Genomic DNA, 56,969 nt, shown 5'->3' with positions numbered 1-56,969 from the left:
GGGCTTCCTCTCCCAGGAGCAGGCGGCCGCGTATCCCGCGCACGTCCACCGGCTGTCCCCCGTGCTGACCCTGCAGGGTGCGGTGGCGCACTGCGACATGCCGGTCGAGTCGGGGCCGACGCTGTTCCTGCCGCACTCGCAGAAGTACGAGCCGGGCTATCTGGCCTTCCGCCTCCCGGAGTTCGTCGCGTACTTCGACGAGCACCACGTCCAGCTTCCGCTGGAGAAGGGCGACGCGGTGTTCTTCAACCCGGCGCTCTTCCACGCCGCCGGGCACAACCGCTCGGCCGACATCCGGCGCATGGCGAACCTGCTGCAGATCTCGTCCGCGTTCGGCCGCGCGATGGAGTCGGTGGACCGTGAGGCGATGGCGAACGCGCTGTTCCCGGTGCTGCTGCGCCGCAGGGCCGAGGGCGCGCCGGAGGAGTGGCTGCGCCGTGTGGTCGCCGCCACGGCCGAGGGGTACCCGTTCCCCACGAACCTCGACCTCGACCCGCCGGTCGGCGGTCTCGCTCCGCCGTCCCAGGCGGACACCGTCTGGCAGGCCGTGACCGAGGGCTGGACCCCGGAACGGCTGAGCCAGGAACTGCAAGCGGCCGCCAAGCGCCGCAAGAGCTGAAGGAGACCACGGACTCATGGGACTGCTCGATGACAAAGTCGTCCTCGTCAACGGCGGCAGCCAGGGCGTCGGCGCGGGCATCGTGAGGGCGGCCGTACGCGAGGGCGCGACCGTCGTGTTCACGGGACGCCGGGCGGAGCTCGGCGAGAAGCTCGCCGCGGACGCGGGCGCCCACTTCCTGGCCGCGGACCTCTCGGATCCGGAGCAGGCGCGTGACAGCGTTGTACGGACGGTGTCCGGGCACGGTCGCGTGGACTGTCTCGTCAACGCGGCCGGGCTGACCACGCGTGGCTCACTGCTGGATACCACGCCGGAGCTGTTCGACGCGCACATCGCGATCAATCTGCGGGCGCCGTTCTTCGCGATGCAGGCGGCGGTTCAGCATCTGGTCGACCGCAAGGTGCCGGGCACGATCGTCAACATCATCACGTCCTCCTCGCACGGCGGACAGCCCTTCCTCGCCCCGTACGTCGCGGCCAAGGCCGGCCTCGCCGGGCTGACCCGCAACGCCGCCCACGCGCACCGCTGGGACCGTGTCCGCATCAACGGCCTCAACATCGGCTGGACGGACACCGAGGGCGAGGACGCGACGCAGCGCGCGTTCCACGGTGCGGGCGACGACTGGCGGGAGAAGGCAGCCCGGGCACAGCCGATGGGCAAGCTCGGGCAGGTCGACGAGATCGCCGACTTCGTCGTGTTCCTGCTGTCCGACCGCAGCGGGGTGGTGACCGGATCGGTCATCGACTGGGACCAGATAGTGTTCGGCGGGCTTGACTGAACCGCCCCTTGGGCTGAAGGAGCAAGATCATGCGTTTGGGCATCATGGGGCTGGGCCGGATCGGCGCGTTCCACGCGGAAACCCTATCGGGACTCGACGTGGTCGACTCCCTGGTGGTGACCGACCCGGTGGCCTCGGCCGCCGCGTCCGCCGCCGAACGGTTCGGAGCGACGGCCGTGGACTCCCCCGAGGCCGTGTTCGCCGCCGGTGTCGACGGAGTCGTCATCGCGGCCGCGACCGACGCGCACCCCGAGCTGATCCTCGCCGCCGTCAAGGCGGGCGTCCCGGTGTTCTGCGAGAAGCCCGTGGCCCGTGGCGTCGAGGAGAGCCTGGAGGTGCTCCGGGCCGTCGAGGGCGGCGGCGTCGAGGTGCACATCGGCTACAACCGGCGCTTCGACGCGGGCTGTGTCGCCGCGCGCAAGGCCGTGGTGAGCGGCGAGCTCGGCCTGCTGCACACCGTACGGTCCACCACCCTGGACCCCGCGCCTCCGCCGGCCGCCTATGTGGCCGTCTCCGGGGGCATCTTCCGCGACTGCAGCGTCCACGACTTCGACATCGTGCGCTGGGTGACGGGCCGCGAGGTGGTCGAGGTGTACGCGACCGGCGGCAACCGGGGCGCGGACTACATCGCGGCGGCGGGTGACGTCGACACCGCCTCCGCGCTGCTCACCCTCGACGACGGCACGATCGCCGTCATCTCCAACTCCCGGCACAACGCCCGCGGTTACGACGTGCGGCTGGAGCTGCACGGCATGAAGGACAGCATCGCGGTGGGCCTGGAGGACAAGCTGCCGCTGCGCTCCGTCGAGCCGGGTGCCACCTTCCCCTCGGGCGCCCCGCACACCTTCTTCATGGACCGCTTCGCCGACGCCTACCGCGCCGAACTGACCGCGTTCACCGAGGTCGTGGCGGGCACCCGCCCCTCCCCCTGCACGGTGGCGGACGCGATCGAGGCGAGCTGGATCGCCGAGGCGTGCACGCTGTCGCTGCACGAGCACAGGCCCGTACGACTGGAAGAGGTACGCAAGGGATGACCCACGAGCCGCTGCGGATAGGCGTGCTGGGCGCGGCCCGGATCGCCGAGCTCTCGATCGTCGGCCCTGCCCGTGCGGGCGGCCATCGCATCGTCGCGGTGGCCGCCCGCGACCGTGCCCGCGCCACCGCGTTCGCGGAACAGCACGGCGTGGAGCGGGTTGTCGGCTCGTACGCCGAACTTGTCGCCGACCCCGAGGTCGAGGTCGTCTACAACCCGCTCGCCAATGGTCTGCACGGACCGTGGAACGTGGCGGCCCTCGCCGCCGGCAAACACGTGCTGACGGAGAAACCGTCCGCGAGCAACGCGGAGGAGGCGGCCGAGATCCACGAGGCCGTCGCCGAGGCCGGCACCGTGTTCATGGAGGGCTTCCACTACCTGTTCCACCCGGTCACCCGCCGCCTCCACGAACTGCTGCGGAGCGGGGAGCTGGGCGAACTCCGGCATGTGGAGACGGTCATGGCCATGCCCGCACCGCGGGACGGTGACCCCCGCTGGTCGTTCCCGCTCGCGGGCGGCGCTCTGATGGACGTGGGCTGCTACGCGCTGCACGCCCAGCGGATGCTCGCCCCTTGGGCGGGCGGCGCGCCCCGGCTGGTCAGCGCAGGTGGCGGTGAGCGGGCGGACGCGCCCGGCGTCGACGAATGGCTGGACGCCGACCTGGAGTTCCCGAACGGTGCGACCGGCAGCGCCCGCTGCCACATGGCGCACCACGAGGTGCAGTTCAGCTGCCGGATCGTGGGCAGCCGGGGCGAGGCCACGGCCATGAACTTCGTGCAGCCCCACCTGGACGACCGGATCGTGGTCCGCGCGAGCGCCGGGGAGCGCACCGAGGAACTCGGCCGCCGCTCCTCGTACACCTACCAGCTCGACGCCTTCGCCGCCCATCTGCGGCAGGGCGCGCCCCTCGCCCTCGACGCCGGTGACGCGCTGGCCACCATGCGTCTCATCGACGACTGCTACCGGGCAGCGGGCTTCCCGGTCCGGCCGCGGACGGTTCCTCCGACCACGGTGTGAGAGGCGAAAGGAGGGGGTGGCGCCGGTCCGGCGCCACCCCCTCCTGCCATGTGAGGTCTACTCGTAGAAGGTGGGCGGCCTAGGCGTAGAAAGCGGGCCGCTCGATCAGTTCGACCTCGACGCGCCGCCCCTCCCGCTGCGCCGCCACGCCCGCCTCGCACACCGCTGCCGCCGCGTAGCCGTCCCAGACGCTCGGTCCGGTGACCTCACCGCGCCGGGTGGCGTCCACCCACGCCTGGACCTGGCGGTCGTACGCGTCCGCGAAACGCTCCAGGTAGTCCGGCGTGATGGCGCCGCCCCACCGGCCGTCGGCGCTGAGCCGGGGCCCGGACTCGTCGCCGATGCGTACCGTGCCCCGCTCGCACACCGCTTCGGCATGCACCTGGTAGCCGTAGCCGCAGTGGCCGAAGATCTCGACGTCGACGAGCGCGCCCGACTCCGTTTCGAAGAGGACGAACTGGGGGTCGTCCATGCCCTCGGGGGCATACGACGACGGGGCCGGCTTGAGCACGGTGACCGCTGTGATCTCCTGGTCGAGGAGCCAGCGGGTCACGTCCATCTCGTGCACCACGGAGTCGTTGATGAGCATCTCGTTGGTGAACCACGGTGGCATCGACGGGTTGCGGTGCCGGTGGTGCAGCATCAGCGCTCGGCCCAACCGGCCGCTGTGCAGGAGGCGTTCGAGCTTCATGTACTCGGCGTCGTACCGCCGCATGAAGCCCACCTGGATGCGCCGGTGCCCGAGCCGCCGCTCCGCCTCCAGCACCCGGAGCGCCGAGGCAGCGTCCGGGGTGAGCGGCTTCTCGCACAGGACCGGCAGGTCACGGTCGAGGGCTTCGAGCAGCGCCGCCTCGTGCGCGGGTCCGGGCGAGGCGATGAGTACGGCGTCCACGTCCTGTGCCGCCATGGCGGCCACGGGTTCGGTGTACGCCCTGCACCCGTCCATCGAGTCGGCCAGGGCCCCGGCCCGCTCCTCGTCGATGTCCACGACCGCGGTCACCCGCGCCCCGCTGATGACCCGCTGAAGCCGACGCGCGTGGTCGGCGCCCATCTTTCCGGTGCCGACGACCGCGACGCCCAGCGTTCCCTGAGACGGCATGTTCGTAGTATCTCCGCTGCTGGTGAAGGTGGGTTGGTGGGGACGGTCAGGCGACGGACACCTTCTATTCGGCGCCCCGCAACACCGAGCGCAAGTGCTCGGCGCTGGCCCACACGTCCTCGACCGGGCCCTTCTGCCGGGGTTCCTCGGTGAGGATGGTGTCCTGTTCCAGGACGTACCAGCCGTCGTACCCGCGTGCGCTGAGGTGGGTCACGATGGCGTGGACGTCGACGTCGCCGGCGCCCAGCGGGCGGTACATGCCCTCGCGCACCGCCTCCGTGTAAGAGAGGCGGCCGGACTGGACCTTGGCGGCGAGGGAGGCGTCCACGTCCTTCATATGCGTGTGGGCGATCCGTTCGGGCGCCTGGCGGGTGAGTTCCGCCGGATCGGTGCCGCCGATGAGCAGGTGGCCGGTGTCGAGGCACAGAGAGATCGCCGAGTGCTCCAGGACGCGCCGTACCTCGTCGCCGTTCTCGATCATCGTGCCCACGTGCGGGTGCAGGACGGCCCGTACGCCGCGTTCGGCGGCCAGTGCGGCCAGCCGGTCGAGGTTGGACAGCAGCAGCTTCCAGCCGTCGGCGTCGAGTTCGGGGCGCGAGTCGTAGCCGTCCTGGCCGGTGACGGCGGACAGGACGAGCACGTCCGCCTTCGAGGCGGCGTAGCTCTCCAGGAGTTGTTCCACCTCGGGCACCGGGTCGTGGCCGGGGACGTGGAGCAGGAGCGGGGTGAAGCCCCCGACAGCCTGGAGGTCGTGGTGGGCGAGGGTCTCGGCCATGGCGTCAGGTTCGCCGGGCAGGAACCCCTCGGGGCCGATCTCGGTGGCGGCCAGGCCGACCTCGCGCATCTCCTTCAGGACGCGTTCCGGGGTCAACTGGTAGCCCCAGCCGGGTACTTCGCACACGCCCCAGGAGATGGGCGCACCGGCGATCCTGTGCTGCGACGGGGTGTTCATGCCGTGGCCTTTCGGTGGATCCAGTCGGGGAGGGAGCCCAGGGCGAGGTGGTCACTGCCGCAGCCGACCGGACACAGCCGACGACCGGGCCGTTCACCTGGACGCAAAGGTAGGCGCGGCGCGAGGCAATACTGAAGAGGCAGAACCCATCATTAACCCATCATTGGGCAGATCTTCTTCCCCTCATTCCTGCGCCTCGGACGCGTGCTTGGGAGGAGCTCCCAGGGCGTCGTAGTGTCGGGTCACGATCAACCGCACCACCCCCGCGCAGCCCCCGCACAGCCCAGGCCTCCCTCGCAGAAGGAAACGCAGACCACATGGGTACGTCAGCCGTCCAGTCCCGCACGATCGCCTTCATCGGCCTCGGCATCATGGGTTCCCCCATGGCCGCCAACCTCGTCCGGGCCGGGCACACCGTCGTCGGACACAACCGGAGCCGCCCGCCGGTGGACCGCCTGGTCGAGGCGGGAGGCCGGGCGGCGGACAGCGTGGCGGCCGCGGTCGCGGGCGCGGACGTCGTCATCACCATGCTCCCCGCGGACCCGCAGGTCACCGAGGTCGTCCTCGGCGAGAGCGGCGTCCTGGCCCACGCCCGGCCGGGCACCCTCGTCATCGACATGAGCAGCGTCAGCCCCCGGACCGCCGTCGCGATCGCCGAGGCCGGCCGGGACAAGGGCGTTCGCGTCCTGGACGCCCCGGTGTCCGGTGGTGAGGCCGGTGCCGTCGAGGCCGTGCTGTCCATCATGGTCGGCGGTGACGCGGCCGACTTCGCCGAGGCCGAACCGCTCTTCGGCGCGCTCGGCACGACCGTCGTCCACGTGGGCCCGCACGGCGCCGGCCAGACCGTGAAGGCCGCCAACCAGCTCATCGTCGCGGTCAACATCCAGGCCCTGGCCGAGGCGGTGGTCTTCCTGGAGAAGGCGGGCGCGGATCTCCCCACCGCCCTGGAGGTCCTCGGCGGCGGTCTGGCCGGTTCCACCGTTCTCGCCCGCAAGAAGGACAGCATGCTGAACCGGGACTTCAAGCCGGGCTTCCGTATCGACCTGCATCACAAGGACATGGGCATCGTCACCGACGCGGCCCGCGCCACCGGCGCCGTCCTCCCCCTCGGCGCACTCACCGCCCAGCTGATGGCCTCCGCCCGTGCCAACGGCGACGGCCCGCTCGACCACTCGGCCCTGCTGCGCGGAGTGGAACGGCTCTCGGGCCGGGCCTCGGAGTAAGCGCGACACCGCGAACACGAGCGAGAGCTGACGGGTGCGGGGACTACTCCCAGACGACGACGTTGCGCCGCACCGGCACCGCTGAGGGGTCGGTGGCGAACAGCTCGGGCGAATGCGCTCTTATGCGTTCGATGTCGCTGAAGACGGCCCGCAGGTGCGTGCGCATCGCCGTGCGCGCCAGCGACACGTCCCCGCCCACCACCGCGTCGAAGATCTCCCGGTGCTGGTCCGCGAACACCGCGGGAGACGCGTTCTCGTACAGGCCCAGACGGCGGGCGCGGTCCAGATGCCCCTTGGCGGCGGCGACGGTCGTCCAGGCGTTCGCGTGTCCGCTCAGCCGCATCAGGCCCTGATGGAACGCCTCGTCCAGCTCGAAGAACTCCTCGATTCCGAGGCCCTCTCGCTGCTGACGCTCAAGGTTGTCACGCAGGTCCTTGAGGACCGCGGCGTCCAGGTCCGGGGGCAGGTCGTCCAGCGCGGCCAGCTCGACCGCCTCCCGCAGGAACTGCGCGTCGGAAACCTGGGCCGGGTCCACCCGTGAGACGAAGGAACCGATCTGCGGGAAGACCTGCACGAGGCCTTCCTGGGCCAGGAGGATCAGGCTCTCCCGCACAGGCGTACGGCTGACGCCCATGGACGCCGCGAGTTCGTTCTCCGACAGCGCGGCGCCCGGCGGGAGTTGGAGCGTCAGAACCATCTGACGCAACGTCACATAGATCTCGTGCCGACTGGTCCGCTGCCGTTTGGGTTGGGCCATGGACCCATCGTATCGCCAGGATCATCACCACCCGGCACATGACCGCGGAGCTCCGCCCACCCAGAAAGAACCAGGCCAGAGGCATTGCCGAAACTCCACGACAGGTGCTTGTATACAAGCCCTGGCCGACAGCACGGGTGCTCGTGCCGGCCGACCGACCATGCCGCTGCCGTTAGGAGAGCTCATCAGTGAGCAGGATCGAGCACGTCGAGGTGTTCGTCGCCTCCCCCGGGCGCACGTTCGTCACGCTGCGCATCACCACGTCGGACGGAGTGACCGGCCTCGGTGACGCCACGCTCAACGGCCGTGAACTGGCCGTGGCGAGCTATCTGCGCGACCACGTGGCCCCCCTGCTGATCGGCAGGGATCCGGCGCGGATCGAGGACATCTGGCAGTACCTGTACCGGGGTGCGTACTGGCGGCGCGGGCCGGTCACCATGACCGCCATCGCCGCCGTCGACACCGCCCTGTGGGACATCAAGGGCAAGACCGCCGGACTGCCGGTCTACCAGCTCCTCGGCGGGCGTTCCCGGGACGGCGTGCTCGTCTACTCGCACGCCAGCGGCACCGACGTACCGTCCCTGCTCGACGACGTCGAGCGGTACCTCGAACTCGGCTACAAGGCGGTGCGCGCCCAGGCGGCGGTACCGGACGTCGGCGGCACCTACGGCGTGCGCAAGGGCAAGCTGTACGAGCCCGCGGCGAGCGACCTGCCCGACGAACAGCCCTGGGACACCGAGGCCTACCTCGGCTTCGCGCCGACCTACCTGGAGGCCGTACGGGAGCGCTTCGGCTTCGGCTTCCACCTGCTGCACGACATTCACCACCGGCTGACCCCGATCGAGGCGGCCCGCTTCGGCAAAAGCGTCGAGGGCTGCCGCCTGTTCTGGATGGAGGACCCGACTCCGGCCGAGAACCAGGAGGCGTTCCGGCTCATCAGGCAGCACACGACGACACCGATCGCCGTGGGCGAGGTCTTCAACTCGATCTGGGACGTCCAGCAGCTGATCACCGAGCAGCTCATCGACTACGTGCGCACCACCGTGGTCCACGCGGGCGGCATCACGCATCTGCGCCGGATCTTCGACCTCGCCGCGCTGTACCAGGTCCGGACCGGTTCTCACGGCGCCACCGACCTCTCCCCCGTCAGCATGGCCGCCGCCGTGCACCTCGACATCGCCGTGCCGAACTTCGGCATCCAGGAGCACATGGGCCACCCGGACGAGGCCGCCGAGGTCTTCCGGACGGGCGTCACCTTCGCGGACGGGATGCTGCACCCCTCCGACGAGCCCGGTCTCGGAGTGGAGTACGACGAGAAGGCGGCCGAGCGCTTCCCGTACCAGCGGCGCTATCTGCCGGTGGCACGCCGCCTCGACGGCTCGGTGCACGACTGGTGAGCGGCACGACGCCCCTGAACCGTCGGGCGCTGAGCGAACTCGCACCCGAACTGCGCCCCCAGGTCGACCCCGCCGGACTACGCACCCGTGTCGTCCACTTCGGCATCGGCGCCTTCCACCGGGCACACCAGGCCGTCTACACGGAGAACGCGGCGGCGCGGTCGGGCGAACCCTGGGGCATCGCCGCGGTCGCTCCCCGGTCGACGGCGACGGTGGACGCCCTCCGCGCACAGGACTGCTTGTACTCGGTCACGGAACGTCGCCCCGACGGCGGCGTCCCGCGGATCGTCGGATCGCTGACCGGCGCCTACGCCATGCAGCGGGACGGGGCCGCCGTCGACGCCCTGCTCACCGATCCGCAGACGACGGTGGTGACGCTCACCATCACCGAGAAGGGGTACCACCGGTCATCCCGGACCGGTGGCCTGGACACGGCGGTTCCCGACCTCGACACCACGGTGATCGGGCGGCTGGCCGCCGGACTGGCCGCGCGGATGCGCTCCGGTGCGGCCCCGGTCACTGTCGTCTCCTGCGACAACATGGCGGACAACGGCGCCGTGCTGGAACGAGTCGTCCATGACGTCGTCCGAGCCTCCGGGCAGCCCGACATCGAGCGGGTACTGGAGCTGATGAACCAGTACGTGGCGTTTCCCGCCACCGTCGTGGACCGGATCGTCCCCGCCACCACGGCCGCCGACGTGGCGGCGACGGCCACCGCACTGGGCGTCCACGACGCGCTTCCCGTGAGCGGCGAGCCGTACCGGCAGTGGGTCCTTCAGGACCGCTTCGCCGCCCCGCGCCCGCCGTGGGAGCTCGACGGCGCCCTGTTCGTCCCCGATGTCGCGCCGTACCAGCTCACCAAGCTGCGGCTGCTCAACGGCTCGCACTCGGCGCTCGCCTGCCTCGGGATCGCCGCGGGCTGCACCACCATCGCCGACACCATGGCCGCCGGCTGGGGAGAACGGCTCGTGAAGGCGCTGTGCGCCGAGGTCGCACCCACCCTGCCCGCCGGGGGCCCCGATCCGGACCGGTACGCCGACGACCTCGTCGCCCGCTTCAGCAACACGGCCATGCGACACTTCCTGCGGCAGATCGCCTCGGACGGATCGCTGAAGATCACCGAGCGCTGGCTGCCTGCGCTGCGGTCACTGCGCGAGCGCGGCGCGGCCACCCCGATGCTCGAACTCGCCCTCGCGGGCTGGGCCCACACCACCAGGCCCGGTCCCCAGGACCACGGCATCACCGACCCCGCGCAGGACGCGCTCGCCGCGTGCTGGCGTACCGGCGCGGCTCCGGCGGACACCGTCCGCGCCCTGCTCACGACCGTCGGCGCACCCGACCTCGCCGACGACACCGCTCTCACCACCGCCGTGGCCCGGCATCTCCCCGCCCTGCACGCCGGCCACGTCGACCTCTGAGGCCTCTGGGACCTCTGAACCGGGGCGACCTGCCTCTGCCGCACCGTCCCCACCCGCACGAACAACGGAGTTCACGATGAAGGACAGCACCACCACAGCGGAGCCATCCGGCGTCGCACAACGCACCACCAGTGACCTGACCAAGGCCGCCGTGTCCGGCTGGCTGGGTACGGCCATGGAGTTCATGGACTTCCAGCTGTACTCGCTGGCGGCCGCGATCGTCTTCAACAAGATCTTCTTCCCGGACGTCAGCCCCGCGATCGGCCTCATCGCCGCGATGGCCACCTACGGCGTCGGCTACGTCGCCCGGCTCGCCGGCGCGGTCTACTTCGGCCGGATGGGAGACCGGCTCGGCCGCAAGAAGGTCCTGACGATCACCATCGTGCTGATGGGCGCCTCGACCACCCTCATCGGCCTTCTGCCCACCTACGCGTCGATCGGCATCCTGGCTCCCGCCCTGCTCGTCGTGCTCCGGCTGGCCCAGGGCTTCGGGGCCGGCGCGGAGATCGCCGGTGCCACCGTGATGCTCGCCGAGTACGCCCCCACCAAGCGGCGCGGCCTGGTCTCCTCGCTGGTGTCGCTGGGCACCAACTCGGGCACGCTCGCCGCCTCGGGCGTGTGGGCCATCCTGCTCGCCGTCCTCAGTGAGGAGCAGCTGCTGTCCTGGGGATGGCGCCTGCCGTTCCTGATGAGCTTCGGCCTGCTGCTGTTCGCCGTGTGGCTGCGCCGCAACCTCAAGGAGAGCCCGGTGTTCGAGGAGCGCCCCGACGTCGTGGACGGCGTGGCGATGACCCGGAGCGAGGTCGAGTCAGCGGTCACCGAGGGTGCCGAGGACGACACCGGCCTGCTGGAGGCGGGCATGAAGCAGCGCAAGGGCAAAGCGTTCTTCCTCGCGCTGGCGCTGCGCTTCGGTCAGGCGGGCAACTCCGGACTGGTCCAGACGTTCCTCGTCGGCTACATCGCGACCAACCTCGCGGCCGGGCGCTCCGTCCCCACGGACGCCATCTTGTACGGGTCACTCCTGGGCTTCCTCACGGTGCCGGCGGTGGGCATGCTCGGGGACCGCTTCGGACGGCGTGTGATGTACGTGGTGCTGACCGTGCTCACCATCGTCCTCGCCTTCCCCGTGATGCTGATGATCACTTCGGGAAGCACTCCCGCCCTGATGCTGGGCATGGTCGTGGGCCTGAACGTCGGCGTCCTCGGGCTGTTCGCGCTGGAGAGCGTGACCATGGCCGAACTCTTCGGGTCGCGTACCCGGTTCACTCAGCTCGCCCTGGCCAAGGAGATCGGTGGCGTCCTCGCCACCGCCATCGGTCCGGTCCTCGCGGCGAGCCTGACCGCCGCCACCGGCAGCTGGTGGCCCATCGCGGCGATGCTCGTCGTCTACTCGCTGATCACACTCGCCGGTGCGCTCCTCTCGCCCGAGACGCGCGGCCGGGACCTGGTTCGACTGGAGGATGCCGTATGAAAGCCGTCGTCGTGCACGGGGCGGGGGACCTGAGGATCGACGAGCGCCCCCGGCCCGAGCCGGCGCCGGACGAGGTGCTGCTCGCCATGGAGTGGGGCGGCATCTGCGGATCCGACGTCTCCTACTGGAGGAAGGGCGCCTCCGGCACCGCGGCACTGGCGCACCCCCTGGTCCTCGGCCACGAGGTCGCCGGCCGGATCGCGGCCCTGGGAGCGGAGGTCACCGGCCTGTCGGAGGGACAGCCGGTGACGGTCCATCCGGCCCGCCCCGTGGGCGGCGATCTCCTGCCGGAGCGGCTCGCCGGACGCACCAACCTGCACCCCCGTGTCCGCTACTTCGGCTCGGCGGCCCTCACCCCGCACACCGACGGCGGGTTCAGCGAGTTCCGGGCTGTGCCCGCGGCACAGATCCGCCCGCTTCCCGACGGTGTGGACACCGAGTCGGGCGCGCTGGCCGAGCCGTTGGCGGTCGCCCTGCACGCCGTCGGCCGCGCACCCGAGCTGCGGGGACGGACCGTCCTGGTCAACGGCGCGGGACCGATCGGCTCCCTGGTCGTCGCCGCCGCCAGGTACCGCGGAGCGCACACCGTGGTCGCGTCCGATCTTTCCGCCTCGTCGCTCTCCGTGGCCCGGCGCATGGGCGCGGACTCGGTGGTCGATGTCTCCCTCGGCCAGGAGCTGCCGCAGGACGTCGACGTCGTCTTCGAGGCGTCCGGCGCACCGGCCGCCCTGGGAGCGGCACTGCGGGCCACCGCACGTGGCGGCACCCTCGTCCAGGTCGGCAACCTGCCCGGGACGGCCGCGCCCTCCGTACTGGGCGACCTGGTCACCCGCGAGATCACCTGGATCGGTTCCTACCGCTTCGTGGACGAGATCGACGACGCCCTCGTCGCCCTGCGTGACGGACTGGACGTCTCCCCGGTCATCAGCCACCGCTTCCCGCTGGACCAGGCCGAGCAGGCCCTCGCGGTCGCCGCCGACCCGGGCAGCGCCAGCAGCAAGGTGATGCTGCGCCTGGCGACGGAGACGCCCCTGCACGCCTGACGGGAGTCACGACGGTCCTGGCAGGAGTCAGGAGACCTTCCTGGCGGGAGTCAGGACCGTCAGGACGGCACCGAATCGAACCAGGCCGTACAACCCCGCCGCCCCGCCCCAGAGTTGAGCCCCAGCACCAGTCGCCAGGAGATTGCCTTGCCCCAGTCGCCCGCCGGCCTCCGCGCAGCCGCAGGCCCCAAGCATGCGTCGCTGGACGTCGTGTGCCTCGGTGAGACCATGGCCGTCCTCGCTCCCCCGGACGCCCTGCCGCTCGCCGACCAGCCCGCGCTCCGTCTCTCGATCGGGGGTGCCGAGTCCAACGTGGCCTGCGGGCTGGCGGCTCTCGGGCACCGGGCCGCGTGGCTCAGCCGGGTGGGCGACGACCCCTTCGGGCAGCGCATCCTGACGGAACTCGCCTCCCGGGGTGTGGAGGTGAGCGCTGTCGGCACCGACCCCCTCCATCCGACCGGCGTCTATTTCAAGGACCCCGGACCGGACGCGACGCGAACCCACTACTACCGGCGCGGATCAGCCGCCTCTCACATGGGCCCGGAAGTGGCCCGGGCGCCCGAGCTGCACGACACGCGCATCGTGCACCTGTCCGGCATCACCGCGGCCCTCTCCGACAGCTGCGCCCGCCTGCTGGAGGAGATCGTGGTGGGCCGCACCCCATGGACGGGGGACGTCTCCGGCACGCCGAGCCGACCGATCGTCTCGTTCGACGTCAACCACCGTCCCGCCCTGTGGCGCGACCGCGGTGCCGACGCGGCGCAGCCCTTGCTGGATCTCGCTCGCGCCGCGGACATCGTCTTCGTGGGGCGGGACGAGGCCGAGGCCCTGTGGGACACTGCCCGGCCCGACGAGATCGCGGCTCTGCTCGCGCCGGCGCCGCTCGTCGTCGTCAAGGACGCCGAGCACGGAGCCACTTCCTACTCCGCGGGGAGCCGCACCTTCGCGCCCACGCCGCCCGTCGAGGTGGTCGAGCCGGTCGGCGCGGGCGACGCCTTCGCGGCCGGGTACCTGTCCGGCGTACTGCACGACCACGACGAGATGACGCGGCTGCGTCTCGGCCACCTCACGGCGGCGGCCGTCCTGCGATCCAGGGACGACGTTCCCGTCCTGGAACGCGACTTCGCGGACACCGTCGGCGGACAGTCCTCACCCGGCTGAAGCGGACGGGGGCGGACGCCCCTCTGAGGCGCCGGACACGACGCCTCACGAGGGTCGGCCCACGGTTCCGGGGTGCACACGGCGGCGCCCCCGGAACCGTGGGCCTCGCGCGTTTTGTTGGTACGTCATGACAAACCTGTTGACATCCCCTGTGGGCGGCCCCATAGTTCCTGCCACTAGAGCGCGCTAATAAAGCGCTCCAGTGACGAAGAACAGGTGGTCCACACCCATGAGCACCACAGACAGCAGTCACCGCCACACAGGGCACCCGCAACCGCTCCGCCCGCCTCTCCAGGCCGGGTGACGCGGCCTTCGTCCGGTCGTACGGCTCGACCGCCGGTATCCGACGCCCTTTCCCTCTGCTCCCAGCCCGAACCGCACAGCGAGGTGCAACAGACATGCGCAGACACCACCGGGCGCGCGCCGCCACCCTGACAGCCACCGTCCTCGTCGGCACGGCGCTCGCCGCCGGCTGTTCCAGCGGCTCCGGCGGCAAGAAGTCCGAGGAAGGCGGCGCGGACACCTCGGCGGGCAAGGCCAACACCCCGCGTATGACCGTGGCCATGATCACGCACGCGGCCCCCGGCGACACCTTCTGGGACCTCATCCGCAAGGGCGCCCAGGCCGCAGCGGCCAAGGACAACGTCAAGCTCGTCTACTCCAGCGATCCCAACGCCGGCAACCAGGCCAACCTGGTGCAGAACGCGATCGACCAGAAGGTCGACGGTATCGCGCTCACCGCGGCGAAGCCGGACGCCATGAAGGACGTCGTGGCCAAGGCCAGGGCGGCCGGCATCCCGGTCGTCGGCTTCAACTCCGGCCTGGACAACTGGAAGGAGCTCGGCATGCTCGAGTACTTCGGCCAGGACGAGAACATAGCGGGCCAGGCCTTCGGCCAGCGGCTCAACGAGCTCGGCGCCAAGCACGCCGTCTGCGTCATCCAGGAACAGGGACAGGTCGCCCTCGAGGCGCGCTGCGCGGGCCTGAAGAAGGGGTTCAAGGGCAAGACCGAGACCCTGTACGTCAACGGCACCGACATGCCGTCCGTGAAGTCGACGATCACGGCCAAGCTCAAGCAGGACTCCTCCATCGACCAGGTGGTCACCCTCGGCGCCCCGTTCGCGCTGACCGCCGTGCAGTCGGTGTCCGACGCGGGCGGCAAGGCCAAGGTCGCGTCCTTCGACCTCAACAAGGACCTGGTGAAGGCCGTCGCGGACGGCCAGGTCGAGTTCTCGGTCGACCAGCAGCCCTATCTGCAGGGCTACCTGTCCGTTGACGCACTGTGGCTGTACCGGACGAACGGCAACTTCAGCGGCGGTGGCGCCGCACCGGTGCTCACCGGTCCGGCCTTCGTCACCAAGGACAACGTCGCCGACATCGCCAAGTTCGCCGCGAAGGGGACGCGATAGCCGTAGGGGTCGGCGTCGCCGGCGGCAGACGCGTGACCAGCGGCAACGGCGGCGGCGTGAGCAGCGGCACCCGCCGCACCCACGCCTCTGCCGCCGGCCGGGCCCTCAGGCCGAGGCCTCCGGAACCGGTCCACTGGTCCCCCGCACCACCAGCTTCGGGTCCAGTACCGCTTCCCTGGGCTCCAGCCGCTCGTCCTCCAGCCGCTCCACGGCGAACCTGACCGCGTGCTCCGCCATGAGGGCCGCGTCCTGGCGGACGGTGGTCAGGCCGATCGGCATCAGGTGGGAGAGGTGGCTGTCGTCGTACCCGATGACGGACATGTCGCGCGGGACGTCGATGCCCGCCCGCGTCAGCGCCATCAACAGCCCCCACGCACAACGGTCGTTGCCCGCGAGAACCGCCGTCGGCAGCGGCCGACCGCTGTCCCGCTCGCTCAGGAGCAGCTCTCCCGCCTCGATGCCCGACTGCTCGGTGTGGTCACCGGGGATCACCCGCAACTCGGCCTGGAGTCCATGGCGGCGCATCGCGGCCCGGTAGGCGCGCCGCCGGTCCGCCGAGCCGGGCCCCTGACCACCGTCGATGTGGACGATCCGGCGGTGCCCCAGTTCCACGAGGTGGTCCATGGCCTGCCGGACGCCCTTGCCCTCGGCGGAGTGCACGAAGTCGACGTGGGCCTGCGGTACCCGGCGGCTCACCGAGACGGCGACCGTACGGCGGCCGAGGGCGTCGAGGTAGCCGGGCTCGGCGTCGGGGCCGAGCAGGATCACCGCCTCGCAGCGGTGACTGAGCAGGGCCTCGACCGCCTTGGCCTCGTCGCGACTCCGGGTGGCGGCGGAGAGCAGGACGTCGTAGCCGAGCCGTTCGGCCTCGGGATAGATGCCCGCGATGAGGTTGGTGTGGAAGGTCTGGTGGACGGTGAACATCACGCCGAGCGTGCGGCTGCGGCCGCGGGCCAGCAGCCTGGCCGCGTTGTCGGGGCGGTAACCGATCTCGTCGGCGACGCGCAGGACCCGCTCGCGGGTCTCCTTGCTCGCTCCCGGCTGGTCACGGAAGATGATCGAGACGAGTGCCCTGGACACGCCCGCCCGGGCGGCGACGTCCGCCATCGTGGGCCGCTGCCTGCCCGATGCATCCACCTGTGAACCCACCCTTCGCCGGCGCCCACCCTACGGGCAGTCTCCGTCCCCCCAGCAGCAAGGCACTGACATGACATGTGAGCAAGGCTCATCCTACTCGCAATAGAGCGCGCTAGTAGCGCGTGCCAGTCAAGGGTCGGTCACCGACAACCACTGGCCGGTCGCCGGTGCTACTGCGCCAGCTCCGGGTACAGCACCGACAGCTCTCCGGACAGGCCCGCCTCGACCTGCCGTGTGATGTCGTCGGCCAGCACCTCGTGAGCTCCTTCCTCGATCCCGTCGAGCGCGAGTGCCGCGATGTCACCGGGTGTGGACTTGGGCACTTCGAAACCGGCGGTCATGTCGGTGTCCACCTGGGCCATGTGGAGTCCGGTGACCGCGATGCCACGCGGCCTCAACTCCAGGCGCAGGGAGTTGGTCTGCGACCACAGCGCGGCCTTGGAGGCACTGCAGGAACCGTAGCCGCCCAGCCACGAGAGCGCGGAGTGGACGTTGAGGATGTGACCAGTGCCGTTGCGCTCGATGACCGGCACGAAGGCGCGGGTGACCAGCAGCGGTCCGTAGAAAGTGGTCTCGAACTCCTGGCGTGTGTCGTCGACGGGCGAGTCGAGGAAGGACGCACCCACCATCGCGCCGGCGTTGTTGATCAGGATCGTGACGTCCTGGGCCTGCGCGGCAGCGGTTGCCACGGAGGCGGGATCGGTGACCTCCGGAGCCACCGGCACGGCGTCGGGATGCGTCACGATCCGCGGATCGCGGGCCGTGGCGTAGACCTTGGCGGCACCGCGGACGTACAGCTCCTCCACCATCGCCCTGCCGATGCCGCGGCTGCCGCCGGTGACGAAAACGACGGCGCCCTTGATCTCAGTCATGTTGCACGCTGACGGGAAACCGATCGTTTTCCCTCACCGTAAACGATCGGTTTTTCCCTTCAAGCTCTGCTCCGAAATGCTGAGTCTACTTTCCAAACTCACTGGCGATGAGATGCGTTCGACAAGCCGCGACGTACAGGATCCGCTCCCGCGACGACCGCGCATCGCCCGCTCCGGGCAGGAGCCGGGCCTCGAAGGAGGGGGCCTGCTTCACTTCGGCCCGTCAGGCAAGGCGATCAGCAAAGTGGGCCAACTACCGGACCAGACAAGGCCGATCGCCCGCACCCGACCCGTAGCGAGCGGGGCGATCGCACCCCGCTGAACAGTAAAAACGACAGGGGGTTAGCATATGAGCGCCGCCTAGCTCGAAAGAGAAGCCTGTGACTCTCAACGAGGACTCGTTCACCAACTGGAATACCCGCGAGGAGATCGCGGAGTCGATGATCCCGATGATCGGGAAGCTGCACCGCGAGCGGGACGTCACGGTCCTGCTGCACAGCCGCTCCCTGGTGAACAAGTCGGTGGTCAGCATCCTCAAGACCCACCGGTTCGCCCGGCAGATCGCCGGTGAGGAGTTGTCGGTCACGGAGACCCTGCCGTTTCTGCAGGCGCTCACCACGCTCGATCTCGGCCCGTCCCAGATCGACATCGGCATGCTCGCCGCGACCTACGGCACCGACAACCGCGGTCTCTCGGTGCGGGAGTTCACCGCCGAGGCCGTCGCCGGCGCCACGGGAGCCAACAAGATCGAGCGCGGTGAGGGGCGCGACGTCGTCCTGTACGGCTTCGGCCGGATCGGCCGTCTCGTCGCCCGCCTGCTGATCGAGAAGGCGGGCTCCGGCAACGGTCTGCGGCTGCGCGCCATCGTCGTCCGCGGTGGTGGTGGCCGGGCCGCCGAGGATCTCGTCAAGCGCGCCTCGCTGCTGCGCCGCGACTCCATCCACGGCCAGTTCCAGGGCACGATCACCGTCGACGAGGCGAACGACACGATCATCGCCAACGGCAACGTCATCAAGGTGATATACGCGAGCGACCCGTCGGAGATCGACTACACCGCGTACGGCATCAAGAACGCCATCCTCATCGACAACACCGGCAAGTGGCGCGACCGCGAGGGCCTGTCGAAGCACCTTCGTCCCGGCATCGACAAGGTAGTCCTGACCGCGCCGGGCAAGGGCGACGTCCCGAACATCGTCCACGGCGTCAACCACGACAAGGTCAAGCCGGACGAGCAGATCCTGTCCTGCGCGTCCTGCACCACCAACGCGATCGTCCCGCCGCTGAAGGCGATGGCGGACGAGTACGGCGTCCTGCGCGGCCACGTGGAGACCGTCCACTCGTTCACCAACGACCAGAACCTGCTGGACAACTACCACAAGGCGGAGCGCCGCGGCCGCTCGGCGCCGCTCAACATGGTCATCACCGAGACGGGTGCCGCCTCGGCCGTCGCCAAGGCGCTGCCCGAGCTCAAGGCGCCGATCACCGGCAGCTCGATCCGGGTGCCGGTTCCGGACGTGTCGATCGCGATCCTCAGCCTGCGACTCGGGCGCGAGACCACCCGCGAGGAGGTCCTCGACCACCTCCGCGACGTGTCGCTGACCTCGCCACTCAAGCGCCAGATCGACTTCACCACGGCCCCCGACGCGGTCTCCAGCGACTTCATCGGCTCGCGCCACGCCTCGATCGTCGACGCCGGTGCCACCAAGGTCGACGGCGACAACGCGATCCTCTACCTCTGGTACGACAACGAGTTCGGCTACTCCTGCCAGGTCATCCGCGTCGTCCAGCACGTCTCCGGAGTGGAATACCCGACGTACCCGTCCCCGGCGGTCTGATCAGGGCGGAGCCGCTCGCGGCGGACCGCTCACCGTGAGCTGTCCGATCCGGTGTCCCACAGGCGAGCGCCGGTGGGGCGACAACCGATCCCGATCGGCGTCGAGTTGTTCCCCGACCGCCGCCCGCCGGTCGGGTACCGATCCCGGCACCGGTATCGGTATCGGTATCGGTACCCGACTTCCGCACATCGTCGGCTTCCGCTCACGCGTCGCCGCGCCTCACCTGTGGCGCGGCCTCCCGCGCTTGCCGCCTCTGGAGCCACCGGAACCGCCGGAGCTTCCGGAGCCGCCGGAACCACCCCCCGTCCTCTTGGTCTTCTTGCCGCTCGGATTCCCTGCCGTGGGCTTCCGCCGTGCGCGGACCGCGTCGGGCTGCTTGCGCTCCTGCTGCGCCGGGGCCACCGTGCGCCCCCGGGTGCTGTTGACCGTCCGGCCGCGGACGATCCCGATGAAGTCCTCGACCAGGTCGGTCGTCGCATCCTCGGGCCACGACAGCGCGACGCTCGACTGGGGGGCGTCCACGAGCGGCCGGTAGGTGAGATCTTTGCGGTGGTGCAGGCGGGCCAGCGACTGAGGGACGACGAGGACACCCACGCCTGCCGCCACGAGTTCGATGGCGTCGGCCGTCGTGGCGGGGCGTTCGAGGGCGGGCCGCCCCGGCAGCTGGTCCCAGCCGAGGACATCATCGAGCGGGTGGAACACGACATCGTCGGCGAGGTCCTCCACCGCCACCTCGTCCACGGCTGTCGCGAGGTGATCCTTGGGGACGACCACCACCGTGGTCTCGGTGTAGAGGGGAATCGCGCTGAAGACCGTACGGTCGACCGGCAGCCGCAGCAGCGCCGCGTCCGCTCCCTCGTCGCGCAGCGCATCCGCCGCCTCCGCGGCCGGCACGGGGACGAGGGTCAAGGGGACGTCGGGCAGGCGCTCGTTCCAGATCCGCACCCACTTGGCGGGCGTCACCCCCGGGACATACGCGAGCCGGAACGAAGGGGAAACTTCCGAACCTGTCACTCGGCCAGGCTACCGGTCGAAGGGGAGAGGTCCCGCAGGGCGAGCTCTCGCAGTCAGCGGTCGCGTGCACGGCGAACAGTGCGGATGGACAGTGCGGATAGTCTGGACACCATGAAGTCGCAACAGACCACCCAGACGATGAAGCCCGCGACCGCGGCGAAGAAGCTGGGTGTGTACCTTGAGGCCACCCCGGCCGAGTTCCAGGCCGGTGTCGTCTCACGCGCCGAGTTGAACGAGCTCCAGACCAACCCGCCCGAGTGGCTGCGTGAGCTCCGGCGCAACGGCCCCCACCCCCGTCCGGTGGTCGCGGAGAAACTCGGCGTATCCATCTCGGGCCTCGCGCGCGGTGGGGTCACGGACCCTCTCACCACCGAGCAGATCGAGACTCTGCTGACGGACCGACCCGAGTGGCTGGAGAAAGAGCGCGCCACCCAGGCCGAGGTCCGCAGGGAAGCCACACGCATCAAGGAGAAGAACGCCGCCCTCGGCGCACAGACAGGCCCCTCGCACGCCTGAGTCCTGTGAGTCGGGGCTTGGCGCGGACAAGGTTCAGTGATCGGGGTCGCGGAGGCAGGAGGCGACGACCACAAAGGGCCACAGGGACTGAACGGACGTCACAACACGTTCGGCGACCCCGATGTCACCCTGATCATGCACTTCGATCAGGAACCATGCCGCGCCGACGCCCATCAGTGCGGTCACCACGAGGGACGGTATGGGCCGCAGCCCCCAAGGTGCGGCGCTGCCGCCACGGGCGGCCAGGACCGGCCACACCGCCAGGAGAGCGAACCCGACCGCGACAGCTGAGCCGTGACGCAGGGAGCCCCCGCTGCTCGGTGCCGGGACCAGCGCCACCACCAGCGCCGACACTCCACCACCGCCCAGCGCCAGGCGTCCGGCGGGGGCGGCCGCGCGCAGCCCCCAAGCGGTCAGCAGATGACAGGCACCCAGAGCGACCAGCGCACCGGTCATCACCCAGAACCCCGAAGCGCCACGGGCCGCCAGCACGCTGATCGTCTGAGTGGCCGGGTCGTAGACGGGCCCTTCAAGAAACCCCGCGATCATCCAGCCTCCGACCATCACGACGGGCGCGCACCCCGACGACAGCAGGGCCCATTTAGGCACAAGTCGCATCGAGCAACGTTAAAACACCCAAAGGTCTCTCCGGCCCGCACACGCAGGCGAGCGACATCCGAGCGGGCCGCCCGGGCCGCCCTTCGGAACGTGGCCCAGCAACCCTCGGCCCTGAAATACCGTCAGGAGACGTCAGCGAAGGCCTTGTTCGCGGTGATCACCAGTGTCGTCCCGCCGCCGGAGGCGACCCACAGCAGCCGATCCCGGCGAAGACGTTGATGTAGGCGACCGGAAGGAAGTTGCCGAAGAAACCGAGCGGTCCGCGGGCCTGGATCAGGCCGTAGACGTTCACGTTGCTCATGGGGGTCACACGCATAGCCCGCCCCTGAACTATGTTGTCCCGCCATATGTGTGACCGACGCACGAGTTCCTACGGTGTGCCGACACATATCTGTCGTCCCCACCGCACACGAGGAAGTGGCACACATGGCCTCAGCGTCATCCGCTCCCCCACCAGCGGCCAACCTCAAGCGCATTGTCACCGCCAGCCTCATCGGCACCACCATCGAGTGGTACGACAACTCATCCGATCAGAGCTACGACCTGCGGTTTTGCCACCATTGACCCTCCGAAGTCAGCACCAATCCAACACCGGAAAATCCCGTGCTGGGTGGGGAACGAGGACGTGCCCGATCGGGCTGACTGCGGGCCTGGCGACAGGCACCAGAGATCGTCACTCACCGCAGTGCCTCGGGCCGCATCAGCGCTACGCAAACTGGCCGGCTACCGACCGCGCAGCGCGTCCTGGGCGGCCAAGCCAAACGGGTGGTGCCCTCAGCCAGACGACTGGCTGAGGGCACCACCCGTTCAACAGATTTCCGTTCAGGCCGCCTCGACCACTGCCTCGAACTCGAGCGGCAAGTCGAGCTCGCTCTGCAGCGTGAAAACGGCATCCATGAGAGACCTCAGTCGCTCCGGAGCATCGGGCATCACATGCGCGTAGGTCTGATGGGTGACCCTCGGGTCACGATGCCCCAGCCACTCCGCCATGTCCGTCACCACGGCTCCGGCCTGGGCACCCAACCCTGGGTCGGCGATGGAGGCTGTGTACGAGCCGGTGCCGTGCGGCTCGTCCGGTCATGGCTCGGCCCTTCCACGGGCCGAGCTGCTTCGCGCGGTGCGGCGTGCCCGCCATGAGGACCACGTCCACCGTGGTGACGGCGGCGCGGTACCCCGGCGGGGTGCCGTGATGCGGGAACGGGCAACCAGTTCGAGGGTGACAGTGACCGCGACGGCTTGGACAGCCATGAGGGCGACGAGGACGAACAGTTGCACGGCGCCGGCGGTGATTGCGTCGGCTCCGCCCAGGAGCATGCCGACGAAGGCGCCGGGCAGGGTGACCAGACCGACCGTGCGGGTCTGGTCCAGGCCGGGAACCAGGGCGTCGGAGGCGACGGGGCGCGCTATCTCGATCCTGGCATCGCGTTCTGTCAGGCCGAGGGCAAGACCGGCTTCGACCTCGCCGTGCCGTTGTTCCAGCGTGACCATGCTCTGCCGTCCGGCGAGCACGGTGGCGGTGAGCGCGCCCCCGATCAGGATGCCGGTTACTGGAATGAGCGCGATGCCGCGCACCGGCAGCAAGCCGGTGCCCAGCAGGAGCGCGACGGCCGGTAGGACGCCGACCGCGATCGGCAGTGCTGTCCACCACCAGGTGCCGTCGGAGGTGATCCTGCGTCCCGCGGTGCGCACCGCGACGGCGTACATCAGCAGCACAAAGCCGAGCAGGGCGGCGCCATGGTGGACGACCCAGCCGATGATGGCGGAGACGGCGGCCAGTTGAAGGGCTGCGCGCAGGCCGGCCGTCAGCACTTCGCGGGCGCGTCCGAAGTGTTGTTCGGGGGAGAGCCGGGCCGCGGCCGTGACCGCGACAGCGGCGGCCAGGAGTACGGCCAGGACCCAGGCGAGCACGGCGTTGACCGGCAGCAGAGCGGCCGAGGCGGAGTTCATGGCACCTCGTAGCGTGGAGTCGGTGATTGCAGGGAAAGTTGGGATTCATGGGGTCCAAGCATCAGTCGTATGACGCCGAGTTCGTGAGGGTGCTGTACGCATCGTGATCGAGACGGGGAAGCCGGTCCCGGAGGTTGCCAAGGAGCTCGGTGTGCATCCGGACACGCTGCACAGTTGAGTGTCGCGGTGGCACGCATGGCCTCCGGGATGCCGGGGCCCGCCCAGGATGACGTCTGCTGGCAGATTCGGCTCGTCAAGGGCCGTGCAACTGGCCGGAGATCGGGTGCTCGGACAGGAACTGCAAGTAGGTGCGCTGCCGGAGCTCTCATGGCCGTCCGCGTCGGGTAGTCCGATATCCAGCGCCGCCGCCGCGATCTACGGTTGCCGGTTTGAGCGCGGTCGCACCACCCGCTGCCATCACCGAGGGCGGCACCCGATGCTCGAGGTGATCAGCCGCTGGGCTGAAGAGAGTTGAGGTGTGCGCTGATGGGCACGACGAGTGGCGTGCCGGAGACCGGGTCCTCAAGGACCTTGGCCGACAACCCGAAGATGTCCTTCAGCCTGTCCTCCGTGAGCACCTGAGCCGGCGCCCCCTTCGCGAGGATTTGGCCCTCGCGCATGGCGACGAGCGTATCTGCGTAGCGTGCGGCGAGGTTGAGGTCGTGCAGCACCATCACCACGGTGGTGCCCCGCTCGATGTGCAGACGGTGGATCAGATCGAGCACGTCGATCTGATGGGCCAGGTCGAGGTAGGTGATCGGCTCGTCCAGGAGCAGGATGCTCGTTCCCTGTGCCAGGGTCATGGCAATCCAGGCCCGCTGACGCTGACCGCCTGAGAGTTCGTCGACGACCCGCCCTGCGTGCTCGTCCATGCCGGTGAGGGCGAGGGCGTCCTGGACGGCTTCGTCGTCGGCCGGGGACCATTGGCGGTACCAGTGCTGGTAGGGGTAGCGGCCTCTCGCCACCAGTTCCGCAACCGACAGCCCTTCAGGGGCGAGTGGGGTTTGAGGCAGGATCCCGACTCGCTGTGCCACTTCGCGGGAAGGAAGCTTCTCGATCTGTTTGCCGTCCAGCAGAACACTGCCACTGCTGGGTGTCAACAACCGTGCCATGGACCGCAACAGAGTGGATTTGCCGCATCCGTTCGGGCCGATGATCGAGGTGACCGTGTCCTCGGGTATTTCCAGGTCGAGCTTGTCGACTACGAGGCGTTCTCCGTAACCGAGTTGGACGCTCTCTGCTCGCAGGGTCACGCGGTTTCCTTTCGGCGGTTGCGGATGAACAAGAAGATCAGATAGGGGGCGCCGAGGATGGCGGTCAGCACTCCCACCGGAAGGTCTGTGGCCCCGGGCGCCACCCGTACGGCGAAGTCCGCGCTGACGGTGAGCAGCGCGCCGAGCACCAGGGAGCTGAGCAGTGGGGGCTGTGCGGCACGGACCAGTCGCAGGGCGATCTGCGGTGTCGCCAGGGCGACGAAGGTGATCGGCCCGGCCGCGGCAGTCGCCACCGATGCCAACAGCACGGCGAGCAGCAGGAGGATCCCCCTGGAAGCGTCGACCCTGAGCCCGAGCCCGCGTGCTGTGTCGTCCCCGAACTGGAGCGTGCTCAACGTGCGGGAGCAGATAAGGGTGACCGGGACCAGTATGGCCAGCGCGGTCAGGACCGGGCCGACGGACTCCCAGCCGACATCGCTGAGGTTACCCACGATCCAGGTGGTGGCACGAGTGGCGGAGTCGACGTCGCCGACGGTCAGGAGCCAGTAGACGATGTTGTATCCCACGGCGGAGATACCGATGCCGATCAGCACCATGCGGTAGCCGTCGATGCCTTTGCGCCAGGAGAGGAGGTAGAGCAGCGTACCGGCGGTCAGACCTCCCACCAGTCCACCGAGCGGGACGCCCAGGGAGGCGAGGTTGCCGCCGATGACGATGGCGCTGACTGCGCCCACCCCCGCGCCCCAAGTGATACCGAGGACATCGGGGCTGGCAAGGGGATTGCGGGCGATGGACTGGAAGACGGCCCCGGCGAGGCCGAGGGCCCCACCGACGAGAATTCCGCTGAGTGTGCGCGGGAGCCGGAGGTCGAAGATGATTCCCTGGGTCCGTGCGTCTCCTCCGCCGGTCAGGGTGTCGAGTACGTCGGAGACGCTGATGTACGAGGACCCGAGACCGATGTTGAGCGAGGCCATGAGGACGAGCAGAGCGATCGCGATCACAGGCACGACCAGGGAGCGGAGACGGAAGCTCCAGCCGACCGGCCCCGACGCGATCGCCCGACGCCCGGGGATCGAGGACTTGCTCAAGGCGATGCGGCTCATATGCGGACGACTCCCTTGCGGTGCACCATGAACACGAAGACGGGGGCCCCGATGATCGCGATCATGATGCCTACCTCGAACGTGTCGCCGGAGATCACCCGGCTCAGTACATCGGCCGTGATGATCAGCACCGCGCCGGTCAGAGCCGCGCACGGCACGAGCCACCGGTAGTCGGGGCCCGTGAACATGCGGGCCAAGTGCGGGGCGAGGAGTCCGAGGAAGGCGATCGGCCCGCAGGCTCCCACCGCGGCTCCGGTGAGCAACGTAATGGCGAGGATGCCGACTACGCGGGTGCGTCGGACATTCTGTCCGAGCGCCTTGGCCACATCGGTCCCCAGGGCAAGTGCGTTCATTCCAGGAGTGCTGGCGAGTGCCAGGACCAGGCCGACGACAATGAACGGCAGAACCTGGCCGAGGACCGCGTAGTCGCGACTGGCGATGGACCCGACGTGCCAGAAGCGGTAGGTCTCCATGCCTTGCCGGTTTCCCAGGACAATGGCCGCGATCAGGCCGTTGAGGAGGGCGCTCACCGCCGCGCCGGCCAGGGTCAGGGTAATCGGTGTGGAGCCGGAGCCGCCGATACTGCCGAGCGCGAAGACCACGCAGCTGGCGAGGAGCGCCCCGGCAAACCCGAACCAGATGTAGCCGTACAGGCTCTGGACGTTGAGGACGACGACGGCGGCAACGACGGCGAAGGCCGCCCCTTGGTTGACGCCGAGCAGACCGGGGTCGGCGAGCGGGTTCCTGGTGTGAGCCTGGATGAGTGAACCCGCTACGCCCAAGGCCAGACCGACACAGAGGCCCAACAGCGTACGCGGCAACCGCAGGGATCGGACGATGATGTGGTCCTCGACCCGCGCCGGGTCGGTGAGGGCCTGCCACACCGTTCCAGGGGCGATCGGCTTCGTACCCAGCATGATGCCGGCGGCGCAGACCAGAAACAGAGCAAGGGCAAGGAGCCCGAGGGCTCGTCTGCGGCGCCGGCGACGCCGGGCGCTCTCACTGAGTGCCGCGGCGCGGGACTTACTGCCCTGCTCTGCGAGCGCGGTCACTTGGGGCTCCCCTCAACGTGCCGTACACCTCGACCGGTTGGAACAATCCGAAAAGCATCTTAGGGTGTCTTAGGTAAGCCTCACTTTACCGTTGGGATCACCGATGTCGCTCCCCGCCCTCACGCTCGGTCGACGTGTGTCCATCGTGTTCGCCTCTGCCTCTCTCCTGGCGCTCACGGCCTGCTCGGGAGGTGATGCCGGCGACGGTGAGAAGCAGGCGGACTCGAAGGCAGGAGGGTACCCGCGCACCATCACGCACGCGATGGGCAAGACGACCATCGGCAACAAGCCGAAGACGGTGGCCGCGCTCGACTCCTCCTACGTGGACGCGGCCGTCGCCCTCGGGATCAAGGTCGTGGCCGCCACGCGGTACCCTGCAGCTTCCGAGCAACTGCCGGACTATCTCCCGGCCGAGGACAAGAAGTTCGCCGCCGACGCGAAGATCGTCGGCGAGCAGGACGCGCCGGATGTCGAGAAGCTGTACGACGCCAAGCCCGACGTCATCGTCTCCGCGAAGATTCGGCACGAGAAGATCTACGACGAGCTCAGCAACGTCGCTCCTACGATCTTCAGCGAGTCGACCGGTCTCACATGGAAGGACAACATCCGCCTCCTGGGCAAGGCCTTCGACAAGGAGAAGGTGGCCGAGGACAAGATCAACGCCTATGAGGAGCGCGCCGCCAAGATCGGTGCTGCCATCAAGAAGAAGCACGGGGCCGATACGTCAGTCTCGCTCGCGCGCTTCACCGAGGGTGAGTCCACCGTGCGTCTCTACAGCAGCGCCTCGTTCCCCGGGACGGTCTTCTCCGACACTGGACTGCAGCGCGCGAAGGGCCAGCCGGACGTCAAGGACTCCATCAAGATCGACCTCAGCCAGGAAGAGATCAGCAAGCTCGACGCTGACCGGATCTTCGTCGCGACGTACGCCGACCCCCGGGAGAACAAGGAGAACCCCAAGAAGCGGTTCCAGGCGAACCCTCTGTGGGGTGCTCTGAAAGGTGAGACCACCGACGTGGACGACACTTCCTGGATCACCTCGGTCAGTCTTCAGGGTGCGAACGTCATCCTGGACGACCTCGCCGAGCAGTTCGGCGTCGACCCGGCTCGCTCCTGATAACCGGAACGGCCGGCGGGCATCCTGGGGTCCCGCCGGCCATCGCGCAACGAAGCGGGGTCTCCGTTCACGCGACGGCTGGCGTGGCATGCGCCAGATCTCGCTGTTGCCCGTCGTCGCGATAGCAGTGACTCCGGGCGTTCCCATCGTAGGCCGATGCGACTACGCGGCTCGAACTTTGCAGATTCTCGGCGGGCCTTCACGGGAAGTGCTCGTCAGTGGCGCGACCCTGACCAGCGGGCGAGCCGGCCGCTCCGCGTCGCCCCTGCTGCCGCAGACGACTGCCGCCAGACGTGGGGAACTCTCTCGGCCCACCCAGAGCCATGACGCTCACATTGGCGCAATGTCAGCCAATTTTGGGCGGATTGTTCCGGTTGGCTCAGCAACTAAGTTAGGTTAGCCTTACTATGCCAATCGGCCGCTGTGGCTACGTAGTTCCCATTCCCCTGTGAGTGCCGCCTGACTGCCGCGATCAACCGTGTAGCGCCGGCAATGCCCTGACCAAGAGACGTCACCTCACCCGCAAGGATGATCTCTTTTGCCCCCCACTGATTCCGTCACCATCGAGGATGTCCGCAGTTCCATTCTGGATTGCGTCGGCAACACTCCTCTCGTTTCTCTCAACCGCCTATTCCCGGATCCTGAGATCGAGGTCCTTGCCAAACTCGAACTCATGAACCCGGGTGGCAGTATGAAGGACCGCCCTGCGCAGTTCATCATGGAACGCGGACTCGCCGACGGCTCCATACCGGCCAACGCCCATATCATTGAGTCCAGTTCCGGCAACTTCGGGATCGCCCTGGCCATCGCGGCCCAGCTCTTCGGGCTCAGCTTCACCTGTGTCGTCGACCCGAAGACCACACAGGCCAACGTCCTGCTGCTGCGCAGCCTGGGCGCCAACGTGGAGATCGTCAACACGGTCGACGAGTCAGGAGGATATCTGCACACGCGACTTCGCCGTGTGCGGGAACTCGTCGCCTCCACTCCGAACTCCTTGTGGATCAATCAGTACGCGAATGAGCGGAACTGGCTTGCGCACTACCACGGCTCCGGAACCGAGATATCGCAGCAGTTGATCCGGCCTCCGGACTATTTTTTTGCCGCCGTAAGTACGAGCGGGAGCATTCTCGGATGCTCGCGGAAGCTGAGGGAGAGTTTTCCCTCGGTCCGCGTGATAGCCGTCGACGCGGTCGGCTCCGTCATCTTCGGCGCCCCTCCCGGTCGGCGTGAGATCCCGGGCATCGGTTCCAGTCGCGTACCGGAACTCCTGCAGAGGGACGAGATCGACGAAGTGGTGCACGTGGACGATGTGGACGCGGCGCTCGCCTGTCGCGAACTCCTCGCCACCGAAGGCATATTCGCCGGCGGTTCCACAGGGTCGGTGGTCGCCGCGATGCGCAAGCGGCTGAAGGACCACCCGCGTCCCTGCCGTGCAGTGGCGCTCTTCCCCGACCGCGGTGACCGCTACATGGATCTCATCTACGACGACACCTGGCTGAACAAGCAGCGTGACCTGCGGTCCAGCCTCTGACCGGGTGACAGGCCGGCACCTACCCGTACCAAGAAGCACCACATCCGCACGGAGCCCCGGAGTTTGTTGATGCAGTGGCGTCAGACCGCATCCGACCTCGTCATGCGTGACCTTGTCGATGCTTTGATCCAGGAGGAGTTGGCGGGATTCGACCGGCTGTGCTCTGCAGTTCCTCCCGCCCCGCTGGCGGGGCGGGAGGAACTGCAGAGCGGCGAGGACTGGTACCGCGCCGACGTGGGCTCGCTCCAACTGTGGTTCCGTGGGCGGTCGGCCGCCGCCCTTCAGCCCGTACGCCTCTCCCGGTCGCCCATCTGGTGCCAGCAGGAGCAGGGCGAACCAGAGCCATTCACCGAGCCCGACCGGCTGCTCGACGTAGCCCTGAACGCGCTCGAGGCACCCAGCGACTCACCACCCGCCGGGAGCTCGCGCACGATCGCGGATCTGCGGACGTCCGTCGAACACGCAGCGATCACTTTGCGGGTCCACCACGAGTCCGGGCGCCCCGCGCCGGCGCCGGGCGGACTGCTGGCCGGTGAGCGTCTCGCGGCCACCCGCGATCGCCCCTTTCACCCCACCGCCCGGGCCAGCTCAGGCTGGACAGCGGCCGAGCACGCCGAGTTCGGGCCTATGCGCCAAGACCCGGTCACCGTACGTTGGGTCGCTGTCCGCCGGGACCGCCTTCGTACGGGTACGGGCACCAGCTCCCGCCGACTCCACGAGAGGCTCCTCGATGCCGCCGGTCAGGAGCGACTGCTCGGCATGATGGAACGGGCAGGTGTCCGTCCGGCGGACTATCAGCCGTTGCCCGTGCACCCGTGGCAGGCGGAGCGCGTTCTGCCGGACCAGTTCTCGGAGGAGTTCGCGTCCGGTGAAGTGGTGGCCTTGGAAGGGGTGGTGGGGCAGTTCCTGCCCACGGCCTCCCTGCGTACTCTGCTCACTGTCCCCGAAACTGACGTACATCTGAAGCTCCCGCTGGGAGTGAGCACGCTGGGTGCCGCAAGGCTGCTGCCTCCGCGCTACCTCGACAACAGCGACCGTGCCCAGCGGACCATGACACAAGTGATCGAGGGCGACGCCGTACTCGGCCGCCTCGTACGGGTATGTGACGAAAGCAATTGGTCGGGGTGGCAACTTCCGGGTGGCGAGGACGAGTTCGACAACCGCCCGGGTCATCTCGCCGCTCAGCTCCGCCTGTTGCCCGAAAGTCTCCTGTCCGACCCCACACGGTTGGTCATGCCGATGGGCGCCCTGGCATCCCACGAGTGGGACGTCCTGGCCGGCTCCTTCACCGAGCTCGGCCTGGCCAACGGGGACCGGAAGGAGTGGGCGCTGACGCTCTTCACCGACATCGCGGGAGCCTTCTGCAGGATGGGGCTGTCCTTCCTGTGCTACGGGGTTCTACCGGAGTTGCACGGGCAGAACGTCCTGGCCGTGTTCACCGCGAAAGGCACGGAAGGCTTTGTGCTGCGCGACCACGACGCACTGCGCCTGCACTCGGCATCGATGGCCGCAGCCGAGGTCCCCGAACCCGGCTACCGCCTCAAGCCCGGCGCCCGGCAGAGCCTCAACCTGCCGACCCGCGAGGCGCTGCTCGGCTATCTCCAGACGCTGGGCTTCCAGGTGAACCTGTTCGGGATCGCGGACGCCCTCACCCGGTGGTCGGGTGTCCCCGAAGCTTCCTTCTGGCATGCCCTCGGCGTCGGTGTGCGCACCGCCCTGGACGAACTGGATCTGCCGGCGCCCCTGGCCGAGACTGTCGAGCGCGATGTGCTGCGATCGAGGACCTGGCCCTCCCGGCACATTCTGGGGCCGTTGCTGCGACAGGCACCGCGAGGCGAGGTCAGCATGCCCGCAGGTTCCGGGCTGGTGCCAAACCCCCTCCGTAAGGCAGAGGGGTTCAGGTGACCGGCTCGGTAGCGGGCGCGAAGGAGAACCGCCAAGCCTTCGCTGTGCTGTGGTTCGGCCAGTTCGTCGCCGTGGGCGGCCTCACGACGGTGGTTCCGGTCCTTCCGTTCTATCTCGCCGGTCTCGGCGTTCCGTCGGCGGCTGTGCCCTGGTGGACCAGCCTTGCCCTCGCGGTGCCCGCGGCGGCCCAGATCGTCAGCGGTCCTCTGTGGGGACGGATCGGAGACCGCTATGGGCGCAAGTCCATGGTTGTGCGAGCCCAGTTGGGACTCGCTGTGGCCCTAGGACTGATGGCGTGGGCTGAGACAGCCGCCCAGTTCGTCGTGTTCCGTTTCGTCCAAGGCCTGTTCGGCGGAGTGGTGTCCGCCAACGCGGCCTTCGCCAGCACCATGGCGCGCGAGGAGCATCAGGGCCGCACGTTCGGCGGACTGATGAGTGCCACGGCGGCCGGATCACTCGCCGGTCCGCTGGTGGGCAGCGCGGTGGCCGTGGGCTTCGGTTTCGATGTGCTCTTCATCTGCGTGGCCACGCTCATGGTCCTGTCGGCGCTGCTTTCGCTGTCTGCCCTTCGCGAGGCCACTACATTGAGCGGCAAGGGCGAGGCGGCCCCGACGGAAGACCTCTCCGTCCGGGGCGGTGCACGGCTCCTCTGGAAGGACCGTTACCTCAGGCGGATGCTTGTGGGCGGGCTGGCGGCCCAGGCCGGCGTGTACGCCCTCGTCGTGATCTTCGCCCCGCGCATCGCGGAAATCACCGACTCGGTGCGTACCGCGACGCTGTGGGTGGGCGTTCTCCAGGCAGTCACCTGGGCCGCTACCCTCGTCGGCGGCATTTGGTGGGGGCGTCGCAACGACCGCGGTAGCCCGCAGCGCAACTTCGCCTTCGCCGCGCTGGGTTGCGGACTGGCGGTCGCCTTGCAGGCCGTGCCCGGGGAGCCCGGGTGGCTGACTCCGCTTCGACTGCTGCAGGGCTTCTGCTTCGCCGCGCTCCTGCCGTCCATCCAGCACCTGGTCAGCAGGGGCAGCCCCTTCGCAGGCCGGGGCACCTGCCTCGCCCTGACGATGAGCGTGCTGGGCTTCGGCCAAGTCCTCGGCCCCCTGCTTGGGGCAGCGGTCGCCGGGCTCGGGCACTCCGTGTGGCAGTTCTGCGGCCTGGGCCTGCTCTTCGTCGGCACAGCCGCGCTGGCTGCGGCGCGCCCCAGGCCTTGGCGGGCCACCCTCTCACCCATGCCGTCACGCAGCGACGGCACCCACGTCGGCTCGGACCCCCAACCCGCCAGTCGATCCCACCCGTAGAAGAAGGACCACATGTCAGACCGCGCGGGGAGAAGCATCCGATGACCCGGACCCGTACCCACGAGCCCTCCGTCGCCTCATCGATCCGACCGGGCGCTCGGGACCAAGCCGAGGCGGGGTCCACGCAGCGTCTACTCAACTCGTTTCTCTCCGAGACGGGGATACGCGACCCGAGAGTCGCCGACGAGAAGGAGTTCCGCCTGCTCCTGCCGTCCTCCGGCCACGTGCTGACCGGCAGCATCCTGCACTGGTCACCTATGGGGCACCACGTCTTCGGAAGCGAACTCCGGCTCACCGACGCGGAGGAGACCTCGACGCGTCCGGTGGATCACCGCCTTCTCGTCGGCATCCTCCTGGGTGAGCTGTCGGCCCAGCTCGGCGCCGACAGCGATACCCAGACGGAACTCTCCGCCCAGGTCGACAACAGCGTCGAGCGCACCGCGCGTTACCTGGAGCGCGGACGCGGGCCCCGGCCCACTCCCCACCAGAGGCACGCACTGACGCGCCACGCGGAACAGTCCTTGCTCATGGGCCACCCTCTCCACCCCACACCGAAGAGCGCCGAGGGCTTCAATGACGCCGAACTGGTCGCCTATGCACCTGAGTTGGGTGCGGACTTCGCCCTCCACTACTTCGCCGTCGCCCCGCGCCTGCTCCGCTCCCGCCGAGTCGCCGACGGCGATTGGCTGCCCGCCGAGTTGACAGCTCAGGCACAGACGGCTTCGAGAGGCGGAACCGACGAAGCCACGCTGCTGCCCGTTCACCCGTGGCAGGCCGCCTACCTGCTGCGACAGCCCCGGTTCCGCGCATGGGTGGAGGCCGGCGACATCACCGACCTCGGCCCGCTCGGCCCGGCTGTCTACCCCACCTCTTCCGTACGAACGGTGTGCGACCCCGACTTCACGACCGCGTGGAAGCTCCCCCTGCACGTCCGCATCACCAACTTCGTTCGGAACAACCCGACCGATCAGACACAACGTGCCCTCGACGCCAGCGCCTTGGTGACCCGGTGCCGACCCGAGTGGAACTACCCCGGTTTCCACGTGCTGATCGAAACAGGGGCGCTGGGCCTCGCCGACGAGGAACTGGCCGCGGACACCACGGTTCTCTTCCGGGAGAACCCCTTCGCGTCCAACGGCAAAGCACCTCAGGTCGTGGCCGGCCTGCTGGAAACAGGGGCGGACGGGGCCGAGCCCCATCTCATCGGCCACGTCCGTGAGGCCTACGGGGTACCCATGGGACCACTGCCTTTCGATGGCGTGGCCCAATGGTTGGCCCAGTACCTGGAGATTTCCCTCGTTCCACTGCTCGACGTCTTCGACACCACCGGAATCAGCTTCGAGGCGCACGTACAGAACTCCCTGGTCCACCTCGACCAAGGCCGGCCGACCCAGTTCTACGTACGGGACATGGAAGGTGTGAGCCTGAGCCGCGAAAACCGCGGCCGGACCCCCGCAGGTCGAGCCCTGGAGCCGCGCAGCACCCTGCTGTACAGCCATGACGAGGCCTGGCACCGGCTTCGGTACTACGCCGTGACCAATCACCTCGGCCACCTGGTGCACGTCCTCGGGTACTACACCGGCCATGACGAGTCCCGTCTGTGGTCCGTGGTCCGCCGCGTCCTCGCGGCCCGGCTGGGCGCGTCCGCCAAGGCCCTCGCGGCGGCGGACACGCTCCCGGCCAAGGCCAATCTCTCCAGTCGCCTCGCCAAGAGCAGCGAGCACCCGTCCTACGTCCTCCTGCCCAACCCGATCTACGAGGTGGCCCGGTGATCCAGACCTTCAGCCCGAATCTCGCCCTGGTGCAGCGTGCGCTGCGCTCCCACCACCTGCCCACGGTACGCCGCAGGATATTCCGCCAGCTTCTCGAATCACTGCTGTACGAAGGCGTGCTCAAAGCACGCTCCGAGGCGGACGGCCGGTCGGCGGTCGACGGCGTCGACGCCCAGGGACGACCGGTGCGGTACGTCTTCACCCTTGGTGATCCGGCCTACGGCTTCGCCCGCACCAGGATTGTTCGTGATCCTCTCCTCCGAGTCTCGGAGAACGGCGAAAGCGAGGCTGCCTCGCTGACCGGCTTCCTCACCGAGATCCGCGAGCACCTCGGTGGGGTCACGGACGAGCGCATCGAGGGCTTCTCCCGTGAGCTGGAGGAGACGCTGGTGAAGGACGCCGTCGCCCAGTGCGCCCGGGAGGAACGGGACGGACGTCTGGCCGAGGCCGACTACGACGTACTGGAAGGCATGGTGATGGACGGACATCCGTATCACCCTGCCTATAAGTCCCGAGTCGGATTCGACCTGGAGGACCACCTCGCCTTCGGACCGGAGTTCGCCCAGCCCGTACGGCCTCTGTGGATCGCCGCGCACCGCAGCCTGACCACCGCCGTCTCGTCCAGCACGCTTGACGGCGCGTATCTGCGCGGTCAGCTCGGACCGGCGTGGGACGCCTTCCGGCAAGAGCTGGACCAAGCTGTCCTTCGTCCCGAGGAGTACGAGCTGCTGCCCGTGCATCCGTGGCAGTGGCGTGAGGCAGTCGCCGTCCCCTTCGCCGCGCACATCCGAGACCGGAAGATCGTCGCTCTCGGCACGGACCCCCACGCCCACCTCGCCCAGCAGTCCATCCGCACGATGGCCTGCCAAGAGGCCCCGCATCGCGACTACATGAAGCTGTCGCTTTCCATCCTCAACACCTCCACCAGCAGAGGCCTGGCCCCCCACACGGTCACCAACGCGCCCGCCGTCTCGGACTGGCTGCGTGGGATCGTCGCGTCGGACCCGTACCTCCGAGACGACCTGCGGGTCATCTTGCTCGGCGAGGTGCGCGGCGTCGCGGTCGCCCCCGAGCCGGTCTCCGAACTCGTGCGGGAGCGGACCTACGGCAGGCTCGGCTGCATCTGGCGCGAGACCCTGGACGGCAGGCTCGACCCGAGCGAGAGGGCAGTGCCGTACACCGGGCTCATCGCCCGCGAGCTCGACGGCACCCCGCTGATCGACCCGTGGGTACGCCGTTGGGGAATCCGGGAGTGGGTCAAGCAACTGCTCGAGGTCAGCGTCACGCCCTTGATCCACTTCCTGCAGGGGCACGGCATCGCCATCGAGTCGCACGCCCAGAACATGGCCCTTGTCCACGACCAGGGTCGCCCCACTCGGGTCGTCCTGCGGGACTTCCACGACGGTGTCCGGTTCTCCCGTGCGCACCTGGCCGATCCGGCCACCGCCCCCGAGCTGGCTTCCACTCCCAGCTACCACGCGAACCGCAACTCCTTCGTGGAGACCGACGACCTCGACCTGGTCGCGGACTTCTTCCTGGACGCCTTCTTCTTCATCAACCTCGGTGAGCTGGCCATGTTCCTGGACGACGTCTACGACTACGCCGAAGAGGAGTTCTGGAGCGAGGTCCGAGCCGCGATCGCCGCCTATCAGGCGAAGTTCCCCGAACTGGCCGACAGGTTCGCGCTGTTCGACGTGTCCAAGCCGCAGCTCGATGTCGAACAGCTCACAGCCCGTCGTCTGCTGCCGGACACCGAACTGCGACTCCACAGTGTCCCCAACCCCCTGCACGGTCCTCGTGCAATACGGGAGGCCTGAGCCGTGCTCCGCCCCAACGCCGTCAAGGCGAAACTCGCCGCCGGAACCTCCGTCTACGGGCTGTTCTGCTCCATCCCCGACCCCACTGTGGTCGAGATGATCGGCTGCGCGGGATACGACTTCGTGATCCTCGACAGCGAACACGCCCTCGTCGACCCACAGCAGCTGGAACACCTGATCAGGGCGGCCGAGGCCGTCGACCTCACCCCTTTCGTCCGCGTCCCCGAAGCCGCGCCGGGCCTCATCCTCAAAGCACTCGACGCCGGAGCCATGGGCATCGTCGTCCCGCACGTGCGTACCCGAGCCGACGCCGACGCCGCGATCCGCGCCGCCAAGTACGCCCCTGAGGGCATGCGCAGCCTGAACGGCGGCCGCGTACCGGGCTTCGGGCGGATCAACCTGGCCGGCTATCTCGGCAAGGCCAACGAGGAAACGATGGTCGTCGGCATGATCGAGGACGCCGAAGGCGTCGACAACCTCCCCGAAATCCTCACCAGCGGCCTCGACCTCATTCTGGAAGGTGCGGCCGACCTCTCCCAGTCGTACGGGGTGCCCTGGCAGACGCGGCATCCGACGGTGCGCGAAGCCGTCGAGAAGATCCACGCCGCCTGCGACGAGGCCGGCGTCCCCTTCTGCGCCATACCGCGGGCCGAGGAAGACCACACGGCATGGTCGCGCGCGGGCGTCCGTGCGTTCGTTCTGGGAGAGGAGCGGGGTCTGGCCTTCCGGGCACTGTCCGCCCACCTTGAGGAGCACCGCACCGCCGCGACCCAATGGGAGAACTCCCGATGATCCTTCCCGACTCTGTCGTACGGCTGGCCAAGGAGAGCGGCACACGCCCCGAACCTGTCTGCTTCTTCGCATACGACCTGGACGCCCTGCGCGCCCACGTCACCCGGTTGACGGCGCTCTTGCCCGACCGCTGCCACATGTTCTACGCGATGAAAGCCAACAGCCAGGCCCCCGTGCTGGAGGCACTGGCACCACTGGTGGCGGGCTTCGAAGTGGCTTCAGGTGGCGAGGTGGCCAAGGCACGGGCCGTCGACAGCGACATCCCTGTCATCTTCGGCGGCCCGGCCAAGACCGAACAGGAGATCGCGCAGGCCCTCGATGCGGGCGTGACACGACTGCACGTGGAGAGCGAACTCGAACTGCACCGCGTTTCCGCGATCGCCACGGAGAAGGGCCGCGACTGCGACATCCTGCTCAGGGTCAACCTACGCGGCCCGTTCCCCTCCGCGACCTTGGCGATGGCCGGCAGGCCCACCCAGTTCGGTATCGACGAATCCGCTCTGCCCTCCGCGGTCAAGCTCGCCAAGGACGCCCCCGGCATCCGTCTGATCGGATTCCACCTCCACTCGCTCTCCAACAGCCTCTCCTCACCAGCACATTTGGAGATGCTCGACCTCTACCGACGCAAGGTCGAGGGGTGGGAACGCGAGTTCGACATCACGTGCGAGGTCCTCAACGTAGGCGGCGGCATCGGTATCAACTATGGCGACCTGGATGCCCAGTTCGAATGGGAACAGTTCACCGAGGGCCTCGGCGCCCTGGTGGCGGACACCTTCCCCGAGCACTGGCGAGAGATCGACTTCGAGTGCGGTCGCTTCCTGACCGCTGCGTGCGGCTACTACGCCACCGAGATCCTCGACGTGAAGACCAACCATCAGACCACATACCTGATCGTGCGCGGAGGCACGCACCAGTTCCGGCTTCCCTCTTCCTGGCAGCACAGCCATCCCTTCACCCTGGTCGAGACCGACTCGTGGCACCTGCCCACCCCACGCCCCGAGACCTACCGTGAGCCCGTCACCGTCGTCGGGGAGCTGTGCACACCCAAGGACGTCCTGGCCCGCGACGTACCCGTAGAACGAGCCCGCCCCGGAGACGTCCTGGTCTTCACCCACGCCGGTGCCTACGGCTGGGAGATCTCCCACCACGACTTCCTCAGCCACCCTCACCCCGAACACCACTACCTGCCCTGACCGATCACCGCCCCCTGGGCGGTCAGCCCTTCCCATCCAGCAGGACTTCAGGAGATTCCCGTGGATTTCGAGCAGTACCCCGACAGCACGTTCCGCTACCTGACCCGAGCTGATGTCATCGAAGCCGCCCGAAACGTCGACATCGTCGAGGCGGTCTCGGACGCGCTCGTCCTGCACAGCGAGGGCCAGTCGATCCTCCCCGAGGAGGCTTACCTCGGCTGGACCACGCCCGAGGGCGCATCCGCCCGCTGCCTGGCCATGCCCGGGGCACTGACCACCGACACGCGCTCGATCATCGGCCTGAAGACGATCAACGCAAGTCTCGCCAACCCCGACCGCGGCATACCCCGCTCGCAGGGCTTCACCCTGCTCCTGGACCAGGAGACCGCACGGCCCGTCGCTCTCATGGAAGCCGCCTACATCAGCGCCATGCGCACCGCGGCGGTCACCGCCCTCGCCGCACGGCACCTCGCATGCGAAGCCCCGCGCGCCGTGGCGTTCCTCGGCTGCGGAACCCTGGCACAAGCCCACGCCTCTCTGCTCCTGAACACCCTCCCCACACTCAACGAGGTCGTCGCCTACGACATCTCGCCGGGCCGCGCCCAGAGTTTCCTGGACTTCGTCAAGAAGCTCCCGGGTGGAGAGCGGGTCACCGCGAAGGCCGTGGATGGTGCCCGGGGCTGCGTGGCCGGAGCGGACCTGGTCGTCCCCGTGACCACCGTCACGCAGGGATACATCGAGCCTGACTGGCTCAAGCCCGGGACCCTGGTCGCGCACGTCTCCCTGGATGACCTCACCGAGGCAGCCGTACTGGACGCCGACCTCGTCGTGGTGGACGACTGGGGACTCGTGCGCGACGACCCGCGACGTCTGCTCGGCCGGATGCACCGAGCCGGCACCCTTCTGGGCCCCGACGGCGAACCGAGGACGGGAGTCAGCCCACAAGCACGCACCAAGCAGGTCGACGCCACCCTGGGTGACATCGTGATCGGGCGCCACCCTGGGCGCCGCAGCGAAGCCGACATCGTCATCAGCAACCCGTTCGGCATGTCGATCCTCGACGTCGCTGTAGCCGATCGGGTCAACTCCGAGGCCGAATCCCGCGGGATCGGCGACCTGCTGAATCTCTAGCCTCGAACTCTCGTGACGGCTCATCAGGTCAACTGGAGGGCCGTTTCGCTTTGTTGCTCGTGGCCCTGTGACCTTCCAGTCCCTACAGTGCTTCGACTGCGCTCAGAACATCGGGGTCGGTCTGCTGCGCGGTCTCGACTCGTGCAGCCCGTACGCCGGCGCGAGAGCCGCCAGCGCCGCGACGACCAGCGTCCCCGCCAAGGAGATGACACCGGCGCACCGGACACCTCCGCGTGGGGCCGCAGGCTCCGGCAGCAGCAGGGCCTGGACACGTTGCGGCACGGGCCCGCTCGATACCCACCACGGTCGGCAACTGCGGGGAGTGACGCTCCGCGATCCGGGCCGGACGGCCTTCCAGGTCCTGGATCTGCTCGGTGAGCTGCCCGATGCGCCGGGCCAGCACAGCGTCATACGGGTGGCCTGCAACACTGTCTCCCCGCCGTCCACGTCCTCGTCTCTGGAGTCGTCGGCAAGCCGTGCGCAGGTGCGGAAGAGTTCCGCATTGCCCAGACCGGCCAGTTTTTCCCGCAGGCTCGGGTCGGCAATCACGAGGACAGCCTTGAGCTGGTTGATCGCCTGGGTGCGGGCCTTGACGGCCGAGACCTTGGCGAGCTTGTACATCCGGGCCATCTGCACCGGACCGTTACCCGACTTGGCCTGCGCGCGCGTCCGCCCCCTCAGCACTGACCGGGCCGCGTTCTGAGCATCAAGCAGATCCGATTTCCCACGCCTGCGACGGTCAGTTCGATCGGGTCGATTCACGTCGAACACTTCCACGCGCTGGCTCTGTGTAGGTGAGGATGCCCATGCCGTGGCGGCGCACGGTGGGGAGCACGTCCTCCTCGATGCCACGGACCAGGATCGAGTACGGCGGCTGCTCGGTCACGAACCGCTCCAGGTGCCGCTCCCGCGAGGTCCACTGAGCCTCGACGATCTGGGAGCCGGAGTAGGACGAGGAGCCGATGTAGCGGACCTTGCCCTGGTGCACGAGGTCGGTGAGGGCGCCGAGGGTCTCGGCCACGTCCGTGTCCGGGCTGGGGCGGTGTACCTGGTAGAGGTCGATGTGATCGGTGTCCAGGCGCCGCAGGGAGTTCTCGACCTCTCGGATGATCCATCGCCGCGACCCGCCTCGCTGGTTGGGGTCGTCCTGGTCCATCGGCATGAAGAACTTGGTCGCCAGGAACACGTCCTCGCGGCGGTCCTTGAGCGCCTTGCCGACGATCTCCTCCGAGACGCCGGCGGAGTACACGTCCGCGGTGTCGACGAAGTTGATGCCTGCGTCGAGGGCACGGTGGATGATCCGCACCGAGTCTGCTTCGTCCTCGTTGCCCCAGGGGCCGAACATCATCGCACCCAGGCACAGCGGGCTGACCTGGACGCCGGTGCGGCCGAGCGGTCGGTACTGCATGAAACGGTTCTCCTCGATCAGTGGTGGTCACTTCCGGGCGGGGCCGACAGTGCCGGTGCTCGCCCAGCTGGCGAGCAGGCCGAGGGCCTCTTGTTCCCGCGAGTCCGGTTCGGAGGTGTAGAAGTTGAGACGCAGGCCGGGATCGGCCGGCAGGTCCATCGCCTCGTAGGGCAGTGCGAGATCGCCGACCAGCGGGTGGTGAAGGTTTTTGACGCCGGAGCGGTGGAACTTCACGTCGTGGCGGGCCCACCGGCGGGCGAAGTCGTCGCTCTTGGTCGTCAGCTCTCCGATCAGGTCGGTGAGCGCCTTGTCGTGGGGCGCCCGGCCCGTCTCGGTGCGCAGGAAGGCGACCGCGTCGTTGGCGCCCTTTTCCCAATCCGTCCAGAACTCCTGGCTGGCGGGGTCCAGGAACATGAAACGGGCGCTGTTGACCGGCCCGCGCCGGGCGAACAGCGGCGAGTCGAAAACCGGTGCGTACAGCGCCCGCCCCAGCGTGTTGGCGGCAAGGATGTCGAAGCGCGCGTTGCGCACGTAAGCCGGCACATCGGTCATCGAGTCGAGCAGCCGCAGGATCGTGGGCCGCACCCGCGACGCGGTCACCGCGGGCCGTCGGCCCGACGGCGTCGCTGCCCGGGCCAGGTCGTAGAGGTGGGTGCGTTCGGCCTCGTCGAGCTGCAATGCGTGCGCGAGGGCATCGAGCACCGAGTCCGAGGCGCCGGTGAGATTCCCGCGCTCAAGCCGGATGTAGTAGTCCACGCTCATGCCCGCGAGCAGGGCGACCTCCTCGCGGCGAAGGCCGGCGACACGGCGGTTCCCGCCGTAGACCGGCAGCCCGGCCTGCTCCGGGGTGATCCGAGCCCGCCGGGTGCTCAGGAACTCGCGGACCTCCGCGGCCAGAGCCTTCCTGTCACTGTCAGCCATGCTCAGGCCCCGGGGCTTCTTCGGTGGCGGCGAGGGCGGACATGCGGTGGCTCCTTCTGATCGTCGTCAATCCTGTGCCGGTCTCCTCACGGTAGATCCGTCGGCGAGTGCCTGCGAGGTACTGCCATTACCTGGAAGAGCAGTGACTCCCACCCGCGCACCGAGGCGCGGTTCTCTGGAAAAGGCCCAGGACCCGGCCGACCACAACCGGGCCCGAACAGAGACCGACCTGAAGGAGCACCGTGCGCGCAGCGCCTTTTCGGCCTCGTCGTCGGAGGGCTGGTCACCGACCTAATCTCATGGCGGACCGAGTTCTTCCTCAACGTCCCGATCGGCGCCGTGATGATGGTGCTCGCGGTGCGGTTCCTGCCCGAGACCACCCGGCAGCGGGGCCGCTTCGACGTGGCCGGCGCGCTGCTGGCGACGCTGGGCTCCACCTCTCTGGTGCTGGGCATCGTCGATGCGTCCAACCTCGGCTGGGCCGCCCCGGCCACCCTGATTCCGCTGGTGGCGGGTGCAGGGATGCTGGGGCTGTTCGTCCGGGTGGAGCGGTCGGCCGCGTAGCCGATCCTGCCGCTGCGGCTGCTCGCCGGCCGGGAGCGCACCGGCGCCTACGTCACCCGGATGCTCCACATGGGCGCGATGATCGGGTTCTTCTTCACAGCGCAGCTCGTGCAGAGCGTCTACCACTGGACGCCGCTGCAGGCCGGGCACGCCTTCCTGCCGATGACGCTGGTCAACTTCGTCCTCGCCGTCCAGGTGCCGCGGTTGCCGGAGCGGGCGAGCAGGCCGACAGTGCTGCTCACCGGAGTCGCCCTGACCACAGCGGGCATGGTGTGGTTCAGCCGCTTCGACCTGCACACTCCCTACCTGACGGGGTTGGCTTTGCCCATGGTGTTCATCGGCGCCGACCAAGGTCTGGTCCTGGCCCCGCTGACCTCCAGCGGCGTCGACGGCGTCGCCCCCGCGGACGCGGGCGCCGCCTCGCGCCTGGTCAACACCGTCCACCAGATCGGCAGCGCCCTGAGCCTGAGCATCCTGACCGCCGTGGCCACCACACTCTCCACCAGCCATGGGGCCGCCGACATCGCGGCCCGTTCGGGCGCGGCGCTGACCGGCTCCGCCGTCCTGCTCACCCTGGCCGTCCTGACCCTCATCGTGCCCTCACCGGCCACCCGCACCGAAAGGTTCCTGTGATGCAGACCCTCACCCTCAACAACGGCGTCCAGATGCCCGCCCTCGGACTCGGTGTCTTCCAGACCCCGCCGGACGAGACCCGGGCAGCCGTCACGGCCGCGCTCGAACTCGGCTACCGGCACATCGACACCGCCGCCGCGTACGGCAACGAACGCGAGGTCGGCCAGGCCCTCCGCGACTCCGGAGTGCCCCGCGACGACATCTTCATCGAGACGAAGATCTGGATCAGCGACTACGGCTACCACGAGACCCTGCACGGCTTCGACAAGAGCGCCGCGAAGCTAGGCCTGGACCAGATCGACCTGCTCATCCTGCACCAGGCCCTCCCGTCGGACTTCGACAAGACCCTCGCCGCCTACCGCGCCCTGGAGAAGCTCCTTGCCGACGGCAAGGTCCGGGCCATCGGCGTCAGCAACTTCATGGTCGCCCACCTGACCGCGCTGCTCGACGCCACCAACGTCGTCCCGGCCGTCAACCAGTTGGAGATCCACCCGTACTTCCAGCAGCGCGCCGTCCTCGACCTCGACGACGAGCACGGCATCCTCAACCAGGCGTGGTCCCCCATCGGCGGTATCACCTTCTACCCGGGCTACGGCGAGGGCCGCAGGAGTGTCCTTGAGGACCCGGTCGTCACCGCGATCGCCGAGGCGCACGGCAAGAGCCCCGCCCAGGTGCTGCTGCGCTGGGGCATCCAGCAGGGCCGCTCGGTGATCCCCAAGTCGACGAAGCGCCACCGGATCGCGGAGAACTTCGACGTCTTCGACTTCGAGCTCACCGCGGACGAGCTGGGTGCCCTCGACGCCCTGGAGACCGGCCGCCGCGGCGGCCCCGAGCCGGAGGCCGTCACCCTCGCGGACTACGGCCGCGCCATCCCCGAAGCCTGAACCTCCCCCTGTCCACTTGAAGGAACCATCATGCCCACCAGCGTCAACGCGTTCGGCGCCCACGAAGCAGGCAAGCCGCTCACCGCCCTGACCATCGAGCGCCGCGACGTCGGCCCGCACGACGTCAGGCTCGACATCCTGTACTGCGGCATCTGCCACTCCGACATCAACTTCGTCGGCGGCGGGTTCGGCCCGCTGCCGGGCCGGTCGCCGATCTGAAGGCGTGACGCACGCCCGCGCGTCGCAGACCCCCGTCCCGGCTCCAAGCCGGCGAAACCGATACGGCGCCGGGGACTCATCCCCTCGGCGCCCAGAGGACGCCCACACACCCCCGTCACTGAAGGTGAGAACCATGAGCACCTGGAACGACTCCGACCTGAGAAGGATCGGCGCTGCAGAAGAACCGGACCTCGAGTCCGAGCGCGGCGACGGCACCCTCCGCGCCCCCGTGACCATGTGAGTCGTTCGCGCGGGCGACCAGCTCTACGTCCGCTCGGTCAAGGGCGCCGACGGCCCCTGGTACCGGAGCACACGCTCGCACCACCAGGGACGTGTCGTGGCCGGAGGCGTCCGGGCCGACGTGGCCTTCCGCGACGCCGATCCCGGCGAGTACGCCGACGTGGACGCGGCTTACCGGGAGAAGTACGGCCAGTACACCAGCATCGTCAAGCACGTTCTGACCGACCGGGCCCGCGCCTCCCCTCTGCGTCTCGAACCCCGCTGACCGGCCTGCGGAACACGTCGGTGAACGGCCCGTCCACTCGGCGGACCGGAGCCGCCGGCTCCCCGAGCATCGCTGACGCGACGGACGCCGAGGGCGGCCACGAGTGACCGGGCCCGCCGGAGTCGCCGTCAACGATGTGTCAGGGGCGGCTCTTCGCCGCTGACACCTGTTCGTGCGCGGCTGGCCGGGCGTGGTGGGCCCTTCACCCGGACCGGGTAGCAGCCGACCGTCCTCGTGCTCGCCCTCAACAGCCGAGCGCCTCGTCGGCACGATGCCGGGCGGGGCGACGGCCCGAGCGCAGGCGAAAGCCGATTGGGCCGATCCACGTCGGTACCGTACAGTTCACCGTACCGACGCGGGGTGGAGCAGCTCGGTAGCTCGCTGGGCTCATAACCCAGAGGTCGCAGGTTCAAATCCTGTCCCCGCTACTCAGACGTGAAGGCCCGGTATCCACCGGGCCTTCACTGCGTGTGGGCCGGTTCGGACCTGGTTCTTGGCGAACAGGGCACCGAGGTCACAGAAGGCGTCAACGTACTGAGCTGCACCAAAGCCGTACGCCGCCTCGGCAATCTACCCCCGCTACCCGGGCAGGTCGTTGACTCGGTGCTCGTGATCACCCGGATTTGCTCGGACGGTACTCATGATCAGTCGAGCGCTCCGCTGTGGTCGCACCTGGCCCTCTGGGAGAGTTTGCTGCACCCTGAGCCCGTTGACGTCGGCAGCCCAGGAACGAGGCGACGCCGGCCAAGGAGCGGCCGAAAAGTCAGCGCATGCCTGCTGCGGGAACTGCTCGGATGTCCTCAGCTCATCAACTCGGGCGTGAAGTAGTCACGCAATCGAGCGATCTTCCCGGCGCGGATGCGAAAGATCTGTACCGGTTTCCCGGAACGATCACGCTCCGCCGGATCGGCTCCTCCAGTCGCCGCGGCCGGCATGGGCGATCGTCACGCGCCCCAGGAGGATCCGAATCGGCCGGGCCACACAGAGATGCACTGGGCCACCCAGCGCTGACCGGATCAGATCGACACCCGACCGGACGTCTCCCGGTTCCAAGATGCGTGGCCAAGCTCCAACCCACGTGTCACGGCTCAGGAGTACCGCCAACTCAGGCGCTCAGTCCCGCCGACTCGACCGCTCATCCGTCAGCTGGCGTGCTCAGTCACAAGTCGAAGACGGCGAACCCGGTGCACAGCAAGACCATGTCGAGCCATATTCGCAGGTCAGTAAGCTGCTGCCGTTGTACCACCAGGAGACACAGCACCGCCAAATCATGCCGAACTAGACCTCTCGGACGGCGCTCGATGCGACCGCCTCGAGAGGCAGAGTCACCGCTTCTGTAAGCGGGCATGGTGGCCGAGCGCATGTCCAGCCTCCGAACTGTGTTGCCCCACCACATGTGCGCCTGACATGCGGGTTTCTACGGTGTGCCGACATCCACCCGTCCCCACTGCACACGAGGAAGTGGCGCACATGGCCTCAGCATCATCCGCTCCCCCACCAGCGGCCAACCTCAAGCGCATTGTCACCGCCAGTCTCATCGGCACCACCATCGAGTGGTACGACTTCTTCCTCTACGGTTCCGCCGCCGCGCTCGTCTTCAACAAGCTCTTCTTCCCGGACTCCGACCCGCTGGTGGGCACCCTGTTGTCGTTCCTCACCTATGCGGTGGGCTTCGCGGCCCGGCCGCTGGGTGCCCTGGTGTTCGGGCACTACGGTGACCGGCTCGGCCGCAAGAAGCTGCTGGTACTGAGCCTGCTGCTGATGGGAGGGGCGACCTTCGCGATCGGCCTGCTGCCCACGCACGCCACGATCGGGACGGCGGCGCCCGTGCTGCTGACCGTGCTGCGGCTCGTGCAGGGCTTCGCGCTCGGTGGCGAGTGGGGCGGTGCCGTCCTGCTCGTGTCGGAGCACGGGGACGCGCGACGCCGGGGGTTCTGGGCCTCGTGGCCGCAGACCGGGGCGCCCGCCGGACAACTCCTCGCGACCGGTGTGCTCTCGCTGCTGACGGCCGTGTTGTCGGACGCGGCCTTCACGTCCTGGGGCTGGCGGGTCCCGTTCCTGCTCTCGGGCGTCCTGGTGATCGTCGGTCTGTGGATTCGGCTGTCCGTCGATGAATCGCCCGTCTTCAAGCAGGCCCTGGCACAGGCCGAGGCCCGGAAGGCGGACGCGGCCACCGAGAAGCTCCCGTTGGTCGCCGTGCTGCGGCACCACTGGCGGGACGTGCTGGTCGCCATGGGCGCGCGCATGGCCGAGAACATCAGCTACTACGTGATCACTGCCTTCATCCTCGTGTACGCCACCACGTCGGCCGGGGTCTCCAAGCAGACGGCGCTCAACTCGGTCCTCATCGCGTCCGCCGTGCACTTCGCCGTCATCCCGCTCTGGGGTGCGCTGTCCGACCGGGTCGGCCGACGGCCCGTGTACCTGCTGGGCGCGGCCGGGGTCGGCCTGTGGATGTTCCCGTTCTTCTCGCTCATCGACACGGGCGGTTTCGGCAACCTGATCGTCGCCGTGACCGTGGGCCTCGTCCTGCACGGCGCGATGTACGCCCCGCAGGCGGCCTTCTTCTCCGAGATGTTCGCGACGAGGATGCGCTACTCGGGCGCCTCCATCGGTGCCCAGTTCGCGTCCGTCGCGGCGGGCGCACCCGCCCCGCTCATCGCGACCGCGCTGCTGGCCGACTACGGCAGCTCGACCCCGATCGCCCTGTACGTGATCGCTGCGGCCGTGCTGACCCTCATCGCGGTGGGCGTCGCGAAGGAGACACGCCACCGCGACCTGGCCGACGTCACGACTACGGCCGACGCGGAGCCGCCCGCACCCCGGGGCGCGGACGCCCGTACCACCTGAACCGGGTGGCACGGGCTGCCCCGCTCAGCGTGGGGCGGGCGACGACAACCGCCGTAGCCGCAGGGCCAGTTGGACCTCCAGTACGCGGTCGGGGCGCTGCCAGTCCTCACCGAGCAGCCGCCCCACCCGCTCCAGCCGCTGGGCGACGGTGTTCACGTGCACGTGCAGGGCGTCCTTCGTACGGACCGGGCTCATGCCGCAGGCGAAGTACGCGTCGAGGGTGCGCAGCAGATCCGTACCGCGCCGTTCGTCGTAGGTGACGACCTCGCCGATCGTGCGCTCCACGAACCCGGGGATGTCCCGGTCCCCGGCGAGCAGCAGCCCGAGGAACCCGAAGTCCTGGGCGGCGGCGCCGTCTCCCGTCCGGCCGAGCAGTCGCAGGGCCTCCAGGCACCGCAGTCCTTCGGCGTAGGCGGCGGCCACGGCGTCCGGGCGGGCGGCGAGGTTCTCGACGGGGGCGGAGGCGCCGACGGTGACCGCCTCGTGGACGGCCGTGCCGAGGTGGACTGCCGTACGGCGGGCCAGCTCCGTGGCCGTGTCGCCCTCGTCGAGGGGCAGCAGCAGGACGGTGCCGCCGTCGCGGGCCGAGGCGAGTCCGTGCCGTGTGGCTCCGAGGTGGGACGCCGCGGACCACAGGCGTCGGCGGGCCGCGGCCTCCTCGTCCGCGTCGGCCGCCGGGCCGTCGAGGCGGGCGGCCAGCACCACATGGGTGGCGTCGAGGTCGGCCTCCAACCGGGCCGCCCGCTCGCGCAACAGCCGCGGGTCGCGGTCGCGTGCGTCGAGCAGGTCGTCCAACAGCTCGCCCCGGACGCGCTGTTCGGCCTCGGAAGCCGAGCGTCTGGCGAGCAGCAGGAGCGAGGTGACCATGGCGGCGCGCTCCAGCGTGCGCTGGTCGACGGGGTCGAGACCCGGATGTCCGCGCAGCACCAGCGCGCCGAGCAGCTCACCGCCGCCCGTCACGGCGGCGATCCAGTCGTCCCCGTGCCGTACCGCGTGGCCCTCGGCGCGGGACGTCTCCAGGGCCGCACCGGGTGCGGCACCCTCCTCGGCGAACTCCACGGTGCCGCCGAGGACCCGGGAGACGGCCGCGGCCACGTCGTGGACCCCTCCGCCGCGCAGCACGAGCTCGGCGAGGCGGTCGTGGACCTCCGAGGCGCGTTCGATGACTCCGCTGCGGTCCCGGATGATCTCGTTGGCCCGCTCCAGGTCGGCGAGGGCCGAGCGGGTCTCGGTGAGCAGGTTCGCGGTGTCGATGGCAGCCGCCGCGAGGGCGGCGAACGAACCCAGCAGGGCGATCTGTTCCCGCTCGAAGACCCGCTGACGCCGGTCGGCGGCGAACAGCACCCCGATGACATGGGGCCCGAGCATGAGGGGCACTCCGAGGATGGCCACCAGCCCCTCGTCCCGTACACCGGCGTCGATGGTCCGGGTGTGCTGGAAGCGCTCGTCCTTGAAGTAGTCCTCGGTGACATAGGGACGGGCGGTCTGGGCGACGAGCCCGCCGAGGCCCTCCCCCATGCCGAGCCGCAGCTGCTGGAAGCGCGCCGCGACCGACCCCTCGGTGACGCGCATGTAGGTGTCGCCCTGGTCCGGGTCGTTCAGACTGAGGTACGCGACATCCGTGCCCAGCAGTGAGCGGGCGCGCTGGACGATGGCCCGCAGCACGGAGCCGAGGTCCCTCAGTCCCGCCAGGTCATGCGCGGTCTCGAAGAGCGCGGACAGCTCGGCCTCGCGGCGGCGCCGCCCCTCCATCTCCGACCGCACGCGCAGCGCCAACCGCTGGGCGTGTTCGAGCGCGGCGACACGCTCGGGCGGCCGGCCCTCGGCGCGGGAGAGGAGCACCGGCTGCTCGTAGGCGTCGACGGACGCGCCCCTGGCCAGGAGCTCCAGGAACGGTGTCTCGACGCTGTCGGGGGACTGGTCGTGATCGCGGGACATGGACACAGGATTACTCATCGCACGGACACGCCCGCCAGGCCTGTGGACAACTCGGCCCGGCCCGCCGGGCGCATGACTGTGGACAACCCGGAACTCCCTGGTCAGTGCGCGGTCCAGCCGCCGTCCAGTACCAGGGACGTGCCCGTCACGAAGGACGCCTGCGGGGCGCACAGATACGCCACCGCCTCCGCCACCTCGTGCGGCTCGATGAGCCGCTTGACCGCGCTGTCCGTCAGCAGCACCTCGGTCAGCACCCGCTCCTCGGGGATACCGTGCGCCCGCGCCTGGTCGGCGAGCTGTTGTTCGACCAGGGGGGTACGCACATAGGCGGGTGCCACACAGTTCGAGGTCACACCGTGGGGTGCGCCTTCCAGCGCCACGGTCTTCGAAAGTCCTTCGAGGCCGTGCTTGGCGGTCACGTACGCCGACTTGAACGCGGAGGCGCGCAGCCCGTGAACCGACGACACGTTGACGATACGGCCCCACTTCTGCCCGTACATGTGGGGCAGCGCCCCGCGGATGAGCCGGAAGGGTGCCTCCACCATCACGGTCAGCACGGTGTGGAAGACGTCGGGCGGAAACTCCTCGATGGGGCGGACGAGTTGGAGCCCGGCGTTGTTGACGAGGACATCGGTCCCCGCGGCGGCGTGTTCGGCCGCGTCGAGGTCGGTGAGGTCGAGAACGTGCGGTTCGACGGAGCCCGTGAGGCCACGGGCCCGGTCGGCGAGTGCGGCCAGGCCCTCGGCGTCCCGGTCGACGGCCCGCACTTCGGCTCCGGCGGCGGCGAGCCGCAGCGCGCAGGCCTGGCCGATGCCTCCCGCGGCACCGGTGACGAGGGCGGTACGGCCGCCGAGGTCGAGTGAGGTGGTGTGGGGACCCGGAGGGGCGAGGTGCGCGGTCATGCCGGGACACTAGGCGCCGCTCACGCCCCGACCGATATGGTCAGCCCCCACACTTCTCCCTCAGGTCATAGGGTCGAACCACGTGGGGCCATCGGACATGGCCTGCTTGATCCGGTGCAGCGCGAACTCGTTCAGCTCCGGCAGCGCGGCCACCTCGAACCAGCCGACTTCGAGCGACTCGTCGTCGTTGACACACGCCTCCCCGCCGACGGCCCGGCATCGGAACGTGGTGTCCATGTACTGGCAGACGTCCTCGTTGTCGTACCGCACGGGGCCCAGGGCCTGGACGACGACGACCCGCTCGGCCACGCACTGCACCCCGGTCTCCTCGAAGACCTCCCGCACGGCGCAGGCCGCCGGCTGCTCCCCGGGGTCCGGGATGCCTCCGATCACCGCCCACTTGCCCGTGTCCGACCTGCGGTTCAGCAGCACTCTGCCCTCGTCGTCGAAGACGATGGCGGTGACTCCGGGGAGCCAGAGCAGCTGGTGGCCGACGGAGGTCCGCAGTTCGCGGATGAAGTCAGGAGTAGGCATGAGGTGACCCTAACGGCCCGGTGGGCAGCCTCCTGACGGATTCGGCCGCGCACGACCGGCGTACGGCTACACGCCACCGGCGCGCCGCTGGCGCACTCCCGTCACGACGGCCCATCCGAGCCCACCAGTCGCGATGAGCACCAGGAGCATCTCCGGCAGCACCCCGAGACGGGTCGCGGGAGTCTCGGAGGAGCGCAGGGGCACCTTCTGGACCAGCGAGTCCGCGACGAACATGCCCGTCTTCTGTGTGATCTCCCCGTCCGGCATGATCACGGCACTGACTCCGCTGGTCACCGGAACGGTGACCGTGCGGCTGTGCTCGACGGCGCGGATACGGGACATGGCGAGCTGCTGGTAGGTCATCTCGCTGCGGTCGAACGTGGCGTTGTTGCTCGGCACCGAGATCATCTGCGCGCCGTCCGTGACCTCGGAGCGCACGGCCCAGTCGAAGGCCGCCTCGTAGCAGGTGACGAGGCCGACCTTGGTGCCGTCCATGGTGAACACGCCCGGCTCGCTGCCCCGGCTGAAGTCCTGGCGGACCATGGACGTCCACTCGCTGTTGATGGCGCCAATCAGCGACCGCAGCGGGAGGTACTCGCCGAAGGGCTGTATCTGCCGCTTGTCGTAGGTATCGGTCGGGCCCTTGCTCGGGTCCCACAGGATCTGCTCGTTGTAGAGCTTGCCGTCCTTCACGACCACCCCGCCGACCGAGATGGGGGCGCCGATCACCTGGGCGGCACCGTCGATGACGGCGTACGCGTCGGGGTTCCTGAAGGGGTCGATGTCGGAGGAGTTCTCCGGCCACAGGACGAAGTCCGGCCGGGGGACCTTGCCCGCCCTGATCTCGGCGGCCAGCCGCTCGGTCTCACGCACGTGGTAGTCGAGCACGGCCCGCCGCTGGGAGTTGAAGTCGAGCCCCGCGCGCGGGACGTTGCCCTGGATGACGGCAACGGTCGCTGTGCCGTCCTCGGCCGTGTCGCTCACCAGGGAGCGGGCCCCGAGGGCCCCCACCACGGGCACGGCCACGCTCAGCAACGCCACCGACGCGGCCGCGCGCCGTACGGCATGGGTGCGGCGCGCCTCGACGGCCAGGCGCGCGAGTTCGTACAGCCCGAAGCCGCACAGGACGACCGCGAAGCCGAGCACCGGAGTACCGCCCAGCGCGGCGAGCGGCAGGAACACGCCGTCCGCCTGCCCAAAGGCGATCTTGCCCCAGGGGAAGCCGCCGAACGGTACGCGCGCGCGTGCCGCCTCACCCGCGATCCAGAGGGCCGCCGCCCACACCGGTGCCCCGGGCAGCCTCGACGCGACGGCGATTCCCACGCCGACGAGCCCGACGAACACCGCCTCGATCACGACGAGCGCCAGCCACGGACCGGGGCCGACCTCCACACCGGTCCACACGAGCAGGGGCAGCAGGAACCCGAGCCCGAAGAGATAGCCGAGCCCGAAGCCGGATTTCCAGGTGCGTCCGCGCAGAACCCAGCCGAAGACCGCGAACGCGGGCAGGGCCAGCCACCACAGGCTGCGCGGGGGAAAGCTGACGTACAGCAGCACTCCGGAGAGCGCCGCCGCGACGGCGGGAAGGAGCCTGCGCGCCAGTCCGGCCACCCGAGATGCAAGCGTGGACTGGGGGTCGAGCTGTTCCGGCTCGCCCACGGATGTTGCTGTGGCGGTCACTCGGGGAGTCTACGGCGCACGACCGGGCCGCGGACAGCGTGGTCCGCCCGGCCGGGCCAGGCACCACCCACGCGTCTGCCGTGATACTCCTGCCCAACACATCCACAAACCGGCACATCACCCGTTACGGTGTGCCCGAGCCTCTGACCTGCGGCCGGGTCCGGCCAGGGCGGTCGGGGCCCGTCACAGTCGGGGGGACGACGGGTGGGGTCCACGGGTACGGAGTCCGCGGCCGGTGCGCCGGACGCGGGTGAGAGACGTGACGTCGTGGATGTCACGGGCGTGATCGCGCTCGGTGCGTTCGCGACCTGGTCACTGATCACGGCCACCGTGCACGGCGGCCGCCCGGAGGGCGTGCTGCTGGCGGTGCTGGCCCTGGCCGCGGGGTACGCGGCGGGCCGGATCTCCGGGGCGCTCCTGCCGGTCGCGGCGCCCTGCGCCGCGTCCCTGGCCGCGCTCGCTCTCGCGATCACCGCCCCGCACACCCCGGCCGCCCCGCCGCTGGTCACCCCGCTCGGTCGTACGGGCGTGACCGCCGCGCTGCTGGCCCTGTCGGCGGGTGCTGCGTGCTGTGCGGCCTGGGCAGCCCGTGGCCTGGCGCTGCGGCTGGCACTGTGGGGGCTGGCGGCCGGGATCACGGTGACCGCGGCCGTGCTGGGCTCAACCGCGGGAAGTACGGCCTGTGCCGGAGTGCTGCTGTGGTCGCTCGCCGCGGCCCGGCTGTGCAGCCGCGGCCCGGGGCTCGTGGGGCTCGCGCTGGTCGCGGCCGTGGTGACCGGGACGAGCTGGGCGGTCGCCGGGGGCGTCCTGCCCGGCGGACCGGCCGCATTCCTGGAGGACCGGCTCGGTCCGCACCGGGTGCAGCGGTGGCGTGACGCTCTGGACATGGCCCATCGGGAACCGGTGTTCGGTGTGGGCCCGGGGCACTTCGAGCACCTCAGCCCGACGCTCGCGCGGGCACTGGCACCCGGCGGCAAGCCGCACTCCGCGCCGTTCCAGCTGGCCGCCGAGCAGGGCGTCATCGGCGTGGCGCTGCTGGCCACGGTGTTCTGCTGGGTCCTGTACGCGCTGTGGCGCGCCGCCCGCCCCACGCCTGTCGTCCTTACGGCGGCTGCGTCCCTGACCGCGCTGGCGGCCGTCGCCGCGGTCGGGAACGCGCTGAGCTTCACCGCGGTGACGGCGGGCGCGGGACTGCTCGCGGGGATCGCGACGGCACGGCCGCTCACGGAGGCGGGGACACGGCACGAGGCTGATCCGTCGGCGTCCGGTGATCAGCCGCCGCCCTGACGGCACGTGTCAGCGCGCGGCCCCGGACGGTGCCGGGCGCAGCCGGTCGCGGATGACCCGTACGGCCGACTCGGCGTCGTCCACCGTGATCGTGAACGTGTGGCCGTCCCAGAGGCGCAGCACGAGCCCCTCACCGCGCCGGACGACGACGGCCGTGCCTTTCTGGGGTCGCCAGCGGTAGCCCCAGCCGCCCCAGTGGCGGGGGGTGACCTGCGGCGCGAAGTCGGCGCCTGCCACCTCTGAGAGGGGGATGCGGCGGCGCGGCAGACCGATGTGGCCGCAGCGCACTTCGAGACAGTCCTTGTCGACCTTCACGGCGACGTGCACGAACGCAAGCGTGCCGAACAGCACCAGCAGCCCCGCCGCGATGCAGCCGACGACCGACATGGCGAGCGGAGCGGTGCCCGACGTCCATGCGGAGTCGACGGCCAGCTCGATGCCGAGCGCCATGAAGGCGCATCCGCCGAGTGACAGCAACCACTGGGCGCGGTTGGTCGCGCGCCCGGTCCAGACTTCGGGATGTGCGGAGCCGTGGGTGCCGCTCTGGCCGTGGGGGTGGTCCCTCATGTTTCGAGACTACTCATGTTCCGCTGCGCGGGCACCATGTTGCGGAGCGTCACTGATCCACGCGAGCGGACGGCGCGCGGGCTCACTGTCCGGCAGGGCTCACCGTCCGGCGGGGCTCACGGCCTGAAGGAGGCGGCCCTCCTCGTACGCCAGCGCGGCTGACGGGAGCTGCGCTTCACGTCCGCTGAGGATGACAGTGAGGGTGCCCTCTACGGGTGCTTCCGGCGCGGGCAGCTCGTTGATCCTGCGCAGGGCCTGGGTGGCAACGGCGACGGCCGAGCCATGCAGGACGAGCGGCGGCAGACCCGCTTGCTGCACCGCGGCGCGGATGCGTCCGGCAACGAGTTCGTAATGGGTGCAGCCCAGGACCACGGTCATTACATCGGCCGGGGTGCGCTCCGCGGCGTCAGAGATCGCGGCGTCGATGGCCGCCTCATCCGCGTACTGCACGGCCTCGGCCAGACCTGGGCACGCGACCTCCGTGACGGTCACGCCGTCGGCGAAGTCCCGGATGAGACCTCGCTGATAGGGGCTGCCTGTAGTGGCGGGCGTCGCCCAGATGGCGACGGGACCGCCTCCGGCCGCGGCGGGCTTGATGGCCGGCACGGTGCCGATCACCGGCAGGTCCGGTTCGAGACGGGCTCGCAGGGTGGGCAGGGCGTGCACGGAGGCGGTGTTGCACGCGACGATCAACGCGTCCGGGCGGTGCGCAGTGGCGGCTTCGGCGACTGCTAGAGAGCGGGCCCTGATGTCCTCAGGGGTGCGCGGTCCCCACGGCATGCCGTCGGGGTCCGAGGAGAGGACGAGATCGGCGTCGGGTCGCAGACGGCGTACCGCGGCGGCAGCCGCCAGCAGTCCGATTCCGGTGTCCATGAGCGCGATCTTCACCCGGGCACCATACCGGATCGGCCTCAACGGCCCGGTGCGGTGGGGCAGACTGCGACGCGTGAGTGCCGTCGTGTGGACCGCTGTCGGATCACTGGCCGCCTGGCTGTGGCTGCTCCTCGGTCAGGGCTTCTTCTGGCGTACGGACGTACGCCTGCCGCCGCGCGGGGAGCCGGACGTGTGGCCGTCGGTCTGTGTCGTCGTCCCCGCACGGGACGAGGCGGCCGTACTGCCCGAGAGCCTGCCCTCACTGCTGACGCAGGACTATCCGGGGCACGCGGAGGTCTTCCTCGTCGACGACGGCAGTGCGGACGGCACGGGAGAGCTGGCGCGGGAGCTCGCGCGACAGCACGGCGGGCTGCCGCTGACCGTCTCCTCTCCCGGCGAGCCGCCTGCGGGCTGGACGGGCAAGCTCTGGGCCGTACGACACGGAATCGGGCTGGCACGCGTGCGTGGGCCCGAGTTCCTGTTGCTGACGGACGCGGACATCGCGCACGACCCGGACAGTCTGCGGGAGTTGGTGGCCGCGGCGCGCACCGGCGGCTTCGACCTGGTGTCGCAGATGGCCCGGCTGCGCGTGGAGAGCCTGTGGGAGCGGCTCGTCGTGCCGGCCTTCGTCTACTTCTTCGCGCAGCTCTATCCATTCCGCCGAATCGGCGTGCGGGGCTCGCGGACGGCGGCCGCGGCCGGCGGGTGCGTGCTGCTGCGGACCGACGCCGCCGAGCGCGCCGGAGTCCCGGACTCCGTCCGGCAGGCCGTCATCGACGACGTGGCCCTCGCGAAGGCCGTCAAGGGCGGCGGCGGCCACATCTGGCTGGGGCTGGCGGACCGTGTGGACAGTGTGCGTCCGTATCCACGCTTGTACGACCTGTGGCGCATGGTCTCGCGCAGTGCCTACGCCCAGCTGCGGCACAACCCGCTGCTGTTGCTCGGCACGGTGCTCGGGCTCGCCGTGGTCTATCTGGTGCCGCCGGTGGCGTGCGTCGTGGGTCTCGTCACGGGGAGCGCGGCGGCAGCGGTCGCCGGCGGGCTCGCGTGGCTGCTGATGACGGCTACGTACGTGCCGATGCTCCGCTACTACCGGCAGCCGCTGGGGCTGGCTCCGCTGCTGCCGTTCACCGCGCTGCTGTACCTCTTCATGACGGTCGACTCCGCGGTGCAGCACTACAGGGGGCGAGGCGCAGCCTGGAAAGGACGTACCTACGCGCGGCCCGCTCCTGAGCAGCGGTGAGCCGTCCTGCCCTGGCGTCTCCCGCTCGCGGTCACTTCCGGCCCGGGGTCCAGTTCATGCCCCAGCCGTAGACGTGGTCGACCGTGCGCTGCGGGCTGACCCCGCGCTCGGGGACCAGGTAACGGGCCTCGCGCTGGACGACCAGGTCGCCGTTCTGGTGGATGATCAGGGCGAGCGCGCACACCGTGGAGGGGACCGTGCACTCGTCCAGGGAGAAGTCGACGGCCGCGCCGTGCTGCGGCTGGAGGGTGACCGTGGCGTGCAGGTCGGCGAAGGAGCGGGCGCCTTCGTAGATGGTCACGAAGATGAGGATGCGCCGGAAGGCGTGCTGGTGGTCGAGGTTGATGGTGAGGTTCTCGCCGCTCGCGGCTGCTCCGGTGCGGTCGTCGCCGTCGAGGAGGATGTAGGGCGGCTGGTGCAGCGCGCCGAAGGCGTTGCCAAGTGACTGGATGACGCCCTTGCGGCCGTCGGACAGCTCGTACAGGGCGCACAGGTCGAGGTCGAGGTCCGCGTGCATGGCGACCGGCCGGCCCAGTTTGGCGGCCCACCCGGTGAACTGCTTGCGCACCTGCCAGTTCAGGTTCACGCGCATGGCGCCCGATGTTCCGCCCTGCTTGGTCAGGGAGACCGCCGGGGTCGCCTTCGTCAGGGTGACCTTGGTCAGGCGGACCGGGGTCGGGGGTACGGCGGGCGGCGGAGGGGCGTTCACCGGAGGTGGCACGGTGA

Annotated in this window: 52 protein-coding genes, 1 tRNA gene and 2 pseudogenes (1 of these 55 running past the window's edge); 32 read left to right on the top strand and 23 right to left on the bottom strand. The window is 69.5% G+C overall.

Going from position 1 to position 56,969, the window contains the following annotated elements; genetic code table 11:
• The 4 genes in view from FPZ41_RS08470 to FPZ41_RS08455 are tightly spaced (at most 29 nt apart) and all read left to right on the top strand, a layout consistent with a single transcriptional unit that may run on beyond the window.
• On the top strand, nt 1–619 hold the 3' portion of the coding sequence (locus tag FPZ41_RS08470; protein ID WP_152860624.1) for a phytanoyl-CoA dioxygenase family protein. It extends 572 nt beyond the left edge of the window; the window shows 619 of its 1,191 coding nt (coding positions 573–1,191); its start codon lies off the left edge, out of view; its stop codon occupies nt 617–619.
• Between the two features lie 16 nt (nt 620–635).
• Nucleotides 636–1,397 carry an SDR family oxidoreductase gene (locus FPZ41_RS08465; protein ID WP_152860622.1) on the top strand — a complete coding sequence of 254 codons (762 nt, stop codon included), beginning with the start codon at nt 636–638 and terminating at the stop codon, nt 1,395–1,397.
• 29 nt (nt 1,398–1,426) lie between these two features.
• Nucleotides 1,427–2,431, top strand: coding sequence for a Gfo/Idh/MocA family protein (locus FPZ41_RS08460; RefSeq protein WP_152860620.1), 1,005 nt, complete (start codon nt 1,427–1,429; stop codon nt 2,429–2,431).
• Nucleotides 2,428–3,447, top strand: a complete 1,020-nt coding sequence (locus tag FPZ41_RS08455) for a Gfo/Idh/MocA family protein (RefSeq protein ID WP_152860618.1) — start codon at nt 2,428–2,430, stop codon at nt 3,445–3,447. Before FPZ41_RS08460 ends, FPZ41_RS08455 begins: the two co-directional genes overlap by 4 nt.
• A gap of 79 nt (nt 3,448–3,526) precedes the next feature.
• On the opposite strand, the gene FPZ41_RS08450 is transcribed toward FPZ41_RS08455, so the two are convergent.
• Entirely contained in the window at nt 3,527–4,546 is a 1,020-nt protein-coding gene (locus tag FPZ41_RS08450; protein ID WP_152860616.1) for a Gfo/Idh/MocA family protein, read from the bottom strand.
• A gap of 64 nt (nt 4,547–4,610) precedes the next feature.
• The gene (locus tag FPZ41_RS08445; protein ID WP_152860614.1) at nt 4,611–5,498 is read right to left on the bottom strand and encodes a sugar phosphate isomerase/epimerase family protein; all 888 of its coding nucleotides are present in this window, start codon (nt 5,496–5,498) and stop codon (nt 4,611–4,613) included.
• 128 nt (nt 5,499–5,626) lie between these two features.
• Between FPZ41_RS08445 and FPZ41_RS08440 the strand changes: the two genes are divergently transcribed.
• Nucleotides 5,627–6,721 carry a 2-hydroxy-3-oxopropionate reductase gene (locus FPZ41_RS08440; protein WP_322619972.1) on the top strand — a complete coding sequence of 365 codons (1,095 nt, stop codon included), beginning with the start codon at nt 5,627–5,629 and terminating at the stop codon, nt 6,719–6,721.
• Between the two features lie 43 nt (nt 6,722–6,764).
• Here the strand turns inward: FPZ41_RS08440 and FPZ41_RS08435 are convergent, their stop codons facing one another.
• Nucleotides 6,765–7,478, bottom strand: a complete 714-nt coding sequence (locus FPZ41_RS08435) for a GntR family transcriptional regulator (RefSeq protein ID WP_152860610.1) — start codon at nt 7,476–7,478, stop codon at nt 6,765–6,767.
• Nucleotides 7,479–7,666: 188 nt separating this feature from the next.
• On the opposite strand from FPZ41_RS08435, the gene manD reads away from it, so the two are divergent.
• From manD to FPZ41_RS08405, 6 genes are all read left to right on the top strand, one after another.
• Nucleotides 7,667–8,875 carry a D-mannonate dehydratase ManD gene (gene manD, locus FPZ41_RS08430; RefSeq protein WP_131558122.1) on the top strand — a complete coding sequence of 403 codons (1,209 nt, stop codon included), beginning with the start codon at nt 7,667–7,669 and terminating at the stop codon, nt 8,873–8,875.
• Nucleotides 8,872–10,293: a mannitol dehydrogenase family protein gene (locus FPZ41_RS08425; protein ID WP_322619968.1), complete on the top strand. Its 1,422-nt coding sequence runs from the start codon at nt 8,872–8,874 to the stop codon at nt 10,291–10,293. Before manD ends, FPZ41_RS08425 begins: the two co-directional genes overlap by 4 nt.
• Nucleotides 10,294–10,369: 76 nt before the next feature.
• Entirely contained in the window at nt 10,370–11,764 is a 1,395-nt protein-coding gene (locus FPZ41_RS08420) for an MFS transporter (protein WP_152860608.1), read from the top strand.
• Complete coding sequence (locus tag FPZ41_RS08415) at nt 11,761–12,807, top strand: L-idonate 5-dehydrogenase (RefSeq protein ID WP_152860606.1); 1,047 nt, start codon at nt 11,761–11,763, stop codon at nt 12,805–12,807. Before FPZ41_RS08420 ends, FPZ41_RS08415 begins: the two co-directional genes overlap by 4 nt.
• Before the next feature lie 147 nt (nt 12,808–12,954).
• Nucleotides 12,955–13,968 (top strand): sugar kinase, encoded by a 1,014-nt coding sequence (locus FPZ41_RS08410; RefSeq protein WP_228022597.1) that lies wholly within the window; start codon nt 12,955–12,957, stop codon nt 13,966–13,968.
• Nucleotides 13,969–14,366: 398 nt separating this feature from the next.
• Nucleotides 14,367–15,377 (top strand): sugar ABC transporter substrate-binding protein, encoded by a 1,011-nt coding sequence (locus tag FPZ41_RS08405; RefSeq protein WP_152860604.1) that lies wholly within the window; start codon nt 14,367–14,369, stop codon nt 15,375–15,377.
• 105 nt (nt 15,378–15,482) lie between these two features.
• On the opposite strand, the gene FPZ41_RS08400 is transcribed toward FPZ41_RS08405, so the two are convergent.
• On the bottom strand, nt 15,483–16,484 hold the full coding sequence (locus FPZ41_RS08400) for a LacI family DNA-binding transcriptional regulator (protein ID WP_152860646.1): 1,002 nt from the start codon (nt 16,482–16,484) through the stop codon (nt 15,483–15,485).
• 200 nt (nt 16,485–16,684) lie between these two features.
• Entirely contained in the window at nt 16,685–17,386 is a 702-nt protein-coding gene (locus FPZ41_RS08395) for an SDR family oxidoreductase (RefSeq protein ID WP_152860602.1), read from the bottom strand.
• Nucleotides 17,387–17,766: 380 nt separating this feature from the next.
• On the opposite strand from FPZ41_RS08395, the gene FPZ41_RS08390 reads away from it, so the two are divergent.
• Entirely contained in the window at nt 17,767–19,221 is a 1,455-nt protein-coding gene (locus FPZ41_RS08390) for a glyceraldehyde-3-phosphate dehydrogenase (RefSeq protein WP_322619967.1), read from the top strand.
• 219 nt (nt 19,222–19,440) lie between these two features.
• Here FPZ41_RS08390 and FPZ41_RS08385 read toward each other — a convergent pair whose 3' ends face one another.
• Complete coding sequence (locus FPZ41_RS08385; RefSeq protein WP_322619966.1) at nt 19,441–20,235, bottom strand: LysR substrate-binding domain-containing protein; 795 nt, start codon at nt 20,233–20,235, stop codon at nt 19,441–19,443.
• 111 nt (nt 20,236–20,346) lie between these two features.
• Here FPZ41_RS08385 and FPZ41_RS08380 point away from each other — a divergent pair, with 111 nt between their 5' ends.
• Nucleotides 20,347–20,751, top strand: a complete 405-nt coding sequence (locus FPZ41_RS08380) for a DUF5997 family protein (RefSeq protein WP_194236027.1) — start codon at nt 20,347–20,349, stop codon at nt 20,749–20,751.
• Between the two features lie 33 nt (nt 20,752–20,784).
• Here FPZ41_RS08380 and FPZ41_RS08375 read toward each other — a convergent pair whose 3' ends face one another.
• The 4 genes from FPZ41_RS08375 to FPZ41_RS08370 form a co-directional block, all read right to left on the bottom strand.
• Entirely contained in the window at nt 20,785–21,369 is a 585-nt protein-coding gene (locus FPZ41_RS08375) for a DUF998 domain-containing protein (protein ID WP_152860598.1), read from the bottom strand.
• A gap of 157 nt (nt 21,370–21,526) precedes the next feature.
• Complete coding sequence (locus FPZ41_RS46955) at nt 21,527–21,685, bottom strand: hypothetical protein (RefSeq protein ID WP_194236030.1); 159 nt, start codon at nt 21,683–21,685, stop codon at nt 21,527–21,529.
• 506 nt (nt 21,686–22,191) lie between these two features.
• A complete protein-coding gene (locus FPZ41_RS46950) occupies nt 22,192–22,359 on the bottom strand; it encodes a hypothetical protein (protein WP_194236026.1) in 168 nt (55 codons plus the stop codon).
• An 87-nt stretch (nt 22,360–22,446) separates the two neighbouring features.
• A complete protein-coding gene (locus FPZ41_RS08370; RefSeq protein WP_152860596.1) occupies nt 22,447–23,316 on the bottom strand; it encodes an ABC transporter permease in 870 nt (289 codons plus the stop codon).
• Nucleotides 23,317–23,419: 103 nt separating this feature from the next.
• On the opposite strand from FPZ41_RS08370, the gene FPZ41_RS49380 reads away from it, so the two are divergent.
• Complete coding sequence (locus tag FPZ41_RS49380; RefSeq protein ID WP_322619971.1) at nt 23,420–23,494, top strand: hypothetical protein; 75 nt, start codon at nt 23,420–23,422, stop codon at nt 23,492–23,494.
• 271 nt (nt 23,495–23,765) lie between these two features.
• On the opposite strand, the gene FPZ41_RS08360 is transcribed toward FPZ41_RS49380, so the two are convergent.
• The 3 genes from FPZ41_RS08360 to FPZ41_RS08350 are packed head-to-tail and all read right to left on the bottom strand — an operon-like array spanning nt 23,766 to nt 26,685.
• Nucleotides 23,766–24,569: an ABC transporter ATP-binding protein gene (locus tag FPZ41_RS08360; RefSeq protein ID WP_322619965.1), complete on the bottom strand. Its 804-nt coding sequence runs from the start codon at nt 24,567–24,569 to the stop codon at nt 23,766–23,768.
• Nucleotides 24,566–25,633 (bottom strand): FecCD family ABC transporter permease, encoded by a 1,068-nt coding sequence (locus FPZ41_RS08355; RefSeq protein ID WP_152860594.1) that lies wholly within the window; start codon nt 25,631–25,633, stop codon nt 24,566–24,568. Before FPZ41_RS08355 ends, FPZ41_RS08360 begins: the two co-directional genes overlap by 4 nt.
• Entirely contained in the window at nt 25,630–26,685 is a 1,056-nt protein-coding gene (locus FPZ41_RS08350) for a FecCD family ABC transporter permease (protein ID WP_322619964.1), read from the bottom strand. Before FPZ41_RS08350 ends, FPZ41_RS08355 begins: the two co-directional genes overlap by 4 nt.
• Before the next feature lie 103 nt (nt 26,686–26,788).
• Between FPZ41_RS08350 and FPZ41_RS08345 the strand changes: the two genes are divergently transcribed.
• The 9 genes from FPZ41_RS08345 to FPZ41_RS08305 all read left to right on the top strand — a co-directional run bounded on the left by FPZ41_RS08345 (nt 26,789) and on the right by FPZ41_RS08305 (nt 39,235).
• Nucleotides 26,789–27,799, top strand: coding sequence for an ABC transporter substrate-binding protein (locus FPZ41_RS08345; protein ID WP_152860592.1), 1,011 nt, complete (start codon nt 26,789–26,791; stop codon nt 27,797–27,799).
• 538 nt (nt 27,800–28,337) lie between these two features.
• Entirely contained in the window at nt 28,338–29,330 is a 993-nt protein-coding gene (gene sbnA, locus FPZ41_RS08340; protein WP_152860590.1) for a 2,3-diaminopropionate biosynthesis protein SbnA, read from the top strand.
• A gap of 69 nt (nt 29,331–29,399) precedes the next feature.
• Nucleotides 29,400–31,235: an IucA/IucC family protein gene (locus FPZ41_RS08335; protein ID WP_152860588.1), complete on the top strand. Its 1,836-nt coding sequence runs from the start codon at nt 29,400–29,402 to the stop codon at nt 31,233–31,235.
• Complete coding sequence (locus FPZ41_RS08330; protein ID WP_152860586.1) at nt 31,232–32,530, top strand: MFS transporter; 1,299 nt, start codon at nt 31,232–31,234, stop codon at nt 32,528–32,530. Before FPZ41_RS08335 ends, FPZ41_RS08330 begins: the two co-directional genes overlap by 4 nt.
• A 41-nt stretch (nt 32,531–32,571) precedes the next feature.
• Nucleotides 32,572–34,302, top strand: a complete 1,731-nt coding sequence (locus tag FPZ41_RS08325; RefSeq protein ID WP_152860584.1) for an IucA/IucC family protein — start codon at nt 32,572–32,574, stop codon at nt 34,300–34,302.
• A complete protein-coding gene (locus FPZ41_RS08320; protein WP_322619963.1) occupies nt 34,299–36,119 on the top strand; it encodes an IucA/IucC family protein in 1,821 nt (606 codons plus the stop codon). The genes FPZ41_RS08325 and FPZ41_RS08320 overlap by 4 nt, the downstream gene beginning before the upstream one ends.
• A 3-nt stretch (nt 36,120–36,122) precedes the next feature.
• The gene (locus tag FPZ41_RS08315; RefSeq protein WP_322619962.1) at nt 36,123–36,911 is read left to right on the top strand and encodes an HpcH/HpaI aldolase family protein; all 789 of its coding nucleotides are present in this window, start codon (nt 36,123–36,125) and stop codon (nt 36,909–36,911) included.
• Entirely contained in the window at nt 36,908–38,104 is a 1,197-nt protein-coding gene (locus tag FPZ41_RS08310) for a type III PLP-dependent enzyme (protein WP_152860582.1), read from the top strand. The genes FPZ41_RS08315 and FPZ41_RS08310 overlap by 4 nt, the downstream gene beginning before the upstream one ends.
• 60 nt (nt 38,105–38,164) lie before the next feature.
• Entirely contained in the window at nt 38,165–39,235 is a 1,071-nt protein-coding gene (locus tag FPZ41_RS08305; protein WP_322619961.1) for an ornithine cyclodeaminase family protein, read from the top strand.
• A 102-nt stretch (nt 39,236–39,337) separates the two neighbouring features.
• On the opposite strand, the gene FPZ41_RS08300 is transcribed toward FPZ41_RS08305, so the two are convergent.
• The 3 genes and pseudogenes from FPZ41_RS08300 to FPZ41_RS08290 all read right to left on the bottom strand — a co-directional run bounded on the left by FPZ41_RS08300 (nt 39,338) and on the right by FPZ41_RS08290 (nt 41,564).
• Nucleotides 39,338–40,012, bottom strand: a complete 675-nt coding sequence (locus FPZ41_RS08300; RefSeq protein WP_194236025.1) for a hypothetical protein — start codon at nt 40,010–40,012, stop codon at nt 39,338–39,340.
• A pseudogene (locus FPZ41_RS08295) lies at nt 40,008–40,643 on the bottom strand (aldo/keto reductase); the annotation flags it as partial. The gene FPZ41_RS08300 and the pseudogene FPZ41_RS08295, both read right to left, overlap by 5 nt.
• 27 nt (nt 40,644–40,670) lie before the next feature.
• Nucleotides 40,671–41,564, bottom strand: coding sequence for a helix-turn-helix transcriptional regulator (locus tag FPZ41_RS08290; RefSeq protein ID WP_152860580.1), 894 nt, complete (start codon nt 41,562–41,564; stop codon nt 40,671–40,673).
• A 339-nt stretch (nt 41,565–41,903) separates the two neighbouring features.
• Here FPZ41_RS08290 and FPZ41_RS48055 point away from each other — a divergent pair, with 339 nt between their 5' ends.
• The 7 genes and pseudogenes from FPZ41_RS48055 to FPZ41_RS08255 all read left to right on the top strand — a co-directional run bounded on the left by FPZ41_RS48055 (nt 41,904) and on the right by FPZ41_RS08255 (nt 47,219).
• Nucleotides 41,904–42,128, top strand: a complete 225-nt coding sequence (locus FPZ41_RS48055; protein ID WP_228022596.1) for a hypothetical protein — start codon at nt 41,904–41,906, stop codon at nt 42,126–42,128.
• A gap of 60 nt (nt 42,129–42,188) precedes the next feature.
• Nucleotides 42,189–42,761, top strand: a complete 573-nt coding sequence (locus tag FPZ41_RS48050; RefSeq protein WP_228022595.1) for an MFS transporter — start codon at nt 42,189–42,191, stop codon at nt 42,759–42,761.
• Entirely contained in the window at nt 42,761–43,645 is an 885-nt protein-coding gene (locus FPZ41_RS08280) for an aldo/keto reductase (protein WP_152860579.1), read from the top strand. Before FPZ41_RS48050 ends, FPZ41_RS08280 begins: the two co-directional genes overlap by 1 nt.
• A gap of 30 nt (nt 43,646–43,675) precedes the next feature.
• Nucleotides 43,676–43,864, top strand: a complete 189-nt coding sequence (locus FPZ41_RS08275) for a hypothetical protein (RefSeq protein ID WP_228022594.1) — start codon at nt 43,676–43,678, stop codon at nt 43,862–43,864.
• A 253-nt stretch (nt 43,865–44,117) separates the two neighbouring features.
• Nucleotides 44,118–44,369: pseudogene (locus tag FPZ41_RS08270) on the top strand (DUF2255 family protein); the annotation flags it as partial.
• Between the two features lie 354 nt (nt 44,370–44,723).
• Nucleotides 44,724–44,797 (top strand) — tRNA-Met (locus FPZ41_RS08265).
• Between the two features lie 1,042 nt (nt 44,798–45,839).
• A complete protein-coding gene (locus tag FPZ41_RS08255; RefSeq protein ID WP_194236024.1) occupies nt 45,840–47,219 on the top strand; it encodes an MFS transporter in 1,380 nt (459 codons plus the stop codon).
• 24 nt (nt 47,220–47,243) lie between these two features.
• Here the strand turns inward: FPZ41_RS08255 and FPZ41_RS08250 are convergent, their stop codons facing one another.
• The 4 genes from FPZ41_RS08250 to lnt all read right to left on the bottom strand — a co-directional run bounded on the left by FPZ41_RS08250 (nt 47,244) and on the right by lnt (nt 52,273).
• Nucleotides 47,244–49,157, bottom strand: a complete 1,914-nt coding sequence (locus tag FPZ41_RS08250) for a helix-turn-helix domain-containing protein (RefSeq protein ID WP_152860575.1) — start codon at nt 49,155–49,157, stop codon at nt 47,244–47,246.
• 101 nt (nt 49,158–49,258) lie between these two features.
• Nucleotides 49,259–50,059: a 3-hydroxybutyrate dehydrogenase gene (locus tag FPZ41_RS08245; RefSeq protein WP_152860573.1), complete on the bottom strand. Its 801-nt coding sequence runs from the start codon at nt 50,057–50,059 to the stop codon at nt 49,259–49,261.
• Nucleotides 50,060–50,119: 60 nt separating this feature from the next.
• Nucleotides 50,120–50,593: an NUDIX hydrolase gene (locus FPZ41_RS08240; RefSeq protein WP_152860571.1), complete on the bottom strand. Its 474-nt coding sequence runs from the start codon at nt 50,591–50,593 to the stop codon at nt 50,120–50,122.
• 66 nt (nt 50,594–50,659) lie between these two features.
• A complete protein-coding gene (gene lnt / locus FPZ41_RS08235; RefSeq protein WP_322619960.1) occupies nt 50,660–52,273 on the bottom strand; it encodes an apolipoprotein N-acyltransferase in 1,614 nt (537 codons plus the stop codon).
• A 204-nt stretch (nt 52,274–52,477) separates the two neighbouring features.
• Between lnt and FPZ41_RS08230 the strand changes: the two genes are divergently transcribed.
• Entirely contained in the window at nt 52,478–53,560 is a 1,083-nt protein-coding gene (locus tag FPZ41_RS08230; RefSeq protein ID WP_322619959.1) for an O-antigen ligase family protein, read from the top strand.
• Nucleotides 53,561–53,569: 9 nt separating this feature from the next.
• Here the strand turns inward: FPZ41_RS08230 and FPZ41_RS08225 are convergent, their stop codons facing one another.
• Nucleotides 53,570–54,127 carry a hypothetical protein gene (locus FPZ41_RS08225; protein ID WP_152860569.1) on the bottom strand — a complete coding sequence of 186 codons (558 nt, stop codon included), beginning with the start codon at nt 54,125–54,127 and terminating at the stop codon, nt 53,570–53,572.
• Between the two features lie 99 nt (nt 54,128–54,226).
• On the bottom strand, nt 54,227–55,015 hold the full coding sequence (locus tag FPZ41_RS08220; RefSeq protein ID WP_322619958.1) for a glutamate racemase: 789 nt from the start codon (nt 55,013–55,015) through the stop codon (nt 54,227–54,229).
• A 58-nt stretch (nt 55,016–55,073) separates the two neighbouring features.
• On the opposite strand from FPZ41_RS08220, the gene FPZ41_RS08215 reads away from it, so the two are divergent.
• Nucleotides 55,074–56,243, top strand: coding sequence for a glycosyltransferase (locus FPZ41_RS08215; protein ID WP_322619957.1), 1,170 nt, complete (start codon nt 55,074–55,076; stop codon nt 56,241–56,243).
• A 31-nt stretch (nt 56,244–56,274) separates the two neighbouring features.
• Here FPZ41_RS08215 and FPZ41_RS08210 read toward each other — a convergent pair.
• Nucleotides 56,275–56,969: TerD family protein (locus FPZ41_RS08210; RefSeq protein WP_456154436.1), on the bottom strand; the 695-nt coding region annotated here is incomplete at its 5' end.

The organism is Streptomyces acidicola, assembly GCF_009377235.1.
Lineage (GTDB): Bacteria > Actinomycetota > Actinomycetes > Streptomycetales > Streptomycetaceae > Streptomyces > Streptomyces acidicola.
The sequence above is the reverse complement of the archived record's forward strand: the minus strand, read 5'-3'. Positions and strand labels throughout refer to the sequence as shown.

What these genes read in the sequence shown, in the direction of transcription:
- FPZ41_RS08275 (WP_228022594.1), top strand. Translation starts at nt 43,676, where the DNA reads ATGCCCACCAGCGTCAACGCGTTCGGCGCCCACGAAGCAGGCAAGCCG.
- FPZ41_RS08240 (WP_152860571.1), bottom strand. Translation starts at nt 50,593, where the DNA reads ATGCCTACTCCTGACTTCATCCGCGAACTGCGGACCTCCGTCGGCCAC.
- FPZ41_RS08465 (WP_152860622.1), top strand. Translation starts at nt 636, where the DNA reads ATGGGACTGCTCGATGACAAAGTCGTCCTCGTCAACGGCGGCAGCCAG.
- FPZ41_RS08370 (WP_152860596.1), bottom strand. Translation starts at nt 23,316, where the DNA reads ATGAACTCCGCCTCGGCCGCTCTGCTGCCGGTCAACGCCGTGCTCGCC.
- FPZ41_RS08335 (WP_152860588.1), top strand. Translation starts at nt 29,400, where the DNA reads ATGCAGTGGCGTCAGACCGCATCCGACCTCGTCATGCGTGACCTTGTC.
- FPZ41_RS08325 (WP_152860584.1), top strand. Translation starts at nt 32,572, where the DNA reads ATGACCCGGACCCGTACCCACGAGCCCTCCGTCGCCTCATCGATCCGA.
- FPZ41_RS08395 (WP_152860602.1), bottom strand. Translation starts at nt 17,386, where the DNA reads ATGACTGAGATCAAGGGCGCCGTCGTTTTCGTCACCGGCGGCAGCCGC.
- FPZ41_RS08435 (WP_152860610.1), bottom strand. Translation starts at nt 7,478, where the DNA reads ATGGCCCAACCCAAACGGCAGCGGACCAGTCGGCACGAGATCTATGTG.
- FPZ41_RS08455 (WP_152860618.1), top strand. Translation starts at nt 2,428, where the DNA reads ATGACCCACGAGCCGCTGCGGATAGGCGTGCTGGGCGCGGCCCGGATC.
- FPZ41_RS08445 (WP_152860614.1), bottom strand. Translation starts at nt 5,498, where the DNA reads ATGAACACCCCGTCGCAGCACAGGATCGCCGGTGCGCCCATCTCCTGG.
- FPZ41_RS08280 (WP_152860579.1), top strand. Translation starts at nt 42,761, where the DNA reads ATGCAGACCCTCACCCTCAACAACGGCGTCCAGATGCCCGCCCTCGGA.
- FPZ41_RS46955 (WP_194236030.1), bottom strand. Translation starts at nt 21,685, where the DNA reads ATGCGTGTGACCCCCATGAGCAACGTGAACGTCTACGGCCTGATCCAG.
- FPZ41_RS08415 (WP_152860606.1), top strand. Translation starts at nt 11,761, where the DNA reads ATGAAAGCCGTCGTCGTGCACGGGGCGGGGGACCTGAGGATCGACGAG.
- FPZ41_RS08405 (WP_152860604.1), top strand. Translation starts at nt 14,367, where the DNA reads ATGCGCAGACACCACCGGGCGCGCGCCGCCACCCTGACAGCCACCGTC.
- FPZ41_RS08290 (WP_152860580.1), bottom strand. Translation starts at nt 41,564, where the DNA reads ATGGCTGACAGTGACAGGAAGGCTCTGGCCGCGGAGGTCCGCGAGTTC.
- FPZ41_RS08255 (WP_194236024.1), top strand. Translation starts at nt 45,840, where the DNA reads ATGGCCTCAGCATCATCCGCTCCCCCACCAGCGGCCAACCTCAAGCGC.
- FPZ41_RS08225 (WP_152860569.1), bottom strand. Translation starts at nt 54,127, where the DNA reads ATGAGGGACCACCCCCACGGCCAGAGCGGCACCCACGGCTCCGCACAT.
- FPZ41_RS08310 (WP_152860582.1), top strand. Translation starts at nt 36,908, where the DNA reads ATGATCCTTCCCGACTCTGTCGTACGGCTGGCCAAGGAGAGCGGCACA.
- FPZ41_RS08450 (WP_152860616.1), bottom strand. Translation starts at nt 4,546, where the DNA reads ATGCCGTCTCAGGGAACGCTGGGCGTCGCGGTCGTCGGCACCGGAAAG.
- FPZ41_RS46950 (WP_194236026.1), bottom strand. Translation starts at nt 22,359, where the DNA reads ATGGCGGAGTGGCTGGGGCATCGTGACCCGAGGGTCACCCATCAGACC.
- FPZ41_RS08375 (WP_152860598.1), bottom strand. Translation starts at nt 21,369, where the DNA reads ATGCGACTTGTGCCTAAATGGGCCCTGCTGTCGTCGGGGTGCGCGCCC.
- FPZ41_RS08380 (WP_194236027.1), top strand. Translation starts at nt 20,347, where the DNA reads ATGAAGTCGCAACAGACCACCCAGACGATGAAGCCCGCGACCGCGGCG.
- FPZ41_RS08250 (WP_152860575.1), bottom strand. Translation starts at nt 49,157, where the DNA reads ATGTCCCGCGATCACGACCAGTCCCCCGACAGCGTCGAGACACCGTTC.
- FPZ41_RS08345 (WP_152860592.1), top strand. Translation starts at nt 26,789, where the DNA reads ATGTCGCTCCCCGCCCTCACGCTCGGTCGACGTGTGTCCATCGTGTTC.
- FPZ41_RS08245 (WP_152860573.1), bottom strand. Translation starts at nt 50,059, where the DNA reads ATGACCGCGCACCTCGCCCCTCCGGGTCCCCACACCACCTCACTCGAC.
- FPZ41_RS08355 (WP_152860594.1), bottom strand. Translation starts at nt 25,633, where the DNA reads ATGAGCCGCATCGCCTTGAGCAAGTCCTCGATCCCCGGGCGTCGGGCG.
- FPZ41_RS08460 (WP_152860620.1), top strand. Translation starts at nt 1,427, where the DNA reads ATGCGTTTGGGCATCATGGGGCTGGGCCGGATCGGCGCGTTCCACGCG.
- FPZ41_RS08400 (WP_152860646.1), bottom strand. Translation starts at nt 16,484, where the DNA reads ATGGCGGACGTCGCCGCCCGGGCGGGCGTGTCCAGGGCACTCGTCTCG.
- FPZ41_RS48050 (WP_228022595.1), top strand. Translation starts at nt 42,189, where the DNA reads ATGCTCCACATGGGCGCGATGATCGGGTTCTTCTTCACAGCGCAGCTC.
- FPZ41_RS08420 (WP_152860608.1), top strand. Translation starts at nt 10,370, where the DNA reads ATGAAGGACAGCACCACCACAGCGGAGCCATCCGGCGTCGCACAACGC.